The sequence below is a fragment of the Micromonospora sp. LHW51205 genome (assembly GCF_003315815.1).
In the GTDB taxonomy this organism is placed as follows: Bacteria; Actinomycetota; Actinomycetes; order Mycobacteriales; family Micromonosporaceae; genus Micromonospora; species Micromonospora chalcea.
This window is the reverse complement of the sequence record NZ_QMEZ01000002.1, coordinates 512,095-568,207: the sequence shown is the minus strand read 5'-3', so window position 1 is coordinate 568,207 and position 56,113 is coordinate 512,095. Positions and strand designations below refer to the sequence as shown.

Annotated in this window: 53 protein-coding genes (2 of these 53 running past the window's edge); 28 read left to right on the top strand and 25 right to left on the bottom strand. The window is 73.7% G+C overall.

The genetic code is table 11. From position 1 onward, the window contains the following. Positions 1–581 carry the 3' portion of a site-2 protease family protein gene (locus DQE82_RS10545; RefSeq protein ID WP_043329346.1) on the top strand. It extends 214 nt beyond the left edge of the window, so 581 of the gene's 795 nt are visible here — the last part of the coding sequence; its start codon lies beyond the left edge, outside the window; it ends in the stop codon at positions 579–581. A gap of 51 nt (positions 582–632) precedes the next feature. Here DQE82_RS10545 and DQE82_RS10540 read toward each other — a convergent pair whose 3' ends face one another. Continuing rightward, entirely contained in the window at positions 633–1,631 is a 999-nt protein-coding gene (locus DQE82_RS10540) for an aldo/keto reductase family protein (RefSeq protein WP_030500117.1), read from the bottom strand. Positions 1,632–1,692: 61 nt separating this feature from the next. Further along, on the bottom strand, positions 1,693–6,672 hold the full coding sequence (locus tag DQE82_RS31090) for a WG repeat-containing protein (RefSeq protein WP_233514632.1): 4,980 nt from the start codon (positions 6,670–6,672) through the stop codon (positions 1,693–1,695). Between the two features lie 162 nt (positions 6,673–6,834). Between DQE82_RS31090 and DQE82_RS10525 the strand changes: the two genes are divergently transcribed. The 3 genes from DQE82_RS10525 to DQE82_RS10515 all read left to right on the top strand — a co-directional run bounded on the left by DQE82_RS10525 (position 6,835) and on the right by DQE82_RS10515 (position 9,534). Next, the gene (locus DQE82_RS10525; protein ID WP_064448306.1) at positions 6,835–7,686 is read left to right on the top strand and encodes an ABC-2 family transporter protein; all 852 of its coding nucleotides are present in this window, start codon (positions 6,835–6,837) and stop codon (positions 7,684–7,686) included. Between the two features lie 73 nt (positions 7,687–7,759). After that, positions 7,760–8,560 carry an ABC transporter permease gene (locus tag DQE82_RS10520; protein WP_113972724.1) on the top strand — a complete coding sequence of 267 codons (801 nt, stop codon included), beginning with the start codon at positions 7,760–7,762 and terminating at the stop codon, positions 8,558–8,560. Continuing rightward, complete coding sequence (locus DQE82_RS10515) at positions 8,557–9,534, top strand: ATP-binding cassette domain-containing protein (protein WP_113972552.1); 978 nt, start codon at positions 8,557–8,559, stop codon at positions 9,532–9,534. The genes DQE82_RS10520 and DQE82_RS10515 overlap by 4 nt, the downstream gene beginning before the upstream one ends. Here the strand turns inward: DQE82_RS10515 and DQE82_RS10510 are convergent. Then, positions 9,518–10,078, bottom strand: a complete 561-nt coding sequence (locus DQE82_RS10510; protein ID WP_043329354.1) for a helix-turn-helix domain-containing protein — start codon at positions 10,076–10,078, stop codon at positions 9,518–9,520. The genes DQE82_RS10515 and DQE82_RS10510 overlap by 17 nt on opposite strands. Before the next feature lie 67 nt (positions 10,079–10,145). Between DQE82_RS10510 and DQE82_RS10505 the strand changes: the two genes are divergently transcribed. Next, positions 10,146–10,892 (top strand): AzlC family ABC transporter permease, encoded by a 747-nt coding sequence (locus tag DQE82_RS10505; RefSeq protein ID WP_069088990.1) that lies wholly within the window; start codon positions 10,146–10,148, stop codon positions 10,890–10,892. After that, on the top strand, positions 10,886–11,194 hold the full coding sequence (locus DQE82_RS10500; RefSeq protein ID WP_069088991.1) for an AzlD domain-containing protein: 309 nt from the start codon (positions 10,886–10,888) through the stop codon (positions 11,192–11,194). The genes DQE82_RS10505 and DQE82_RS10500 overlap by 7 nt, the downstream gene beginning before the upstream one ends. 69 nt (positions 11,195–11,263) lie before the next feature. On the opposite strand, the gene DQE82_RS10495 is transcribed toward DQE82_RS10500, so the two are convergent. The 3 genes from DQE82_RS10495 to nadA all read right to left on the bottom strand — a co-directional run bounded on the left by DQE82_RS10495 (position 11,264) and on the right by nadA (position 14,697). Next, positions 11,264–11,872, bottom strand: a complete 609-nt coding sequence (locus tag DQE82_RS10495) for a DUF3043 domain-containing protein (RefSeq protein WP_043329355.1) — start codon at positions 11,870–11,872, stop codon at positions 11,264–11,266. Positions 11,873–11,951: 79 nt separating this feature from the next. Next, on the bottom strand, positions 11,952–13,307 hold the full coding sequence (gene murA / locus DQE82_RS10490) for a UDP-N-acetylglucosamine 1-carboxyvinyltransferase (RefSeq protein ID WP_030500128.1): 1,356 nt from the start codon (positions 13,305–13,307) through the stop codon (positions 11,952–11,954). 214 nt (positions 13,308–13,521) lie between these two features. Beyond that, positions 13,522–14,697, bottom strand: a complete 1,176-nt coding sequence (gene nadA / locus DQE82_RS10485) for a quinolinate synthase NadA (protein ID WP_187693530.1) — start codon at positions 14,695–14,697, stop codon at positions 13,522–13,524. Positions 14,698–14,740: 43 nt separating this feature from the next. On the opposite strand from nadA, the gene DQE82_RS10480 reads away from it, so the two are divergent. From DQE82_RS10480 to DQE82_RS10465, 4 genes are all read left to right on the top strand, one after another. Further along, positions 14,741–15,901, top strand: a complete 1,161-nt coding sequence (locus tag DQE82_RS10480; RefSeq protein ID WP_199495976.1) for a glycerate kinase — start codon at positions 14,741–14,743, stop codon at positions 15,899–15,901. A 137-nt stretch (positions 15,902–16,038) separates the two neighbouring features. Next, on the top strand, positions 16,039–16,407 hold the full coding sequence (erpA, locus tag DQE82_RS10475) for an iron-sulfur cluster insertion protein ErpA (RefSeq protein ID WP_043329360.1): 369 nt from the start codon (positions 16,039–16,041) through the stop codon (positions 16,405–16,407). A gap of 178 nt (positions 16,408–16,585) precedes the next feature. Then, a complete protein-coding gene (locus DQE82_RS10470; RefSeq protein WP_064448311.1) occupies positions 16,586–17,560 on the top strand; it encodes a carbohydrate kinase family protein in 975 nt (324 codons plus the stop codon). Continuing rightward, a complete protein-coding gene (locus DQE82_RS10465) occupies positions 17,557–18,108 on the top strand; it encodes an ATP-binding protein (RefSeq protein WP_043329365.1) in 552 nt (183 codons plus the stop codon). Before DQE82_RS10470 ends, DQE82_RS10465 begins: the two co-directional genes overlap by 4 nt. A gap of 59 nt (positions 18,109–18,167) precedes the next feature. Here the strand turns inward: DQE82_RS10465 and DQE82_RS10460 are convergent, their stop codons facing one another. Together DQE82_RS10460 and DQE82_RS10455 are read right to left on the bottom strand one after the other, a co-directional pair. After that, positions 18,168–18,386, bottom strand: a complete 219-nt coding sequence (locus DQE82_RS10460) for a sulfurtransferase TusA family protein (RefSeq protein WP_043329366.1) — start codon at positions 18,384–18,386, stop codon at positions 18,168–18,170. After that, positions 18,383–19,534: a cysteine desulfurase family protein gene (locus DQE82_RS10455; RefSeq protein WP_113972550.1), complete on the bottom strand. Its 1,152-nt coding sequence runs from the start codon at positions 19,532–19,534 to the stop codon at positions 18,383–18,385. Before DQE82_RS10455 ends, DQE82_RS10460 begins: the two co-directional genes overlap by 4 nt. A 171-nt stretch (positions 19,535–19,705) precedes the next feature. Between DQE82_RS10455 and coxB the strand changes: the two genes are divergently transcribed. Then, positions 19,706–20,677: a cytochrome c oxidase subunit II gene (coxB, locus tag DQE82_RS10450; protein WP_064445179.1), complete on the top strand. Its 972-nt coding sequence runs from the start codon at positions 19,706–19,708 to the stop codon at positions 20,675–20,677. Between the two features lie 10 nt (positions 20,678–20,687). After that, on the top strand, positions 20,688–21,116 hold the full coding sequence (locus DQE82_RS10445; protein ID WP_064445180.1) for a cytochrome c oxidase subunit 4: 429 nt from the start codon (positions 20,688–20,690) through the stop codon (positions 21,114–21,116). Positions 21,117–21,666: 550 nt separating this feature from the next. Here the strand turns inward: DQE82_RS10445 and DQE82_RS10440 are convergent. The 4 genes from DQE82_RS10440 to DQE82_RS10425 all read right to left on the bottom strand — a co-directional run bounded on the left by DQE82_RS10440 (position 21,667) and on the right by DQE82_RS10425 (position 24,590). Further along, a complete protein-coding gene (locus DQE82_RS10440; RefSeq protein WP_113972549.1) occupies positions 21,667–21,873 on the bottom strand; it encodes a hypothetical protein in 207 nt (68 codons plus the stop codon). 136 nt (positions 21,874–22,009) lie between these two features. Further along, the gene (gene trpD, locus DQE82_RS10435; RefSeq protein ID WP_043329373.1) at positions 22,010–23,056 is read right to left on the bottom strand and encodes an anthranilate phosphoribosyltransferase; all 1,047 of its coding nucleotides are present in this window, start codon (positions 23,054–23,056) and stop codon (positions 22,010–22,012) included. 80 nt (positions 23,057–23,136) lie between these two features. Continuing rightward, positions 23,137–23,535 (bottom strand): chemotaxis protein CheY, encoded by a 399-nt coding sequence (locus DQE82_RS10430; protein ID WP_030500140.1) that lies wholly within the window; start codon positions 23,533–23,535, stop codon positions 23,137–23,139. Between the two features lie 101 nt (positions 23,536–23,636). After that, the gene (locus DQE82_RS10425; RefSeq protein ID WP_043329374.1) at positions 23,637–24,590 is read right to left on the bottom strand and encodes a cytochrome c oxidase assembly protein; all 954 of its coding nucleotides are present in this window, start codon (positions 24,588–24,590) and stop codon (positions 23,637–23,639) included. A gap of 108 nt (positions 24,591–24,698) precedes the next feature. On the opposite strand from DQE82_RS10425, the gene DQE82_RS10420 reads away from it, so the two are divergent. From DQE82_RS10420 to DQE82_RS10400, 5 genes are all read left to right on the top strand, one after another. Further along, a complete protein-coding gene (locus tag DQE82_RS10420) occupies positions 24,699–25,298 on the top strand; it encodes a heme-copper oxidase subunit III (protein ID WP_043329376.1) in 600 nt (199 codons plus the stop codon). 72 nt (positions 25,299–25,370) lie between these two features. Further along, positions 25,371–26,204 (top strand): cytochrome c, encoded by an 834-nt coding sequence (locus DQE82_RS10415; protein ID WP_030500143.1) that lies wholly within the window; start codon positions 25,371–25,373, stop codon positions 26,202–26,204. A gap of 67 nt (positions 26,205–26,271) precedes the next feature. Beyond that, a complete protein-coding gene (locus DQE82_RS10410; RefSeq protein ID WP_030500144.1) occupies positions 26,272–27,360 on the top strand; it encodes a ubiquinol-cytochrome c reductase iron-sulfur subunit in 1,089 nt (362 codons plus the stop codon). Further along, positions 27,357–28,988: a cytochrome b N-terminal domain-containing protein gene (locus DQE82_RS10405; protein ID WP_030500145.1), complete on the top strand. Its 1,632-nt coding sequence runs from the start codon at positions 27,357–27,359 to the stop codon at positions 28,986–28,988. The genes DQE82_RS10410 and DQE82_RS10405 overlap by 4 nt, the downstream gene beginning before the upstream one ends. Positions 28,989–29,198: 210 nt before the next feature. Continuing rightward, positions 29,199–29,867, top strand: coding sequence for a DUF4142 domain-containing protein (locus DQE82_RS10400; protein WP_030500146.1), 669 nt, complete (start codon positions 29,199–29,201; stop codon positions 29,865–29,867). A gap of 60 nt (positions 29,868–29,927) precedes the next feature. On the opposite strand, the gene DQE82_RS10395 is transcribed toward DQE82_RS10400, so the two are convergent. From DQE82_RS10395 to DQE82_RS10375, 5 genes are all read right to left on the bottom strand, one after another. Further along, positions 29,928–30,215 carry an Lrp/AsnC family transcriptional regulator gene (locus DQE82_RS10395; RefSeq protein WP_043329379.1) on the bottom strand — a complete coding sequence of 96 codons (288 nt, stop codon included), beginning with the start codon at positions 30,213–30,215 and terminating at the stop codon, positions 29,928–29,930. Positions 30,216–30,267: 52 nt separating this feature from the next. Further along, complete coding sequence (locus DQE82_RS10390) at positions 30,268–31,143, bottom strand: sugar phosphate nucleotidyltransferase (RefSeq protein ID WP_113972548.1); 876 nt, start codon at positions 31,141–31,143, stop codon at positions 30,268–30,270. Next, positions 31,140–31,667, bottom strand: coding sequence for an NUDIX hydrolase (locus DQE82_RS10385; protein ID WP_064445183.1), 528 nt, complete (start codon positions 31,665–31,667; stop codon positions 31,140–31,142). The genes DQE82_RS10390 and DQE82_RS10385 overlap by 4 nt, the downstream gene beginning before the upstream one ends. Positions 31,668–31,706: 39 nt before the next feature. Next, positions 31,707–33,494 carry a bifunctional (p)ppGpp synthetase/guanosine-3',5'-bis(diphosphate) 3'-pyrophosphohydrolase gene (locus tag DQE82_RS10380; protein ID WP_030500149.1) on the bottom strand — a complete coding sequence of 596 codons (1,788 nt, stop codon included), beginning with the start codon at positions 33,492–33,494 and terminating at the stop codon, positions 31,707–31,709. Positions 33,495–33,623: 129 nt separating this feature from the next. Further along, positions 33,624–35,381: a DEDD exonuclease domain-containing protein gene (locus tag DQE82_RS10375; RefSeq protein ID WP_043329382.1), complete on the bottom strand. Its 1,758-nt coding sequence runs from the start codon at positions 35,379–35,381 to the stop codon at positions 33,624–33,626. A 127-nt stretch (positions 35,382–35,508) separates the two neighbouring features. Between DQE82_RS10375 and DQE82_RS10370 the strand changes: the two genes are divergently transcribed. The 4 genes from DQE82_RS10370 to DQE82_RS10355 all read left to right on the top strand — a co-directional run bounded on the left by DQE82_RS10370 (position 35,509) and on the right by DQE82_RS10355 (position 40,210). Then, on the top strand, positions 35,509–36,909 hold the full coding sequence (locus DQE82_RS10370; protein WP_113972547.1) for an NYN domain-containing protein: 1,401 nt from the start codon (positions 35,509–35,511) through the stop codon (positions 36,907–36,909). A 208-nt stretch (positions 36,910–37,117) separates the two neighbouring features. Next, positions 37,118–37,345, top strand: coding sequence for a hypothetical protein (locus DQE82_RS10365; protein ID WP_043329386.1), 228 nt, complete (start codon positions 37,118–37,120; stop codon positions 37,343–37,345). Between the two features lie 484 nt (positions 37,346–37,829). Beyond that, positions 37,830–39,089: a M48 family metallopeptidase gene (locus DQE82_RS10360; RefSeq protein WP_069088999.1), complete on the top strand. Its 1,260-nt coding sequence runs from the start codon at positions 37,830–37,832 to the stop codon at positions 39,087–39,089. Further along, a complete protein-coding gene (locus DQE82_RS10355) occupies positions 39,086–40,210 on the top strand; it encodes a glycosyltransferase family 4 protein (protein ID WP_113972546.1) in 1,125 nt (374 codons plus the stop codon). Before DQE82_RS10360 ends, DQE82_RS10355 begins: the two co-directional genes overlap by 4 nt. Before the next feature lie 48 nt (positions 40,211–40,258). On the opposite strand, the gene DQE82_RS10350 is transcribed toward DQE82_RS10355, so the two are convergent. The 5 genes from DQE82_RS10350 to DQE82_RS10330 all read right to left on the bottom strand — a co-directional run bounded on the left by DQE82_RS10350 (position 40,259) and on the right by DQE82_RS10330 (position 47,196). Further along, positions 40,259–41,926: a bifunctional diguanylate cyclase/phosphodiesterase gene (locus DQE82_RS10350; protein ID WP_222949271.1), complete on the bottom strand. Its 1,668-nt coding sequence runs from the start codon at positions 41,924–41,926 to the stop codon at positions 40,259–40,261. Positions 41,927–42,002: 76 nt separating this feature from the next. Further along, positions 42,003–42,815, bottom strand: coding sequence for an SAM-dependent methyltransferase (locus DQE82_RS10345; protein WP_043329389.1), 813 nt, complete (start codon positions 42,813–42,815; stop codon positions 42,003–42,005). A gap of 196 nt (positions 42,816–43,011) precedes the next feature. Next, entirely contained in the window at positions 43,012–43,680 is a 669-nt protein-coding gene (locus tag DQE82_RS10340; RefSeq protein WP_013287678.1) for a response regulator transcription factor, read from the bottom strand. A gap of 7 nt (positions 43,681–43,687) precedes the next feature. Further along, the gene (locus tag DQE82_RS10335) at positions 43,688–45,382 is read right to left on the bottom strand and encodes a GAF domain-containing sensor histidine kinase (protein WP_043329391.1); all 1,695 of its coding nucleotides are present in this window, start codon (positions 45,380–45,382) and stop codon (positions 43,688–43,690) included. A 14-nt stretch (positions 45,383–45,396) separates the two neighbouring features. After that, positions 45,397–47,196 (bottom strand): long-chain fatty acid--CoA ligase, encoded by a 1,800-nt coding sequence (locus tag DQE82_RS10330; protein ID WP_064446408.1) that lies wholly within the window; start codon positions 47,194–47,196, stop codon positions 45,397–45,399. A gap of 166 nt (positions 47,197–47,362) precedes the next feature. Between DQE82_RS10330 and DQE82_RS10325 the strand changes: the two genes are divergently transcribed. The 6 genes from DQE82_RS10325 (at position 47,363) to DQE82_RS10300 (ending at position 52,777) form a co-directional block, all read left to right on the top strand. Continuing rightward, positions 47,363–47,818, top strand: a complete 456-nt coding sequence (locus tag DQE82_RS10325; RefSeq protein WP_043329393.1) for an SRPBCC family protein — start codon at positions 47,363–47,365, stop codon at positions 47,816–47,818. Positions 47,819–47,856: 38 nt separating this feature from the next. Then, positions 47,857–48,492, top strand: a complete 636-nt coding sequence (locus tag DQE82_RS10320) for a hypothetical protein (RefSeq protein WP_043329396.1) — start codon at positions 47,857–47,859, stop codon at positions 48,490–48,492. A 73-nt stretch (positions 48,493–48,565) separates the two neighbouring features. Then, positions 48,566–49,513, top strand: a complete 948-nt coding sequence (locus DQE82_RS10315) for an ROK family glucokinase (RefSeq protein WP_030500161.1) — start codon at positions 48,566–48,568, stop codon at positions 49,511–49,513. Between the two features lies 1 nt (position 49,514). Further along, positions 49,515–50,213, top strand: a complete 699-nt coding sequence (locus tag DQE82_RS10310) for an endonuclease/exonuclease/phosphatase family protein (protein WP_064445187.1) — start codon at positions 49,515–49,517, stop codon at positions 50,211–50,213. 336 nt (positions 50,214–50,549) lie between these two features. After that, positions 50,550–51,956: an NAD(P)/FAD-dependent oxidoreductase gene (locus tag DQE82_RS10305; protein WP_064445188.1), complete on the top strand. Its 1,407-nt coding sequence runs from the start codon at positions 50,550–50,552 to the stop codon at positions 51,954–51,956. Then, positions 51,953–52,777, top strand: coding sequence for an alpha/beta hydrolase (locus tag DQE82_RS10300; RefSeq protein ID WP_069089002.1), 825 nt, complete (start codon positions 51,953–51,955; stop codon positions 52,775–52,777). Before DQE82_RS10305 ends, DQE82_RS10300 begins: the two co-directional genes overlap by 4 nt. A 16-nt stretch (positions 52,778–52,793) precedes the next feature. Here DQE82_RS10300 and DQE82_RS10295 read toward each other — a convergent pair whose 3' ends face one another. Further along, entirely contained in the window at positions 52,794–54,212 is a 1,419-nt protein-coding gene (locus DQE82_RS10295; RefSeq protein WP_043329406.1) for a trehalose-6-phosphate synthase, read from the bottom strand. Positions 54,213–54,384: 172 nt separating this feature from the next. After that, positions 54,385–55,224, bottom strand: coding sequence for a DUF308 domain-containing protein (locus DQE82_RS10290; RefSeq protein ID WP_043329408.1), 840 nt, complete (start codon positions 55,222–55,224; stop codon positions 54,385–54,387). A gap of 186 nt (positions 55,225–55,410) precedes the next feature. Here DQE82_RS10290 and DQE82_RS10285 point away from each other — a divergent pair, with 186 nt between their 5' ends. Then, a complete protein-coding gene (locus DQE82_RS10285) occupies positions 55,411–56,106 on the top strand; it encodes a 1-acyl-sn-glycerol-3-phosphate acyltransferase (RefSeq protein WP_043329411.1) in 696 nt (231 codons plus the stop codon). Between the two features lie 3 nt (positions 56,107–56,109). Here the strand turns inward: DQE82_RS10285 and DQE82_RS10280 are convergent, their stop codons facing one another. Next, positions 56,110–56,113, bottom strand: the end of a protein-coding gene (locus tag DQE82_RS10280; RefSeq protein ID WP_205797305.1) for an adenylate/guanylate cyclase domain-containing protein. The gene runs 3,545 nt beyond the window's last position; the window shows 4 of its 3,549 coding nt (coding positions 3,546–3,549); its start codon lies off the right edge, out of view; its stop codon occupies positions 56,110–56,112.

Here is a 56,113-nt window from a genome sequence, read left to right as displayed (position 1 = left end):
TGGTCGCGTACCGGGCCGGTGACCGGGACATCGCCCACCGGGGCTACCTGACGCTCAACCCGCTGAAGTACACAAGCCCGCTGCTGTCGATCGTGCTGCCGGTGGTCGTGGTGCTGCTCGGCGGCATCGGCCTGCCCGGTGGCGCGGTCTGGGTGGACCGGCACGCCATCCCCGGCCGGCTGCGGCACACGCTGGTCAGCCTGGCCGGGCCGGCCACAAACGTGCTGTTCACGCTGGTGCTGGTGGCCGCGGTGGCGTGGGGCCCCGAGCTGGGCGGCCCGCTGGAGTTCTGGGCCGGTGTCGGGCTGCTCGCGTTCCTCCAGCTCACCGCCAGCGTGCTCAACCTGCTGCCGGTGCCGGGCCTGGACGGCGGCAACATGCTCCAGCCCTGGCTCAGCCCCGCCTACCGGCGGATGTACGACCTGTTCGCCCCGTACGGCTTCATCCTGCTGTTCGCGCTGCTGTGGAGCCCGCAGATCAACCGGGCGTTCTTCGGCGCGGTGTTCGCCGTCGGCGACGCGCTCGGGCTGCCGCGGGAGCTGTACCAGATCGGCTACGCCCTGATCCGCTTCTGGCAGTAGCCGACCGGCCGTTCCCGGGCCGGAGCGAGCCGGCCCGGGAACGGCGCGACGTCACGGACGCTGCGCCGGGCTCTCGGTCTTCGCCGGGTCCCGCTCGGTGACCGGCTCGACGATCTCGTCGATCGCCTTCAGCAGGTCGGCGTCGAGCTTCACGCCCGCCGCCTTCACGTTGTCGTGCACCTGCTCGGGCCGGGACGCGCCGACGATCGCCGAGGCGACGTTCGGGTTCTGCAGCACCCACGCGACGGCGAGCTGCGCCATCGTCAGTCCGGCCTGCTCGGCCAGCGGCTTGAGCCGCTGCACCCGGGTGAGCACGTCGTCGTTGAGGAACCGCGCGATGAAGTTCGCGCCGGACTTCTCGTCGGTGGCGCGGGAGCCGGCGGGCGGCGGCTGGCCCGGCAGGTACTTGCCGGACAGCACGCCCTGCGCCATCGGCGACCAGACGATCTGACCGATGCCCAGCTCCTCGCTGGCCGGGATCACCTCGGTCTCGATGACCCGCCACAGCATCGAGTACTGCGGCTGGTTGGAGATCAGGGGGATGCGCAGCTCACGGGCGAGCGCGTGCGCCTCGCGCAGCTGCGACGCCTTCCACTCGGAGACGCCGATGTAGTGCGCCTTGCCGGAGCGTACGACGTCGGCGAAGGCCTCCATCGTCTCCTCCAGCGGCGTGCTGTAGTCGTACCGGTGGGCCTGGTAGAGGTCGACGTGGTCGGTCTGCAGGCGGCGCAGCGAGCCGTCGATCGACTCCATGATGTGCTTGCGGGACAGGCCCCTGTCGTTGCGGCCCGGCCCGGTCGGCCAGTAGACCTTGGTGAAGATCTCCAGCCCTTCCCGGCGCTCACCCTTGAGCGCGCGGCCGAGCACCGACTCGGCCCGGGTGCCGGCGTACACGTCGGCGGTGTCGAACGTGGTGATGCCGCTGTCGAGAGCGGCGCGGACGCACGCGAGCGCGGCGTCCTCCTCGACCTGTGAGCCGTGGGTGATCCAGTTGCCGTACGAGATCTCGCTGACCATCAGGCCGGAGCGGCCCAGGTGACGGAATTCCATGCTCCCGACCCTAGTCCTGCCCGGTGGCGACCGCCGTCCGGCGCTCCCCGCCGGGCGCGGGTCAGAGCACCGGGCTGGCGTCGGCGAGCAGACGGTCGATCTCCGCGACCACCGCCGCGCGGCCGGGATGCACCGGGTCGATGAGCGGGTCGCCGCGCCGGTCCAGCGCGCCCCACCGGCCCGACTCCGTGGCGACCATGAACGCCACCGGATGCACCACCACAGTCGGGTACGCCGGCGTGACCACCACCCGCCCGGCGCGGTCCACCACGCCCCGGCGGCCGGCCAGCTCGACCACGGCCAGGCCGTCGGCGGTGAACCCGTCCACCTTCCGTCCGTCGGCCAGCGGCGTGCCGAGACCGTGGTACCGGGTCGGCACCACCACCTCGCCGGTGAGGTCCACCGCGCCCCAGCCGCCGTTCTGCCGTACCGCCGCCAGTCCGTTGCGGAACGACCTGACCTCCTCGTACCCGGGCGGGATCCGCACGATGTTCATCCGGTCCACGGCCATCCAGCGGCCCTTGCCGTCCATCGACACCCAGGACAGCCCCTCGGAGAAGGCGCCCACCGCCCGGTAGCCGTTGTTCGCCTCGATCAGCGCCGCGCCGGACGTGTCGATCAGCGCCCAGCGGGACGCCTCCGGACGGCGTACCCAGGCCAGCCCTTCGTGGAACGGCTGCACCTCGGCGTACCGGTGCGCGATCACCATCTCGCCGTCGGCGTTCGCGTACCCCCAGAGCTGCTGCTCCTCGTCGAACGTCGCCACCGGGAGACGCGGCGCGCCGAGCACCTCCTCGGGCCGGCGCGGCGCCGGACCGAAACCGTCGGCGGCGGCCCGCTCCGCGACCGCGTCCAGCGCCACCTCGACGCGCGCGTTCATCGCCGCGTCCTCGCCGTGGCGCAGGTCCAGCGCCCTCTCGAAGTGCAGGCACGCCTCGGTCAGCCGTCCCTGGTCGTAGCAGCTCCGCCCGGCGTGCTCGTGCAGCAACGCGCGCAGCGGGTCCGGCAGCTCCGGCGAGTTCGTCTCGGCGAAGAGCCGGTCGGCCTCCGCGTGGTCACCCCGCCACCGCAGCGCCTCCGCGAGACGGGCCCGGGCCAACGCGGTACGCCGCAGCTCACCCGTCGTCTCCGCGTACGTGACTGCCAGCCGCGCGTCCCCGAGCGCGTCGTCCAGGTCGCCGAGGATCCGCGACGCCACCGCGCGCAGGCTCAGCAGCCGGGCCCGGCCACGGTTGTCCAGTGTGGTGTCGAGCTTGCCGGTCAGGCCGTCCCGGATCAGCCGCAACTGCGCCGGATCGGGCGCCTCCTCGCGCAGCGTACGCGGATCCAGCCGCCAGCCGACCGCGGCGAGGGCCTGCTCCGGGTCCGCCGGGGGCGGCGGCGGTCCGGCCGGTTCGGCGTCCGCTTCGGTGTCCGCTTCTTCGGTACGGGGAGTCGGCGCGTCGTCGGTCTGAGCGGTCGGCTCGTCGGCGGGCTCGGGTGGTGCGGGCTCGCGGTCGTGCTCCGGGTCGACGGTTGTGGTGTCGGTGTCGGGTGTGGGCTTGCCGCCGGCCGTAGGCTCGGCGGGTGCGCGGTCCGGGTCACCGGTCGGTGCGGTCTCGCCGTCGGAGTCCTCGCCGGGCGCGGTGGCCGGGGTGTCGGCGGCCTGCGGCTGCGGGATCGTGATGCCGGAGGGCTCGGTGCCGGCGGGTGCCGATTGCGGGGTCGCGATGCTCGTGAGGTCGGCTTCGGCTCGGCTGCCCGGAGACTCCAGTGGCGAGGCGGTGATGTCGGCGCGGTCGGCGTCGGCCCGGATGCTGCCGGTCGGCTCCGGTGTGGTGGCCGGTTCCTCGACGTGACCGGCCCTGCCCGGCTCGCCGGCTGTCTGGCTCCCGCCGCCAGCCTCTGAATCCGTGGCGTCCTGCCCGGCATCTACAGTGACCGGCGGCTCGGCGTCGGTGACCGGCCGGCCGCTTCCGGTGTCGGCGGACGTGCCGGTGGCGGGCATGCGGTTGCCCGCGTTCTCCCCGCCGGAAGCGGTCCCGTCCGGTGTGTCCAGGTGTCCGGCCGCCGGGTCCGCAGTGCTCGTGGATTCGTCGGTGTCGGTGTTTGCGTTGGTGCTGATGTCGGTGGCGGCAGGGGCGCTCGGTGTGGCGTCGCTGGTTGCGGCGTCGGATGGCGTGGTGACGCCGGTAGCGGGCGGCGTCGAGCCGGTACCGGACCCGGCCTCGGCCACCTCGGGGGTACGAATCGTCGCCGGCTCGGCCCGGTCTGCCACAGATCCTGGTACGAAATGACCCCCAGGGGGGCCGGAATCGTCCAAGATCTCCGGCGGTTCCGGTGTCTGGGCGGGGGCGGCGGGCTGGCTGGGACGGAACCATGCCTCGGCGCCGGAGTCCGTGGCCGGGGAGGGCGGAGCGGTTGTCGCCCCCGGGCGGGGGTGCTCGGCTCGCTCCGATGGCTCGCCGGTCCGGTCGACAGCCGGGCCGGGTTCCGTCCGTCCTGTGCCGGGCGCGGGACGGGCACTGGCGTCGGCGTAGGGCCGGTCGGCGTCAGGGGCCGACGTGGACGGAGCCTGCACCTCGGACTCGCGCCGACGACCGGCATCCACATCCGACGGCTTGGCCTCGGCGTCCGGTCCGGCCTCGGGCTCGCCGATGGCGCCGCTCTCCACGACTGGCCGGGGCGCGATCGGGGCCGGGTGCTCCACCGAGTCGGCGGGCCTGACGTCGGGTAGCTGCTCGGCCGGTGTGGGTACGGGTGGCCTGCCCGCGGTCTGCTGTGCGGGCACGGAACCGGAGTAGGCAGGCGGTGCCGGGCGAGCCCTCGCGGGTTGCGCCGTGTTCACCGGGTCGGAAGAAGGCGGGCCGTGACGCTCGGCGGTCCCGTCCTGCGACAGCGTGGGCCGGGCCGCGCCCTCGCTCCGGTCCGTCGGTGCCGCGCCACCCGGACGCTGCGCTCCAGAAGTGGGCGCTCCGGACGTGGGCGCACGGGAGACGTGCGCGTCGGAAGGAGGCGGAACGGGGGTAACCGCGCCGGAAGCGGGGCTGCCCGCGCCAGGCATGTCGGCCTGCGGCGCGGCGGGGGCGAGCGCTCCGGAAACGGGAGCGTCCGCGACGGGCACGCCGGCCTGCGGCGCAGGAGGTGCCGGACGCGGGGTGTCGCCGGTCCGAGGCGCGGCCGAGCCCTCCCCGGAACGCCCGGGCGTGGCCGGCGGCGGCACCGGATTGGGCCGTACCGGGGCGACCCGGGGACGGTCGTCGGGACGGGTGTGTGCGGCCGGCTCGACCGGTGCCGTCTCCCGGCCGTCGGCGACCCGGGGCGGCGGGTGACCGGCCGGCCGCACCGGCCACTGCACCGGCGGCGCCGACCTGCGCTCGTCCGGCGGTGCCGACCTGCGCTCGTCCGGCCGCACTGGCCACTGCGGGGCACGGGTCTCGGGGCGGGCGGCGGCATCCGGCTGTGACCGACTGGGCTCGGGACGGGGCATTGCGGTGGGCGGCCGGGTGGCGTCGGACGGCGGCATCGGGTACCGCTGCGGCGCCGGCCGCTCCACGGGTGGGCGCTGCCGTTCGTCCGGCCGGCGCGTGTCCGTCTCGGGACGGGGCCGCGGCTCGATGATGGGCCACTCGCCCTGGTGCGGGCGGGACCGGTCGACCGGCGGGCGCTGACCCTGCCACCGCTGGTCGGCGCCGGGACGCGGTGCGCCGTACCGGTCGGGCTCGGTCTGCGGAGGCCCGTTCTCGGGCGCCCGGCGCTGGGTCTCCGGGTACGCGGCGGCCTCCCGGCCCGGCGCACGTCCGTCTGCCAAGGGCCGGCCGTCCACCGGCTCACGCCGCTCCGCCGGGGGACGCCGGCTCGGGTCACGCCAGCCGTCACCGTCGGTGCCGCGCCAACCGTCCCGGCCCGGCTGGCCCCACCCGGCCGCGCCCCGCTCCAGCGGCGGCACGGCGTCGTCGCGCCGATCGGCCGGGCGCCCGGCGCCGTGGTCACGCCGCCCGTCGGACGGCGGCTCCCGGCGCTCGTCCGGGAAGCGGTCGCGGCGTCCGTCGGGCATGGACTCGCGGCGCCCGGCGGGGGAGTGGTCCCGCCGCGCGTCGGACGCCGAGCCCCACCGCTGTTCCGACACGGCAGGCGGGCCCTCGACCGGGGCGCGGCGTCCGTCGGCCTGGTGCGGGCGGTCGGCCCGGCGCTCGCCATGGTGCGGGAACTCGTTCGGCTCCGGCATCCAGCCGGGCTGGGACGGCCGGCGCGGTGCGGCCTCGGGGCGTACCCAGCGTTGGTCGAGCCGCTGCTCGGGCGGCGTGGGCGGGCCGGTGCGGCGCCGATCCTCCGGCCAGGGCCGCCGCCCGTCCGCGGGGTGCCCGCGGCGGTCGTCCGGAGGGCTGCCGGCAGGGCGCTGGCCGCCGTGATCCGTGGGCCCGGCCGGGTACGCCCCGCGGGACGTGGCCGGACCGGCCGGGCCGCCACCGCGTGGACCGCCGGACCCCGGCTGCTCGGCCCCGCGCGGACCGGCTGGACTGGTCGGGTACGTGCCATGTGGGCCGGCTGGACTGGTCGGGTACGTGCCGCGTGGGCCGGCTGGACTGGTCGGGTACGTGCCGCGCGGGCCTGCTGGACTGGTCGGGTATGTGCCGCGTGGGCCGGCCGGACTGACGGGGTACGCGTCGCGCGGACCCGCGGGACCCACCGGGCCGGCGGGGTGCGGGCCGTGCGGACCCGCCGGGCTGACCGGGTGGAATCCGGCGGGACTGACCGGGTTCGCGCCGGCCGGGCTGACCGGATACGGATCGGTGTCGGGCGCGGGACTGACGGGGTGGAACCCGGCCGGGCTGACCGGGTGCGCGCCTGCTGGGCTGACCGGGTACGGGTCGGCGTCGGGCGCGGGGCCGACCGGGCGTACCTCGGCGCGGCCGACCACGGTACGGCGGCGCGGCGTCAGGTTCTCGATGCCGATGTCACCCGGGTAGCGCTGCCCCGGGAACTGCGGCTGCCACTCGTGGGTGGGCTCGGCGGCCCAGGCCGGTTCGGCCGGCTCGCGCCAGCTCCCCCAGCCACTCATCGGCAACCCCTCCGGCCGCTCGCGCGGGACGGCCCCGGGGCCGGCTCGCGTCGCTCGCTCACGGCGGTGTCACCTCATTGGAAATTCGCGCGCTGGGGCGCCGGACGTGCCGGTACAGTCGCCCGGTCCAGCACGTCGTGGCTGCGGAAGGAGGGTAACGGCGTGGGCTCGGTCACCGCCACTGTGGCACCACCCACCGGCGCACACGTTACCCCATGGTTTCGGACATTCGGCGCGATCGCGGCGGCCGGGTTCCGGCGGCACGCGACCTACCGTCAGGCCGCCGTGGCGGGGCTGTTCACCAACACCGTGTTCGGCTTCCTGCGCTGCTACATCTTCCTCGCCGCGACCGGCGCGGCCGGCACCGTGGCCGGCTACGACAGGGCGCAGCTCGCCACGTTCGTCTGGGCCGGCCAGGGGCTGCTGGCGGTGATCGCCATCTGGGGCTGGACCGACCTGGCGGACCGGATCCGTACCGGTGAGGTGGCTGCCGACCTGCTGCGACCGGTGCACCCGGTGACCAGCTACCTCGCCACCGACCTGGGCCGGGCCGGGTTCGCGGCGCTGGCCCGGCTGGTGCCGCCGCTGGTGATCGGCCCGTTCTTCTTCGCGGTGTACGTGCCCCGGCACTGGGCAACGGTGCCGCTGTTCCTGCTCTCCGTGCTGCTCGCGGTGGTGGTCTGCTTCGGCTGCCGCTACCTGGTGAACGCCACCGCGTACTGGCTGCAGGACGTCCGAGGGCCCATGATCCTGTGGACGCTCGGCTCGGGCGTGCTGGCCGGGCTCTACTTCCCGCTCGGGTTCCTGCCCGGCCCGCTGGAGACGGTCCTGCGGTACGCGACCCCGTTCCCCAGCATCCTGCAGGTGCCGCTGGACGTGCTGGTGGAGCGGGAGCCGATGTCCACCGGTCTCGCCCTGGTCGGGGTGCAGGCCGCCTGGGTGGTGGCGCTGCTGGCGCTGTGCCGGCTGGTGCAGCGCCGCGCCGAGCGCCGCCTGGTGGTCCAGGGTGGCTGAGCGCGACAGCGCGCCCAGGGTGGCTGAGCGCGACAGCGCGTCCAGGGTGGCTGAGCGCGACAGCGCGCCCGGGGTGGCTGAACTGCGGGCGTACCGGGCGCTGCTCGGCGCGCAGGCGCGTTCGCAGGCGGCGTACCGCACGTCGTTCGTGGTGGACCTGGTCGGCAACGTGGGCGCGACGGTGTTCGACGTGGTCACGGTCCTGGTGATCTTCGGTGTGACGCGGGAGCTGGGCGGCTTCACGCTGCGCGAGACGCTCGTCGTGGTCGGCCTGTCGGCGTGCGGCTTCGCCACCGCCGACCTGCTGGTCGGCAACATCGAACGGCTTCCCCGGTACGTGCGCACCGGCCTGTTCGACGCGGTGCTGGTCCGTCCGCTCGGCGCGCTGCCGCAGCTGCTGCTGATGGACCTGCCGCTGCGTAAGCTGTCCCGGGCCGTGTTCGGGCTCGCCGTGCTGCTGTTCGCGCTGGTCTCGGCGGGGATCGACTGGACACCGGGCCGGGTGGCGCTGGCGGTCGTCGCGCCGCTGGCCGCCGTGGTCTTCTTCGCCTCGGTCTTCGTGCTGACCGCGACGGTGTCGTTCTACTGGGTCGACTCGGGCGAGCTGGCCAACTCGGTCACCTACGGCGGGCGTGACTTCACCTCGTACCCGGTCACCGTGTACGGCGGCTGGTTCCGCGCGTTGTTCGCGTACGGGATGGGGTTCGCCTTTGTCAGCTACCACCCGGCGCTGGCGTTGCTGGGCCGCGCCGACCCGCTCGGCCTGCCGTCCTGGGCGGGCTGGGCCGCGCCGGGGGTCGCGGTGGTCGCGGCGGCGCTGGCCGCCCTGGCCTGGCGCGTCGGGGTCCGTCACTACCGGAGTACGGGGTCATGAGCGTCATCGAGATGGACGGGCTGCGCAAGGAGTTCACGGTCCGGGTCCGGGCCGGGCGGTTGCGCCGCGAGAAGCGGACGGTGACCGCCGTCGACGGGGTCGACCTGCGGGTGGAGCGCGGCGAGATGCTCGGCTACATCGGCCCGAACGGCGCCGGGAAGTCGACCACGCTGAAGATGCTCACCGGCGTGCTGACGCCGTCGTCCGGGCGGGCCCGGGTGTGCGGGCTGCGCCCGGTGGCCGACCGGACCCGGCTGGCGCTGCGTATCGGCGTGGTGTTCGGGCAGCGTTCGCAGCTGTGGTGGGACCTGCCGCTGCGGGACTCGTTCGACCTGCTGCGGCACGTCTACCGGGTGCCGGCCGGCGAGCACGCGGCCCGGCTGGCCCGCTGCCGGGACCTGCTCGACCTGGACGGGTTCCTGGACACCCCGGTCCGGCAGCTCTCGCTGGGTCAGCGGATGCGCGGTGAGCTGACCGCGGCGCTGCTGCACGGCCCGGAGGTGCTGTTCCTGGACGAGCCGACGATCGGCCTGGACGTGGTGAGCAAGCAGGCGGTGCGCGGTTTCCTGGCCGAGCTGGGCCGGGCCGGCGACACCACGCTGGTGCTCACCACGCACGACCTGGCCGACATCGAGCGGCTGTGCCGGCGGCTCGTGGTGATCGACCACGGGCGGGTGGTGCACGACGGGTCGATCGCCGAGCTGCACCGCCGGTACGGCTCGCGCCGGATGGTGGTCGCCGAGCTGGACGCGGCGCTGCCCGAGCCGCCGGTGCTGCCCGGGGCGCCGGTGCAGCGGGTGGAGGCGGACGGGCGGCGGCTGGTCTTCGCGCTGGAACGGGCGAGCGTCGCCGAGGTGGTGGCCGGGCTGGCCGGCCTGGCCACGCTGCGGGACATCTCGATCGTGGAGCCGGGCATCGAGGAGGTCGTGGCGCGGCTCTACCGGGCGCCGGCCGCGGTCACGGGTGCTCCATGACGAGTACGGCGAACGTGCCGGGGGCCAGCGCCTCGTACCGGTGCGGGGTGTCGCCGGGGAAGGTGACGTAGTCGCCGGGTCCCAGCTCGACCGGGTCGGTCTCCGGGCCGACGCGCATCCGTCCGGCGGCGACCACGACGTGCTCGACGCTGCGCGGGGTGTGCGCCTCGGCGATCCGTACCGCGCCGGGTTCCAGCTCCATCACGTAGACGTCCCGCCGGGCGTGCGGCGCTCCGGCGGCGAGCAGGGTGGCGGAGAAGTCGGCGTGCTCGGAGCGGATCCGGGGGCCCTCGCCGGCCCGGACCACCCGCACGGCGGCGGCGGGTGGTTCGACCAGGCGGCTGAACGGTACGTCCAGCGCCACGCCGAGCGCCCAGAGCGTCTCCACGCTGGGGTTGCCGGACCCGGACTCCAGCTGGGACAGGGTGGACTTGGCGATGCCGGCGCGGCGGGCCAGCTCGGTGAGCGACAGGCCGGCCCGTTCGCGTTCGCGGCGTAGCGCGGCGGCGATGGTCGCGAGTGGGGGAGCGGGGTCGATCGCCATGTGTTCGCTCCAACGGTCGGTTTGTTCGGTTTGACGAACAAGCGTTCTCGCGTTCAGGATAATGGACATGCGTACGGCATACCGAACGGGCGACGCCCGGGTGCTCCGCGACGTCGCCGCCATCGGCGCGGCGATGCTGGCCGTGGGCGCGTCGTTCGGCGCCGTGGCGGTAGCCGCCGGCCTGCCCGCCTGGGCCACGCTCGCCATGTCCGCGGTCGTCTACGCCGGTGGCGCCCAGTTCATGGCGGTGGGGCTCGTCGTGGCCGGCAGTCCGCTCGCGGCGGTCCTCGCCGGCCTGCTTCTCAACGCCCGCCACCTGCCGTTCGGCCTGGCCCTCGGCGGCGCGCTCGGCTCCCGGCGCTGGCAGCGGCTGCTGGGCAGCCACCTGATGACCGACGAGGCGACCGCGTTCGCGCTGGCCCGCCCGGCCGGTCCGGGGCGGCGCCGGGCGTTCTGGCTCGCCGGGGTGCTGCTCTTCCTGGCCTGGAACACCGGCACCGCGCTCGGCGTGCTCGCCGGCGGCGCGGCCGGCGACCCGGCCGCGCTGGGACTCGACGCCGCGTTCCCGGCCGGGCTGGCCGCGCTGCTGCTGCCCAGCCTGCGCGACCGGGAGACCCGCCGGGTGGCGCTGACCGGCGCCGGCCTGGCCGTGCTGGCCACGCCGCTGCTGCCGGCCGGGTTGCCGGTGCTGCTCGCGCTCGCCGCGCTGGCCCTGCCGCTGCTGGCCCGCCGCCGCCCGCCCGCCGCGCCACCCCGGACCGCTGACGAGGCGGCTGATGATCGGAGCGTGCGGGCCGGGGAGGTCTCGTGCTGATCGCCGTGATCCTCGCGCTGGCCGCCGGCACCTACGGCTTCCGCGTCGCCGGGGTGCTCCTGCGGGACCGGCTGGACCTGCCCGAATGGGCCCGCCACCTGCTGCCGGTCGGCGCCGCCACGCTGCTGGCCGCGCTCGCCGCCACCGCGGCGCTGACCGAGGCCGGTGGCTTCGCCGGGTACGCCCGCCCCGCCGGGGTGCTGATCGGCCTGGTGCTGGCCTGGCGCCGGGCGCCGTTCGTGCTGGTCGTGGTCGCGGCGGCAGCCACCACAGCGGTGCTGCGCCTGCTCGGCGTGGACTGACGCCGGCCCTCGCACGAGAACGGCCCCGCACCGCCGGAGCGGGAAGGGGCCGATTTCGGAGCGGGCCGGTCAGACCTTGTCGCCGATGTTCACCCGGGGCGCGGGAGCGCGCATCCGGCGGAACGTGATCGACCGCATGATCGCGTAGAAGTAGAGCGAGCCGAGCTTCTCGGTGCTCTTCGGGAAGCGCTCGCGGACCAGCCGCTTGATCTTCCGGGAGATCAGCACCGAGTCGATCAGCACGCCGAGCGCCAGCGCGCCCCACAGCAGGTTGGACAGCAGCCGCACGATCGGCGGCATGGCCTGGTTGGAACCGACCAGCACGATCAGCGCGCCGCCGAAGAACCAGGTGCCGACCGTACGCCGGGAGTCGACCACGTTGCGGGCCAGCAGCCGCTCGGGCCCCCGGTCACGCGGGCCGCCCTCGCGCCGGAACTCGGCGGCGGCCTCGGCGCGGGCGGCGCGGCGCTGCGCGCGGGCCTCCTCCTTGGTCAGCGGCTTGGCCGGCGCGGTCGGCCGGCGGCCGGCGACCGGGCGCTTCGGCGTGACCTGCCCGAGTTCCTTCTTGCTGGGCGTGTAGCCCCGGGGACGGGCGGCGGCGGACTCCTCGTCGGTCGTCACAGTGGTGACGGACTCCTCGACGAGGTCGGCGGACTTGCGGCGAAACAGCGACGGCACGCGGCAAGGGTAGCCAACCGGCCGCGCCCGGTGCACATCACGGGTGCACCGGGCGCGGACGGACGGTTGAACGGGACGGTCAGGGACGCTCGACGTGCGCGCCGAGGTCGGCCAGCTTGGCCTCGAAGTCCTCGTAGCCGCGGTTGATCAGGTCCACGCCGTACACCCGTGAGGTGCCCTCGGCGGCGAGCGCCGCGATGAGGTGGCTGAACCCGGCCCGCAGGTCCGGGATGACCAGGTCGGCGGCGTGCAGCTTGCTCGGCCCGGCGATCACCGCGGAGTGCTTGAAGTTGCGCCGGCCGAAGCGGCACGGGGTGCCGCCGAGGCAGTCCCGGTAGACCTGGATGTTGGCGCCCATCGTGTTCAGCGCCTCGGTGTAGCCGAGCCGCTGCTCGTAGACCGTCTCGTGGACGATCGACAGGCCGCGGGCCTGGGTGAGCGCGACCACCAGCGGCTGCTGCCAGTCGGTCATGAAACCCGGGTGTACGTCGGTCTCCAGCGCCACCGCGTTCAGCTCGCCGCCCGGGTGCCAGAAGCGGATGCCGCCCTCCTGGCCGGGGCTGCCGCCGCGCGGCGGGCGCAGGTCGGTGACCTCGTACTCGCCGCCGACCGAGCGGAAGATGTTCAGGAAGGTCATCATGTCGGCCTGCTGGGCGCCCAGCACCTCGACGTGACCGCGGGTCGCCAGCGCCGCCGCCGCCCAGCTGGCCGCCTCGATCCGGTCCGGGATCGGCCGGTGGGTGTAGCCGTGCAGCTTCTTGACGCCCTGGATCTCGATCACCCGGTCGGTGTGCACCTTGATGATCGCGCCCATCTTCTGCAGCACGCAGATGAGGTCGATGATCTCCGGCTCGACCGCCGCGTTGCGCAGCTCGGTGACGCCCTCGGCCATCACCGCGGTGAGCAGCACCTGCTCGGTGGCGCCCACGCTCGGGTACGGCAGCGCGAACTTCGTGCCGTGCAGCCCGTTGGGCGCGGACAGGTGCAGGCCCTCCGGCGTCTTGTCGACGGTGGCGCCGAACTCGCGCAGCGCCTGGAGGTGGAAGTCGATCGGACGCGGGCCGATGTGGCAGCCGCCCAGGTCGGGGATGAAGGCGTGGCCGAGCCGGTGCAGCAGCGGGCCGCAGAACAGGATCGGGATCCGGCTGGAACCGGCGTGCACGTTGATCTGGTCGGTGCTGGCGCTCTCGACGTTCGAGGGGTCGAAGACCAGCTCGCCCTCCTCGTCGCCGTCGCTGACCTTGACGCCGTGCAGGCCGAGCAGACCGCGGACCACCTCGACGTCACGGATACGCGGCACGTCGAACAGCCGGCTGGGTGTGTCGCCGAGCAGGGCGGCGACCATCGCCTTGGACACCAGGTTCTTCGCGCCGCGGACGCGGATCCGCCCTTCCAGCGGAGTGCCTCCGTGTACGACCAGGACGTCGTCGGTCAACGCAACCTCCAGCGCGTTGGGTGCTGCCGTGTCTAGTGATGGGTGCACGAAGTTCATCGCTACCCGGAACGCGGTCATGGGAAAACGGGCCGCGTGTGTCGTCGCCCCGGCAGCATAGCCCTCCGTGACGAAAATGGAATCGGTCACATCACCAGCGAGGGCACGAACCGGGGTGTCCGGTGCGTTTACGTGCCAGTCAGGTGACCGAGGGTGATCAGGCTCCCGGAAGCGCGAGCATCTGGTCCAGCGCCGACCGGGCGTGTCGGGCGGTCTCCGGATCGACGGTGATCTGGTTGACCACGCGGCCGGCGACCAGCTCCTCCAGCGCCCACACCAGGTGCGGCAGGTCGATCCGGTTCATCGTCGAGCAGTAGCAGACCGCCCGGTCGAGGAACATGATCTGCTTGTCCGGGTGGGCCAGCGCGAGCCGGCGGACCAGGTTCAGCTCGGTGCCCACCGCCCACGCCGAGCCGGCCGGGGCCGCCTCGATCGTCCTGATGATGAATTCGGTCGAGCCGACCAGGTCGGCGGCGTTCACCACCTCGTGCCGGCACTCCGGGTGCACCAGCACGTTCACGCCCGGCACCCGCTCGCGTACGTCGTTGACGCTGTCGAGCGTGAACCGGCCGTGCACCGAGCAGTGGCCGCGCCACAGGATCATCTTCGCGTCCCGCAGCTGCTCGGCGGTCAGCCCGCCGCCCGGCTTGTGCGGGTCGTAGAGCACGCAGTCGTCGAGCGAGAAGCCCATCTCCAGCACCGCGGTGTTGCGGCCCAGGTGCTGGTCGGGCAGGAACAGCACCTTGCGGCCCTGCTCGAACGCCCAGTCCAGGGCCCGCTTGGCGTTCGACGAGGTGCAGACCACACCGCCGTTGCGGCCGACGAAGCCCTTGATGTCGGCCGAGGAGTTCATGTACGTCACCGGGACGGTCTCCGCCGCGATGCCCAGGTCGGTGAGCGTGTCCCAGGCGGCCTCGACCTGCGACAGCACCGCCATGTCGGCCATCGAGCAGCCGGCCGCGAGGTCGGGCAGGATCACCTTCTGCGCGTCCGAGGTGAGGATGTCCGCGCTCTCGGCCATGAAGTGCACGCCGCAGAAGACGATGTACTCCGCATCAGGGCGCGCCGCCGCCTCCCGGGCCAGCTTGAACGAGTCGCCCGTCACGTCGGCGAACTGGATCACCTCGTCGCGCTGGTAGTGGTGCCCCAGCACGAACACCTTCGTGCCGAGCGCGGCCTTCGCGGCGGCGGCGCGGGCCACCAGGTCGGGGTCGCTCGGCGCGGGAAGATCACCCGGACACTCCACGCCACGTTCGGTGGCGGGGTCGCTGCCGCGGCCGAGGAGCAGCAGCGCCGTGGCGGTGTTGGACGGCTCAACCCAGGTCGAAGTCACGCCCCCATGGTCCCATAGCGCGACCACCGCGCAGCCGTCCCCGATGTGGCCTGCCACACTGCTGCGCATGCGCGTGCTGCTCTGCCCGGACAAGTTCGCCGGCACGTTGTCCGCCCCCGAGGTGGCCGCCGCGGTGGCCGAGGGCTGGCGGGACGTCGCCCCCGGCGACGAACTGCTGGTCCGGCCGCTGGCCGATGGCGGACCGGGGTTCGTCGAGGTGCTCGCCGACGCGCTCGGCGGACGTCGGCTGCCGGTGCCCACGGTCGACCCGCTGGGCCGCCCGGCCACCGGTGAGATCCTGCTCACCGACGACGGCACGGCGTACCTGGAGAGCGCCCAGGCGTGCGGCCTGCACCTGCTCTCCGACGCCGAACGGGACCCGAAGGCCACCACCTCGTACGGGCTGGGGCTGCTGGTCACCGCCGCGGTCGAGGCGGGCGCGCGCACAGTGGTGGTGGGGCTGGGCGGCTCGGCCACCAACGACGGCGGCGCCGGGATGCTCGTACCGCTGGGTGTCACGCCGCTCGACGACGCCGGCCGGGCGCTGCCGTACGGCGGCGCGGCGCTCACCGCGGTGGCCGCGCTCGACGGCGAGCCGCGGCTGCGCGGCGCGACGCTCGTCGCCGCCACCGACGTGGACAACCCGCTGCTCGGGCTGCACGGCGCGAGCAGCGTCTTCGGCCCGCAGAAGGGCGCCGACCGGGCCGACGTGCTGCTGCTCGACGCCGCGCTGACCCGCTGGGCGGACGTGCTGACGCAGCGCCTGCCGGGCTGCCCGCCCGGTCTGGGCGCGCTGCCCGGCGGCGGCGCCGCGGGCGGCCTCGGCGCGGCCGTGCTGGCGCTGGGCGGCCGGTGCGAGTCGGGCATCGGGCTGGTCACCCGCGCGGTGAGGCTGGACGCCGCGCTCGACGCCGCCGACCTGGTGATCACCGGCGAGGGCTCGTTCGACCACCAGTCGCTGCGCGGCAAGGTGGTCGCCGGCGTGGCCGGCGCCGCCCGGGACCGGGGCGTGCCCTGCGTGGTGCTGGCGGGACGGGTGAGCACCGGGCGGCGGGAGGCCGCGGCGGCCGGCGTGACCGACGCGTACAGCCTGGTCGAGCACTTCGGCGGCGAGGAGCGCGGGGGAGTGGACGCGGCGATGACCCGCCCGGCCGAAGGGCTGCGCGCGCTCGGCGCGCGGCTGGCCGGGCAGTGGAGCCGCTGACCGGTTCCGCTGGTCACGCCGCCGGGTGGTGACGCCGACGGCGGCGTACGATCGAAACGGACCACACCGGGAATCACTGGCGGACGTGCGGCGTTGGCCAGGACGTCCGGACCTATACCGCGCAGGGAGACTTCCACGTGACCACGCCAGCGCAGACCGAGTCGACCGAGGCCAAGGCCCCCAGCACCGTCGTCCTCACCGACGTCGCGGCGCAGAAGGTCAAGGCCCTGATCGAGCAGGAGGGCCGCGACGACCTGCGGCTCCGGGTCGCCGTGCAGCCGGGTGGCTGCTCCGGCCTGCGGTACCAGCTGTTCTTCGACGAGCGCTCGCTCGACGGTGACATCGTCACCGACTTCGACGGTGTCGAGGTCGTCGTCGACCGGATGAGCGCCCCCTACCTGACCGGCGCCACCATCGACTTCGCCGACCGGATCGACGCCCAGGGCTTCACCATCGACAACCCCAACGCGGGCAACTCCTGCGCCTGCGGCGACTCCTTCAGCTGAGTCGACGCACCGACCGCAAGCGGCGGGCCGTCCCGGTGGGGCGGCCCGCCGCTTCGTCGTACCCCCTGGGGGTGACGTCCGGATGTGCGCTGATCGACCGGTTGGTGACCGACCGCCGTCCGTCCGGTCCGGGGGCCGGTAGGCTGACCGCGCCGTGCTCCCGACCCCGAGGGTTGACATGAAGATCGCCGTGACCGGCTCGATCGCGACCGACCACCTGATGAGCTTCCCCGGCCGCTTCGCCGACCAGCTCATCGCCGACCAGCTCGACAAGGTCTCGCTCTCCTTCCTCGTCGACGAGCTGGTCCTGCGGCGCGGCGGCACCGCCGCCAACATCGCGTTCGGCATGGCCCAGCTCGGGCTGCGCCCGGTGCTGCTCGGCGCGGTCGGCGCCGACTTCGCCGACTACCGCTCCTGGCTGGAGCGCCACGGCGTCGACTGCGACTCGGTGCACGTCAGCGAGGTGGCGCACACCGCCCGCTTCGTCTGCACCACCGACACCGACATGTGCCAGATCGCCTCCTTCTACGCCGGGGCGATGAGCGAGGCCCGCAACATCGAGCTGCACCCGGTCGCGCAGCGCCTCGGCGGCCTCGACCTGGTGCTGGTCAGCGCCAACGACCCGGCCGCGATGATCCGCCACTCCGGCGAGTGCCGGGACCGGGGCTACGCCTTCGTCGCCGACCCGTCCCAGCAGCTCGCCCGGATGGACGGCGCGGACGTGCTCGGCCTGGTCGAGGGCGCCGACTACCTGATGACCAACGAGTACGAGAAGTCGCTGCTGCAGAGCAAGGCCGGGCTGACCGACGAGCAGCTGCTCGACCGGGTCAAGGTGCGGGTCACCACGCTGGGCAAGCAGGGCGTGGAGATCGCCGGCCGGGAGGTCGGCACGATCCGGGTGCCGATCGCGCGGGAGATCCAGGCGGTCGACCCGACCGGCGTCGGCGACGGCTTCCGGGCCGGTTTCTTCGCCGCGCTCGACTGGGGCGTCGGCCTGGAGCGGGCGGCCCAGGTCGGCTGCCTGCTGGCCACGCTGGTGCTGGAGAACTTCGGCGGCCAGGAGTACGAGGTCCGCCGCGACCTGTTCGTGAAGCGACTCGCCGAGTCGTACGGTGACGCGGCCGCCGAGGACGTCCGGCCGCACCTGCTGTGACCGGCGCGGCCGTCCCGTCGGGCGGGGTGGACCCGGAGGCGGTCCGCCCCGGCTCCGGCGGCCCGGTTCTGGTCGCCTTCGCCGGGCTGCCCGGCGTGGGCAAGACCACCCTGGCCGCCCGGGTCGGCGTCGCGCTGCGCGCCCCGGTCCTGCCGGTCGACCCGGTCGAGCGGGCCCTGCACCGCTACGGCCTCACCGGCGACGTGCCGGGCATGGCCGCGTACGGCGCGGTCGCCGGGCTGGCCGAGGTGCAGCTCGGTCTGGGGCTCAGCGTGGTGGTCGACGCGGTGAACCCGGTCGCCAGCGCCCGGGGCCTCTGGCACGACGTGGCCGAACGGGCCGGCGTGCCGCTGCGGGTGATCGAGGTGCACTGCGGCGACGAGGAGGAGCACCGGCGCCGGGTCGAGGCCCGCCCGCCCGAGGACGGCACCTGGGAGCTGACGCTGCGCCGCCGCGCCGAGTACGAGCCGCTGATCGGCCCCCGCCTGGTGGTCGACACCGCCGTGGCGGCCGACCCGCTGCCCGGCATCCTCGCGTACCTGAGCTGAGCGTCGGGCGTTAAGAAGGGTCCCTTCCTCTACCCGAGGCGTTAACAAGGGGCCCTTCCTTACACCCGGACGTCGTAGGCGGGCCCGTCGTGCGCGGCGAGGAACTCGTGGCCGCGCATCCGGCACCACGCCGGGATGTCCACCGCCGCCGCCGGGTCGTCGGCCAGCACCCGCACCACCGCGCCGGCCGGCAGCCCGGGCACCAGCCGGGCGAGATTGATCACCGGCAGGGGGCAGCGCTGCCCCCGGCAGTCCAGCACCTGATCCGGCTCGCTCACAGGCCGGTCACCCCCGCCTGCGCCCGCAGGTCCGCCACGATTCCGGGCAGCTCGGCCAGGAACCGCTCCACGTCCGCCTCGGTGGTCTCCCGGTGCAGCGACACCCGCACGTTGCCGTGCGACAGCACCCCCATCGCCTCCAGCACGTGCGACGGGCGCACCGTCGACGACGTGCACGACGAGCCGGAGGACACCGCGAACCCGCGCCGGTCCAGCGCGTGCAGCAGCGCCTCGCCGTCCACGTACAGGCAGGAGAACGTCACCAGGTGCGGCAACCGGTCGACCGGGTCGCCGACCACCTCCACGTCCGGCACCTCGGCCGCCACCCGCGCCCGGATCCGGTCCACCAGCGGGCCCAGCCGCGCCGCCTCGGCCGCCGCGTCGGCCGCCGCCGCGCGCAGGCTCGCCGCCGCCGCGACCACCGCCGGCAGGTTCACCACCCCCGGGGTGCGCCCCGACTCCCGCTCGTCGGCCGGGTACGGCGACTCCCACCGGGCGCCCTTGCGCACCACGAGCAGCCCGACGCCGGGCGGCCCGCCCCACTTGTGCGCGCTGGCGCTCAGCACCGACCAGCCCGCCGGCAGTGGCGCCCGGCCGGCGAGCTGCGCCGCGTCCACGTACAGCGGCACGCCCGCCTCGGCGCACAGCTCCGCCGCAGCGGGCACCGGCTGCACCGTGCCCACCTCGTGACTGGCAGCGATCAGCGCGGCGAGGGCCACGCCGGGCGCGGCCACCGCCGACGCCCAGGCGTCCAGGTCCACCCGGCCCAGCCGGTTCACCGGTACGGACACCGCCGCGCCGCCGGCGGCCGTGTGCCGCTGCGCGGCGTGCAGCACCGCCGAGTGCTCGACCGCCGAGTGCACAAGCGTCGCCCCGGCCCGCCGCCGCCCGGCCAGGCCACCGAGTACGGCGGCGTGCGCTGCGGCCGTACCGCTGGGGGTGAAGGACAGCTCGTCGGCGCGGACGCCGAGCGTCTGCGCGGCGGCCTCGCGCGCGGCGTCGAGGAGCTGGCGGGCCCGGCGGGCCGCCGAGTAGAGCCGGGCCGGGTCGGCCCAGCCGTCGTCCAGGGCGGCCAGCATCGCCTGCCGCGCGACCGGATGCAGCGGCGCCGCGGTGGCGGCGTCCAGGTAGACCGGGGAGGCGCTCATGACGTTCCACGCTATCGCCCGGTTACGCCCAAGATCCCCCCGATGGGGGTGGACAGCGACCCCAAGACGGCCTGGCCGGTCATGGTCGAGTAATCTGCGACCGTCGGTGACGCCTTTGCCGTCGGTGTCAAGGAGAACAACCGCCGCGGCGCGCTAGGGAGGCAGGACCAGGTGGTCGCAAGGAGTTCGGAGGTACGGCGCTCGGCCGTACGGGACAGCGCTTCCCCGGGGGCCGGTGGACGCCGGCGGCGTGGTGCTGGTCGAATCGCCGGGCTCGGTCTCGGCGCGGCGGCGCTGCTGGTCTCGCTCACCGGCTGTGACGTCGGCAAGGCGTTCGGCGGGTTCGGCTGGCCGCAGGGCGGCATCACGCCCGAGTCGCAGCGCATGTACGACCTGTGGATCGCGTCCTGCATCGCGGCGCTGGCCGTCGGTGTGTTCGTCTGGGGCCTGATCTTCTGGTGCGTGGTCCGCTACCGCAAGCGCGGCAACGAGCTGCCGGTGCAGACCCGCTACAACCTGCCGATGGAGTTCCTCTACACCATCGCGCCGATCCTCGTGGTCTCCGTGCTCTTCTACTACACCGCGGTCGTGCAGACCGACGTGATCAAGGAGTCGAAGAACCCGGACGTCACCGTCGAGGTCGTGGCGTTCAAGTGGAACTGGCAGTTCAACTACCGCGACGGCCAGGGCCGCGACGCCAACACCGTCGCCTCGGTGCTGGGCACCAGCGAGGTCATCCCGGTGCTGGTGCTGCCCAGCGGCCGCTCGATCCGGTTCGAGGAGACCAGCCGCGACGTCATCCACTCGTTCTGGGTGCCGGAGCTGCTGTTCAAGCGCGACGTCATGCCGGGCAACGTGCGCAACACGTTCGAGGTCTCCCGCATCGACCAGGAGGGCGCGTTCGTCGGCCGCTGCGCCGAGCTGTGCGGCAGCTACCACGCCTTCATGAACTTCGAACTGCGGGTCGTCTCGCCGGAGAAGTACGACCAGTTCCTCGCGGCCAAGAAGGCCGGCAAGTCGACCCAGGAGGCGCTCGGCGCGATCGGTGAGCCCGAGTACGCCACCGAGACGAAGCCGTTCGACACCCGGCGCGACGTGAACAACTTCAACCCGTCCGACGCCCAGGCCGGCGCGGGAAGCTGAGAGGTCCGGCATGAAGACCGAGTGGAAGATCTTCCTCACCATCGCCACGTTCCTCCTCGGCGCGACCATCCTCTACGGCGCCTGGACGTACGCGGACAGCGACGGCCGCATCGAGTGGATCGGCACCGTGGCGCTGCTGCTCTCCTTCCTGCTCTGCGCCATGTGCGGCGGCTTCTTCTGGTTCGTCTCCCGCCGGATCGACCTGCGCCCCGAGGACCGGCCGGACGGCGAGATCGCCGACGGCGCCGGTGAGGTCGGCTTCTTCAGCCCGGGCAGCTACTGGCCGTTCGCGTTGGCGCTGGCCGCCGCGATCGCCGGCCTGGGCCTGGTGTTCTGGCAGTTCTGGCTGCTGGGACTGGGCCTGGTGACGGTCGTCTTCGCCACCTGCGGGCTGCTCTTCGAGTACTACTCCGGCACCCGCCGCACCGCCGAGCACTGACCCAGAGCGCCACGGCAGGCCCGCACCCCCTCCGGGGGAGCGGGCCTGCCGCTTTCTGCTTTCCGCGCTCCGCCGTCCCCGTTGATCATGAAGTTGACGGCACCGGCGGTCCTTTTTGTCCCCGCCAACCTCATGATCACCGCCCGTGCGGCGCCGCTCTGGCGCTCTCCCGTTCCGCCTCCGGTGCGCACCACCGGCTCACGCCGGACTGTTCCATCAGCCGAGAGCGCCGTTCCGGTTGGCAGGACCACGAGAGATCTTGGAAGGAAACGGTCTCCATGACAGCCGTTTCCTTCCAAGATCTCGCCGCGCGGCTCGGCCAGGTGGGGCGAACCGCAGTCCGCTCCCCATGACGCGGTGCCGCCACCGGGTCATCGTTGACACTCACGCCCGAGCCCACCGCGCTCCCGGCGCCGCCCCGCCCCGTTGATCAAGGAGTTTGTGTCCGCCTGGACAACTGTGGGGGACACAAACTCCTTGATCACGCGAGGCAGGCGGTTGGGCTGTCGGGCGTGGCGGGGAGGGAAAGGGCGCCGAAAGGGAGTGGAGGTCAGGCGGCCTGGGGGTGAGAAGGGCGGCGGGTGCGGCGGCCGGACAGGCGGGCCGCGCGGAAGGTGAACGTGGCGATCACCACTGCCGCGCCGCAGCGGGTGCAGATCAGCTCCGGGCAGTCGGCGCCGTGCCCGTCGCCGCAGGGCGGCGCCTCGAACAGCACGACGCCCTCGCAGGTGTCGCAGTGCAGCTCGCGGTCAGACACGGGTGGCTCCTCTCGCTCCGGGCCCGGGGCGAGGCGGTGTGGCGCCGGGCCGGTGGACCGAAGACCGAAAACGGATAGACCGAAAACGGAAAATAACTCCCGTGTAGTTTGGCACGCGGGTACGACACCCTCGCCGTCAGGCGGCGCGTGCCACCTCCAGCCAGCGCTCCAGCGCGGCCGCCGCGGCGCCCGAGTCGACGGCCTCGGCGGCCCGGTCCAGGTTGGTCCGCAGCGCCTCGTGCAGATCGCCGTCGAGCGGGCCCTGGGTGGACAGCGCCACAGCGGCGTTGACCAGCACCGCGTCCCGTACCGGGCCGGTCTCGCCGGCGAGCAGGCGGCGTACCACGTCGGCGTTGTAGGCCGCGTCTCCGCCGCGCAGGTCGGCCAGGGTGGCCCGGGGTACCCCGAGCTCCGCCGCGTCCAGCAGCGCCTCCGTGACGGTGCCCTGCTGCGCCACCCAGACCCGGGTGGGCGCGCCGGTGCTGAACTCGTCCAGGCCGTCCTCGCCGCGTACCACGATCGCGGAGTCGCCCCGGGCCGCGAACACGGCCGCCATCACCGGGGCCATCCGCTTGTCGAAGCAGCCCACCGCGCCCGCGCGGGGCCGCGCCGGGTTGGTCAGCGGGCCGAGGAAGTTGAACGCGGTGGGTACGCCGATCTCGCGCCGGACCGGGCCGGTGTGCCGCATCCCGGGGTGGAAGCGGGCGGCGAAGCAGAAGCCGATGCCGGCCTCGGTGACGCAGCGGGCCACCTGCTCGGGCTCCAGGTCCAGCGGTACGCCGAGCTCCTCCAGCACGTCCGCGGTGCCGCACGAGGAGGAGGCGGCCCGGTTGCCGTGCTTGACCACGCGGACGCCGGCCCCGGCGACCACGAGCGCCGCCATGGTGGAGATGTTCACCGTGTGCGCGAGGTCACCGCCGGTGCCGACCACGTCCAGCGCGGTGTCGCGTACCTCGTCGGGCAGGAGCACCGGCACCGCGCGGGTCAGCATGGTCTCGACCAGGCCGCCCAGCTCGGCGGGGGTCTCGCCCTTGGTGCGCAGCGCCACGGCGAACCCGGCGATCTGCGCCGGTGTCGCCGAGCCGGCCATGATCTCGCCCATCGCCCACGCCGTGTCGGCGGTGGAGAGCTCCTCGCCGCGCAGCAGCGCGTTGAGCAGAAGCGGCCAGGTCCGTTCGCCCATGACGGGCCTCCCGAGCGGCGTGAGGAAAGCGGTTGGGGCTTGCCACGGCCGCGTCGCCGTGGCGCGCGAGGGCCGGGGGATCAGGCCGCGGCGTGGGTGCGGCGCAGCAGCTCCGCGACGGTGCTGCCGGCGACCACCGGGTCCAGCGGGTGGGTCAACGTGGCGTCGACCTCGGCGTACGCGGCCAGCCAGCGGTCGGCGGCGCGGGCCAGCACCACGCAGGTCGGCGGCGCGTCGTCCCGGTCGTCCTTGATCTGGCGGGCGATGCCGATGCCGCCGCCCGGGCTCGCCTCGCCGTCGAGCAGCAGCAGGTCGATCTCGTAGTCGTCGACCAGCCGGACGCAGGCGGCGTACTCGTCGGCCTCGACGAACTCGATCTCGATGCCGGGCGCCGGGCGGGTGCCCACGGCCAGCCGCATCCGGTCGCGGACCTTCGGGTCGTCGCTGTAGAGCAGGACGGTGCAAAGACGATCGCTCATCGTGACGTGGCTCCCACCTCGTAGCTGCCCGCTGATCGTAGCGGGCGTCACGTTCGGCCTGTCCTCCGCCCGGGCGGGGAGGGCGTACCCCGTCAGGGGCCTCAGGCGCTCGCTTCCGCGGCGCGCTCGCGGGCCTCCTGGCGGTCCAGTTCGCGGTCGAGCCGGCGGGCCTCGCGCTCGGACTGTTTGACCCACTGGACGACCAGGACGGCGAGCATGGTGACGCTGACGAACTCGCCGCCGGCCCAGAGGACGCCTCCGGCCACCACCTGGTCGTTCCAGGGGTCCGACCAGGACAGGTTGAGCGACGGGTACCAGTCGCCGCCGAACAGCGTGGTGCTCTGCATGATGGTGAGCCCGAGCACGGTGTGGAACGGCACCGAGAGCAGCATGAGCAGCGCGCGCGCCGGGTACGGCCAGCGTCCGGGCAGCGGGTCGAGGCCGAGCAGCGGCCAGAAGAAGACGCAGCCGGTGGCGATGAAGTGCGCGTGGACGAGTTCGTGCGCCCACTCGTGGCGCAGGGTGAACTCGTAGAGGTCGGTGAAGTAGAGCGCGAACGGGTTCACCACGAAGATGGTGAACGCCACGAGCGGGAAGCTGTAGATCCGCGCGATCCGGCTGTGCACGATCGCGAGCAGGCGCTTGCGCGGGCGTACCGGCAGCGTGCGCAGCGCCAGCGTGACCGGCGCGCCGAGCGCCAGGAAGATCGGCGCGATCATCGACAGCACCATGTGCTGGACCATGTGCACCGAGAGCAGGGCGGTGTCGTACGCGCCGAGCCCGGTGAGCGTGACCAGCGCGATGCCGCCGAGGCCGGGGCCGAGGAACGACACGGTACGGATGACCGGCCAGCGGTCGCCGCGCAGCCGCAGCCGGTGCACCCCGTAGAGGTACAGGCCGGCGGCGAGCACGATGCCCAGCGTGAGCCAGCTGTCCAGCCGGGTCTCGGTGAACACCCGGGCCACGGTGAACGGCGGCGGGGCGCTCTCGCCTCCCGCCGCCAGCGTCGCCGGAACGGCCGAGGTGACGGCGAGGATCTGATCGACGTGCAGCACGCTTTTCAGGGTAGGTCAGGCGAAGCGGACCACCACGATCGGGCCACGGAAGGGCCGGGTTTGGCACCCCGCTGATCGTCGGTCCCGGTCAGGGGCAATAATGACCGCGTGACTGCGGCCCCAGCCATTGACAAGAGCCGGATCCACTCCCTGACGCGACCCAACATGGTCAGCGTCGGGACGATCGTGTGGCTCTCCAGCGAACTCATGTTCTTCGCGGCGCTGTTCGCGATGTACTTCTCCATCCGCGCGGCTGCGCCGGAGCAGTGGGAGAAGCACACCGAGGTGCTGAACATCCCGTACGCGACCACGTTCACGGTGATCCTGGTGCTCTCCTCGATCACCTGTCAGATCGGCGTGTTCGCGGCCGAGCGCGGCGACGTCCACGCCCTGCGCCGGTGGTTCACGATCACGTTCATCATGGGTCTGATCTTCGTACTCGGTCAGCTGAACGAGTACCGGACCCTGGTGCACGAGGGCGTGAAGATCAACGAAGACGGCTACGGGTCGATGTTCTACCTCACCACCGGATTCCACGGTCTGCACGTGACCGGCGGTCTGGTCGCCTTCATCATCTTCATGATCCGCACCACCATGGGTCGGTTCACCCCAGCCCAGGCGACCTCGGCGATCGTCGTGTCCTACTACTGGCACTTCGTGGACGTCGTGTGGATCGCGCTCTACGCCATGATCTACTGGCTCCAGTGATCTTGGCGCGTCACGAACCGCGCCGCTGCTCCGTCCCCTGAGACAAGGTCCAACCGGTTAAGGACACAGGTCATGACTTCTGACAACGACCGCCGACGCGGTCTGCTCGCGCGGCTGCGCGGGCGGCCCGTAGCGCGCAGCAGGGGCCGCCGCCGGCTGGGCGCCGCGGTCCGGCTGTTCGCCGCGCTGATGCTGGCCGGCGGTGCCTACACCGTCTTCGCCCCCGGCGTGCAGGCGCAGGACAACCCGCCGTTGACCGCCGCAGGCAACGAGGGTAAGGCGCTGTTCGACGTGAGCTGTGTGACCTGTCACGGTCGCAATGCCCAGGGCGTCGAGGGCCGTGGTCCGAGCCTGATCGGCGTCGGGTCCGCCTCGGTGGAGTTCCAGGTGAGCAGCGGTCGCATGCCGATGGCCCGGCAGGAGGCCCAGGCCATGCGCAAGCCGCCGCAGTTCACCGACGAGCAGGTGCGCCAGCTCGGGCAGTACATCCAGGAGCTCGGTGGCGGTCCGGAGGTGCCCAACGGCGACCTGCGTGAGGGCGCCAACCTGGCCACCGGTGGCGAGCTGTTCCGGATCAACTGCTCGCAGTGCCACGCCTTCGGCGGTGGCGGGGGTGCGCTGTCCTCCGGCAAGTACGCGCCGAGCCTCGCGCCGGCCAGCGACCGGCAGATCTACGCCGCGATGCTGAGCGGTCCGCAGAACATGCCGGTGTTCGGTGACAACCAGATCACGCCGCAGGAGAAGGCGGACATCATCGCCTACATCCAGGACACGCTGAAGAACGACGGCGACCCGGGCGGGTTCAACCTGGGCCGGTACGGCCCGTCGACCGAGGGCATCGCGATCTTCCTGGTCGGCATCGTCGCGCTGGTCTTCGCGAGCCTGTGGATTGCGGGCAAGTCGTGACCGGACGGATCAATGGTTCCAGTGCTGTGGCGCCGACCCCCGGCGTCACCCGTAGCGAGGTGACGGCATGAGCACCCACACCGAGCACCAGGCCCAGCGGGGCCCGGAGCCGCTCGACGTGAACGACCCCCGGCTCTCCCGGTTCGAGGTCGTTCAGGAGGGCGCCCGGCGGGACGACATCGAGATCGTCCACTACGAGCCGCAGGTGGTCCCGGGCAGCAAGGCCGAGCGCCGGCTGACCCGTACCGTCGCCCTGATGTTCCTGCTGACCGGCGTCTTCGCGACCGCCTTCCTGGTGGTCTACATCTGGTGGCCGTGGCAGTGGGAGCCGGGTCGCGGCGGCGACAAGCTCTACACGCCGCTGCTCGGCGTGACGCTGGGCCTGGCGCTGCTGGGCATCGGTTTCGGCATCCTGACCTGGGGCAAGAAGCTGCTGCCCAAGGAGGTGTCGATCCAGGACCGGCACGACCAGGTCGACGACCCGGAGGGTCGCAAGATCACCGGTGAGACGATGCTCTACCTCGCCGACGAGATGGGCGTACGCCGCCGGCCGCTGCTGGGCATCTCGCTGCTCGCCGGCCTGGCGCCGGTGGGCGCGGTGGCCGCCGCGCCGCTGATCGGTGGCCTGATCGAGCAGCCGCACAAGAACAACCAGATGTTCACCACCGGCTTCCAGCCGGGCGAGGGCGGCAAGAAGATCCGGCTGATCCGTGAGGACGGCCGTCCGATCCGCCCGGCCGACGTCAGCGTCGGCGGCCAGCTCACCGTGTTCCCGGGCATCGACGGCGGCGTCAGCAACAAGCACGCCGACTCGCCCACCCTGCTCATCCACCTGCGGGAGGACGACGCGCAGAAGTCGCGCGCCGCGAACGAGCGCAAGGGCCACGGCGACTACATGTGGGGCAACTACGTCGCGTACTCCAAGATCTGTACGCACGCCGGCTGCCCGGCCAGCCTCTACGAGCAGCAGACCAACCGCCTGCTCTGCCCCTGCCACCAGTCCCAGTTCCTCATCACCGACAACGCCAAGCCGATCTTCGGCCCGGCGAACCGGCCGCTGCCGCAGCTGCCGATCGAGGTGGACGAGGAGGGCTTCTTCGTGGCGAAGTCCGACTACACCGAGACCATCGGTCCCGACTTCTGGGAGCGGCCATGAAGCGCCGAAAGTTTGATGCCGCCGCGCTGCCGGCCAAGAGCGCGCGGGCGGTGGACGACCGCTTCCAGGTGGCCACGCCCCTGCGCAAGCTGCTGAACAAGGTCTTCCCCGACCACTGGTCGTTCCTGCTGGGCGAGATCGCGCTCTTCTCGTTCATCGTCCTGCTGCTGACCGGCGTCTTCCTGACGTTCTTCTTCGAGCCGACGATGACCGAGGTCATCTACAACGGCAGCTACGCGCCGCTGCGGGGCACCCCCATGTCGGCCGCGTACGCCTCCAGCCTGGACATCTCGTTCGATGTCCGGGGTGGCCTGATCATGCGGCAGATGCACCACTGGGCGGCCCTGCTGTTCATGGCCGCGATCGTGGTGCACATGCTGCGGGTGTTCTTCACCGGCGCGTTCCGCAAGCCGCGTGAGACCAACTGGATCATCGGTTCGCTGCTGTTCTGGGTCGGCTTCCTGGCCGGCTTCACCGGCTACTCGCTGCCGGACGACGGCCTGTCCGGCACCGGTCTGCGCATCGCCTCCGCGATCATCCTGTCGATCCCGGTGATCGGTTCCTGGGTCAGCTCGTCGATCTTCGGCGGGGAGTTCCCCGGCACCATCATCATCAGCCGCTTCTTCATCGCCCACGTGCTGCTCGTCCCGGGTCTGCTGGTGGCGCTGATCAGCGTGCACCTCGGCCTTGTGTTCAAGCAGAAGCACACCCAGTGGCCCGGCCCCGGCCGGACCAACTCCAACGTGGTCGGCGAGCGGATGTTCCCGCGCTACGCGCTCAAGCAGGGCGGCTTCTTCATGGTCGTCTTCGGCGTGATCGCGCTGATGGGCGGCCTGTTCCAGATCAACCCGATCTGGCTGTTCGGCCCGTACGAGGCGTGGGTGGTCTCGGCCGCCAGCCAGCCCGACTGGTACGTCATGTTCCTCGACGGCTCGACCCGGCTCATGCCGGGCTGGGAGATCCACATCCCGATCGGCAACGGGTACGTCATCCCACCGCTGTTCTGGCCGACGGTGGTCCTACCCGGAATCCTGGTGGGCCTGTCGACGATGTACCCGTTCCTGGAGGCGCGCCGCCTCAAGGACTACAAGCACCACAACCTGCTCCAGCGGCCCCGGGACGTTCCGGCCCGGACCGCCGTGGGCGCCATGGCGCTGGCCTTCTACATCGTGCTGACGCTCTCCGGCGCCAACGACGTCATCGCCGACAAGTTCCACATCAGCCTGAACGCGATGACCTGGGCCGGCCGGATCGGCCTGCTGATCCTGCCGCCGATCGCGTACTACATCACGTACCGGATCTGCCTGGGTCTGCAGCAGCACGACCGGGAGGTGCTGGCCCACGGCGTGGAGACCGGCATCATCAAGCGGCTGCCCGACGGCCGGTTCGTCGAGGTCCACCAGCCGCTCACCTCGGCCGAGGGGCACGACGGTCACCCGCCGGCACTGGACTACGTCGGCTGGGTGGTGCCGAAGAAGATGAACCGGCTCGGCGCCCTCGGCCCGGCGATCCGGGGCTTCTTCTACCCGATCGAGAAGCCGGCCGAGGCGCCGGTCTCGCCGGGGCACCCGCCGGTCGAGGACCGGCCGGAGCGGGAGGAGATCGGCAGCGGCGAGAGCCGTCGCTGACCTTCCCGGTACGACTGACAGTGGCGCCCGCCGGATCATCCGGCGGGCGCCACTGCCGCTTTACGTGCCTGTCGTCCGGTTGTGCCCGCCCGGTGCCCGACGTGCGGTGCACCGGTCCCCGCCGCCCCCCGACACGGACGGGTGGAATCGCAGGAATAACCCCGGTCAGCCGGGTATCCGTGCGGTCCGACGTCTCATGGGGGAGGAAAGATGCTGGGAATCAAACGCCTGGGCCTGATGGCCGCGCTGGTGGTCGTGGGGCTGGCGCCCGCCGCCGCGGCACAGGCCGCGGCGCAGCCGTCGACGCAGGACACGCAGTACCTGCAGGCGGTGCACCAGGTCAACCTGTTCGAGATCACCGCCGGTAACCTGGCCCAGCAGAAGGGTCAGAACCAGCAGGTCAAGGACCTGGGCAAGATGTTCGTCACGGACCACACCCAGCTGGACCAGACGGTGCAGTCGACCGCCCAGCAGCTCAACGTGCAGCTGCCGGCCGACCCGACCGCCGACCAGCAGAAGGTCCTCGACAAGCTGAACAACCTCAACGGGGCCGAGTTCGACAAGGCCTGGGTGACCGCGCAGCTCGCCGGCCACGTCCAGGCCATCCAGGCCACCCAGACCGAGATCTCGCAGGGCTCGGAGCAGTCGGTGGTGCAGATCGCGCAGGACGCGCTGCCGGTCCTGCAGGCGCACTACGACGCGCTGGTGGCCCTGGCCCAGACGCTGGGCGTCCCGGTTCCGCAGACCAGTGCCAGCGGCACGCCCAGCCCGGGCGGCACCACCTCGCCGGGTGGCACCGAGTCGCCGGCTCCGGGCGGCACCGAGACCGAGGAGCCCGCTCCGGGCACCACGGAGACCCCGGTGCCCAGCCAGAGCTGACGTACCGCACGGTCGACGGTGGCCGGTCCGCCCACGGGGCGGGCCGGCCACCGGCTCGTGTCAGTCGGCGCTCGCGAGCCCGATCGCGAACGCCTCCTCCAGGTCGTGCTGGGAGTACGCGCGGAACGCGATGTGCGACTCGGTGTTCAGCACGCCCGGCACCTTCGAGATGCTGCCGGCGATGACCTGCGCGATCTGCTCGAACTCCCGGACGCGGACCATGGCGATCAGGTCGACGTGCCCGGCCACCGAGTAGACCTCGCTGACGCCGGGCAGGTTGGCCAGGGTCTCGGCCACCTCGGGGATGGAGTCGGTGGCGCAGTCGATCAGCACGATCGCGGTGATCACGGGACGGTTCTCCGTTCGTCGGCGACGAGGCCCATGCTAGATCCCGCGGCCCTCACCGCGCCGCCGGGACGGTCAGGTCGTCCCCGGCCCGGATCACCCGGTGGAGGCTCTCCCCGGCCGCGACGGTCGCGCCCGGCCACACCACGGACCGGTCCACGTCACCGTCCACCCGCGCGCCCGCGCCCACCACCGAGCCGGTGACCCGGCCGGTCACCGTCGCCGCCGGGTCCACCAGCCCGTCCGGTCCGGCGGCGTGCAGGTTGGCGTCCAGGTAGTCGGCCGGGGTGCCGGTGTCGTAGAACGTGCCCCGGTAGGGCACCACGGTGAGCGCGCCGGCCGCCTCCGCGGGCCGCCACACCGCCCGGACCAGGTCGCCGAACGTGGCCGGCAGGTCGCGGACCAGCCGCCAGGGCAGCAGCGAGAAACCCACGAACTCGTGGCCCTCGAACGTCCCGGGGGCGTCCGGGTCGTCGGCGGGCCGGCCGAGCAGGCGTACGCCGTGCCCGTCCCAGCCGTCCAGCAGCGCGGCGATGTCCGGCCCGGGCGGGGCCGCCGGATCGGCCAGGTACGCGTCGGCGTTGCCCACCAGCACGCCCCGGCCGGCGATCCAGTCCCGCAGCCGGCCGACGCCTCCGGCGGTGCCCAGCGGGGCGTCCGGCTCGACCGACAGGTGGGCCCGGCCGCCGACCCGCGCGACCACCTGGTCACCCAGGTAGCAGGCGTTCACCGCGACCCGTTCCGGACCGGCCAGGCCGAGCCCGGCCAGCCGGGCCAGCGCCCGGTCCAGCAGCGGGACGTTGCCGACCGGGCAGAGCGCCTTCGGCACCCGCTCGGTGAGCGGGCGCAGCCGGGTGCCCTCACCGGCGGCCAGCACCACCGCGCACACCTCGCCCCCCGGCGCCGGAGCGCCCGCGTACGGGGTGCTCACGCGGCCGGTGGGCGCTCGCCGGCGCGCGGGCCGATGCCGTAGAAGCCCAGCAGGTTCGCGGTGGCGCGGCTGAGCCGGGGCAGGTCGTCCAGCGGATGGAAGGCGGCCTCGAAGACCTCGGCCCCGTCCACCTTCAGCTCGGTGGTCGACGCCGGCACCTCCGCCTCGAAGACCACGTCCACCCAGCCCTTGGCGTGCACCACCGCGTTCGGCACCGCCGGGCGCAGCGCGTCGGGGGACAGGCGGACACCTGATTCCTCGTACAGCTCCCGGGCGGCGCCGACCACCGGGGCCTCGCCGCGTTGCAGCAGCCCGGCGGGCAGCGTCCAGCTGTAGCCGGGCGGCTGGCGCAGCAGCAGGATCCGGCCCGCGCCGGTGGCCTCCGCGTCCTTGACCAGCGTGACCGCGCCGACGACGTACTTCGGCACGGCCAGCCGCACCAGCCGCCGCCGCAGCGGGACCGGAAGCCGGTAGAAGATCTGGTAGCCGAGGGCCCGTCCGGTGGCACGCGCGCGGGGGATCATGCCGTCCAGGCTAGTGGTCCCGGCGCGGACCGGCTTCGTCTACTGCCTGTGGTCGACCAGATCGATCAACTGCTGGACCACGGTGTCCGGCTCGACGGTGCGGTCGAAGACCGCCACCAGCATCGTCTCCAGGTCGGGGTAGCCCAGTTCCTCGGACAGCCGCAGCAGCGGCAGGTCGCTGGCCAGACCCCGGTTGTGCTTGCGCAGCGCCAGGCCGATGGAGGCCCGGCCGAGGCGTACCTTGTCGGCGATCGAGATGCCCGGCTCGGTGTGCTCGGCGAACCAGCGGTTGATCTGCATCTGGGCGTGCGGCGACTTGACGAAGCCCAGCCACTCCCGGCGCGGGCCGCGCGGGGCCACGTCGGCCTCGAAGCCGCTCTCCGCGTCGCGCTCGGTGTAGATCTCCACCACGTCGCCCTCCTCCAGTTCGGAGGAGAGCGGGGCGAGCCGGCCGTTGATCCGGGCCGCCAGGCAGTGGTCGCCGCGCTCGGTGCCCAGCTCGTACGCGAGGTCGACCGGCGTGGCCCCGGCCGGCAGCACCACCTGCCGCCCGTCGGCGACGACCTGGATCTGCGCCTCCGACAGGTCGCAGCGCAGCGACTCCATGAACTGGGTCGGGTCGACGGTCTCCTGCTCCCAGTCGAGCACCCGGCGCAGCCAGGCCAGCTCGTCCGCCCGGTCGACGGCCCGGCCCGCGGCGCGGGGGAAGCGGTAGTGGGCGGCTACGCCGTACTCCGCGGAGCGGTGCATCTCGGTGGTGCGGATCAGCACCTCGACGGTGCGGTCCTGCGGGCCGCAGACGCTCGTGTGCAGGGAGCGGTAGAGGTTGTTCTTCGGGGAGGCGATGAAGTCCTTGAAGCGGCCCGGCACCGGCCGCCAGAGCCCGTGCACGGCGCCCAGCGCGGCGTAACAGTCGGTCGCCGGACCGTCCACCACGATCGCGATACGCGGCAGGTCGTACGGGGCCGTGTGACCGCCGGCGACGGTGTCCTTCCAGATCGAGTAGAGGTGGCGGGGGCGGGGGGAGACGTCGGCGTCGACCCGGTTGCGGCGCAGCGCCACCCGGGTGCGGGCCACCACGTCGGCGAGGTAGGCGTCCCAGCCGGGCCGGTCGTGCACGAAGCGGGCGAGCCGCGCGTGCTCCTCCGGCCGCAGGTGCAGCAGGACCACGTCGTCCAGCTCGCGTTTGAGCGTCTGGATGCCGAGCCGGTCGCAGAGCGGGACCAGCACCTCCTGGGTCTTGCGGGCGATCCGCTCCCGGGACGCGGCCGAGCGGACGCCGAGCGTACGCATGTTGTGCAGCCGGTCGGCCAGCTTGATCACCAGCACCCGGACGTCCTTGCCGGCCGCCACGATCATCTTGCGGACGGTCTCCGCCTCGGCGGCCTTGCCGTAGAACGCCTTGTCGAACTTCGTCACGCCGTCGACCAGGTGGGCGACCTCGCGGCCGAAGTCCTCCTGGAGCGCCTGGAGCGTGTAGCGGGTGTCCTCCACCGTGTCGTGCAGCAGCGCGGCGACCAGCGTGATGGTGTCCATGCCGAGGTCGGCGCAGATCTGCGCCACCGCCAGCGGATGGGTGATGTACGGCTCGCCGCTCTTGCGGAACTGGCCGCGGTGCATGTTCTCGGCGATCGTGTAGGCGCGGCGCAACACCGAGGCGTCGGCGCTCGCGTGGATGCCGCGATGGGCCCGGACCAGCGCGGTGACCGGGTCGCCGTCGGAGGTCGGCCAGGTGAGCAGGGAACGCAGGCGGCGGGTGAGTGGCAGTTCGCCCTGGGCTGGAAGCGCGCCACCCAGGGCGGCGCCGTGTCCGGCGTCGACGTCCACCTGGGACACCTCCTCACCCCGGCCCTCGGCCGCCGGGAACCGGCGACCGGGAGCAGAGCCCGCGAATCGGGCAGGTCTGCACTCCTTTAACAGACTAAGGGAGTCGAGGTAGTCCGATCGGTCAGTTGGTCATGAGCGTTCGGTCGAGACTTTGTGGGTTCCGCCGCTCTCCGCCTTCGTCAGGAGGTCGCGGAAACGCCCCGCGCCGGCCACCGGCGAGGCCCATCCGGCGCTCGCCTCGACCAGGCGGGTCTCCGGTCGCTCCAACCAGGACAGGATCCGTTCGGTCTCCTCGGCGGTCGCGGCCGGCACCGGCCCGTGCCCGGGCAGCACCGTCTCGGCGGTGGCCCGGATCGCGTCGATCGTCGGTCGCGGATGGACACCCGGCGGGGACACCCCGGCCCCCGCCAGCCGCCCGTGCCGCACCAGCGCCAGCTCCCAGCCGCCCCGGGCCGCCGGCCGGGCGGCGGCCAGCTCGGCGATGCCGGTCAGCGCGGCCAGCCGCTGCATCCGGACCGCCGCGCGCAGCACCGCGACCAGCCGCCCGCGCACCACAGCCGCCTCCTCGTAGCGCTGGGCGGCCGACAGCACCTCGATGCGGGCGAGCAGCGCGTCCACCACCACACCGGGATCGTCGCTGGTGGCGGTGCGGAACGGCGTCGCCGCCCGGTCGTCGTACTCCTCGGGGGTGATCCGGTGCTCGCAGGGCGCCGGGCAGCGACCCAGCTCGGCCAGCGCGCAGGCCGGCATGGTGGTGCGCCGGGACAGCCGGTGCGTGCACTGCCGCAGCGGCACCGCGTCGTGGAAGCCGGCGGCGGCCAGCTCCGCCGCCTGCCGGGACCGGAACGGCCCCAGGTAGGCCGTGTCGGTGGGCGCGATGTCGCGCACGATCGACAACCGGGGGTACGCCTCGTCGGTGAGCTTCAGCCACACCTGGCGCTCCGGATACTTCGACCTGCGGTTGTACGGCGGCGCGTGCGCCGCGATCAGCCGCAGCTCGCGGACCTCCGCCTCCAGCGAGTGGGCGCACTCCACCGCCTCCACCCGTTCGGCGGCGGCGAGCATCTCGGAGATCCGGGCCCGCTTCTCCGCGGCGGTGAAGTAGCTGCGCACCCGGGTGGCGATGTCGCCGGACGTGCCGACGTAGAGCGGCCGGTCGTCGGCGGCCCGGAAGATGTAGACGCCCGGCACCTTCGGCAGCCCGTCGGCGAGGTGCCGCTTGCGGCGCTGGGTGGGTGTGACCGCGCGGGCGAACTCGATCGCCTCGCCGACCGTGTCGACGCGGTGCCCGCCGAGCCGGCCGATCAGCCCGTGCAGCACGTCGACGGTGGCCTTGGCGTCGTCCAGCGCCCGGTGGGTGGGCTGGGTCGCGGTGCGGAAGTAGGCGGCGAGCGTGCCCAGCTTGCGGTTGGGCACCTCGTCGCGGGTCAGCACCCGCCGGGCCAGCGCGGCCGTGTCCAGCACCCGCGGGTTGGGCCAGCGGTAGCCGTGCTTCGCGCAGGCCGCCTTGAGGAACCCCACGTCGTACGGCGCGTTGTGGGCGACCAGCACGGCGTCGCCGACGAACTCCAGGAAGCTCGGCAGCACCTGCTCGATCGGCGGGGCGGGCAGCAGCATGGCCTGCGTGATGCCGGTGAGCACGGTGATGAACGGCGGGATCGGCACGCCCGGGTTGACCAGCGTGGCGAGCACGCCCAGCTCCTCGCCGCCGCGCACCTTCACCGCGCCGATCTCGGTGATCCCGCCGCCGTCGGGCGCGCCGCCCGTGGTCTCCAGGTCGACCACCACGAAGGTGGTCGCGTAGAGCGGCAGCGCCGGGTCCACGCCGCTGCCCGCCGCAGTGTCCAGGCCGGCCAGCGACTCCTGGACGTACTCCGCTCGTGTCACCCGCGGGACGCTAGCGGCACGGTCCGACACTTGCGTCACTGCGGCCCCAGGAGATACCACGGGGGTACGATGAGAGATCGGCTCACTCACCGGGCGGTGGGCCCGTTCGGGGTGGGAGACTTGCCTCATGCCCCTCACCGAGCCGCACGACGACCACTCCTCCGCGGAGGAGCCGGTCCTCGGCGTGCCCGGCGCCGGTGAGGACGCGCCGACCCCGGTCGAGCCCGAGCCCACCCTGCCCGAACCGGTCCGGCAGCGGATCGTGACGCTCACCGCGGCCGTGCTGCCCGGCCTGCCCGCCGACGAGGTGCCGGTGCCGCTGCGGCGGGTCGCCAAGTTCGCCCCGAACCGCCGCGCCCGGCTCGGCGCGCCCGCGATCGCCGCCCAGCTCACCGCCGACCCGCTGTTCCGGCAGCGGGTCACCGCCCGGGTGCTCGCCGACGCCGGCGACCTCGGCGCGGCGGTGGTGGAGGGCACCGCCCCGGCCGCGGCCGACCCGGTCGAGGTGGCCGCCCTGGCCTACCTGGCCCGGCCCCGGGGCTGGCGGGAACTGATCGAGGCCAGCGGCGAGGCGGTACGCGCCGAGGCCGACAGCGCTGTGGTGGCCGAACTGGTCCGCGAGGCCGAGCAGCGGGCCGCCCGCGCCGAGCACGACCGGGCGGTGGCCCGGGTGGAGGCGGAGAAGCTGCGCGACGAGCTGGCCCGGGTCCGCGAGGAGCTGGGTCAGCTCCGCGAGGAGGCGCGCCAGCTCGCCCGTACCCTGCGGGAGACCCAGGCCCGCGAGCGCAAGGCCACCGAACTGCTCGCCACCGAGCGGGGCCGGGCGGCCCGCGCGGCGGCCGACGCGGACGCCGAGCTGCGCCGCGCCCGGGCCCGGCTGGCCGAGGCGGAGGCCGCCGCCGGCGTGGCCCGGGCCAGCGCCAAGGAGGCCCGGTCGGTCGACGACGCCCGGCTGTGGCTGCTGCTGGAGACGATCGGCCAGGCCGCGGTCGGGCTGCGCCGCGAGCTGGCGCTCGACCCGGTGGACAAGCTCCCGGCCGACTTCGTCGCCGACGCGTTCGCCGAGCAGCCGGGCGCCGCGCAGGCCGGCCCGTCGACGCGGGCCCGCGACACCGACGACCCGGCCCGCCTCGACCAGTTGCTCGCGCTGCCCCGGGCACACCTGGTGGTGGACGGTTACAACGTGACGAAGCGGGGCTTCGGCGAGATGTCGCTGGAGCAGCAGCGCAAACGGCTGATCACCGGGCTGGGCGGGATCGCCGCGCAGACCGGGGACGAGGTCACAGTGGTCTTCGACGGCGCCGAGCGGATCCACGGCCTGCCCCCGGCGCCGCGCGGCGTGCGGGTGCTGTTCTCCCGTAAGGGCGAGACCGCGGACGAGCTGATCCGCCGGCTGGTCCGCGCCGAGCCGGCCGGGCGGCCGGTGGTCGTGGTCTCCTCCGACCGCGAGGTCGCCGACGGGGTACGCCGGCACGGCGCGTACCCGCTGGGCGCCGACTCGCTGCTGCGGCGCCTGGCCCGGTCCTGAGCCTTCTCTCTCCCCCTTGATCGACTCCAGATCGGGGGAGTGGTGGGGTGGGGCGCGTGCTGATCGCGCCACTTCGGCGTACTGGTTGGGGTTCGCGGCGGGTGCTGCATCGTTGTCCGGTTCTGTCGTACCGGGGCGTTAGCGTTCTGGTGACCGACGGTGGTGGTCCCTTCCCCGAGCGCCACCGGCGACCCGTCAGGAGGCGTTGATGCTGATCGACTGCGACACCTGCGGCAACCGTGGCGCCGGCTGCTCCGGCTGCCTGGTGACCGCACTGCTCGACTCCGACCCGGCCGACCTGGGCCCGGCCGAGCACCGGGCGATCGAGGTGTTCGCGCGGGCCGGGTTCGAGGTCGAGGTGCTACCACCACCCGCGCCCGCCGAGGCGCTGGCGCCGATGCCCCGCCGCCCCGGCCGTCGCCGCCGGGTCGCCTGACGCCGCCCGCCGCCCGCCGCCCGCCGCCCGCCGCCCGCCGCCCGCCGCCCGCCGGCTTCCGCCTGCCACTGAAGGAACGCTGCCCGGGGTGCTCAGGCCGGCCGCCGGGATCACCCCGTCCACCGCATGTCGATCGGGCCCGGGCCGCCGTCTGCCGCGCCGGCCCACCCTGGCATGCGCTGCTCCTCGATCCCCCGAGTCTGGATCCCAGCCACATCTGACGCTCCCTTCTCGTCCCCGCCCCGGCAACGGCCGTCGATCTTGGAGTTGTGGTGCCCAGGATGTCCGAGTAGCCACGCTTGTCAGCCGCCACAACTCCAAGATCGGCGCGCGGGGCGGGCTGGGGCCGCGCGGGGGCGGGGCGAGGCGGGGGCGGGGCCGCGGGGCGGGCACGGTCTCGCTTGCGCGGCCGGGCAATAGGATGAGCGGTCACGGCGGGAGGGGGCGGGATGACGCGGACCGGGCACGACGGCGGGGTGGAGCGGTGACCCCGCGCGCGTGGGCCCTGCTGACCCTGGCCGGCCTGGCGGTGGCGCTGCTCGTGGCGGTGGCGCTTCTGGTGCCGTGGAGCCGGCCGCCCGCGCCCCGCGCCGACCAGCTCGCGGCGCTGCGTGACCTTCCGGCCGAACAGGTGACCCGGGGCCGCGCGTTCCACGGCGCGCTGCGCCCGGCGGCCTGGTCGGCGCTGGCGGTCGGGCTGGTGGTGGCGTTGCTGCTCGGCCTGACCCCGCTGGGCGGGCGCCTGGTCGAACTGGCGGGCCGGCCCTTCGGCGGGCACTGGATCGCGCAGGCGGTGCTCGGCGGGCTGGCCGTCATGTTCCTCGCCGACCTGCTCACCCTGCCGTTCGCGGCCTGGCGGCGCACCGTGCTGGTCCGCTACGGGCTGAGCACCCAGAGCTGGGGCGGCTGGGCGGTCGACCTGCTCAAGTCGTACGCGGTCAGCGCCGTGATCGGCGCGCTGGTGCTGCTCGGCTTCTACACCGTGGTCCGGCTGGCCCCGCGCTGGTGGTGGGCGTTCGGCGCGGCCGGCGCGGCGGCGCTGGTGGTGGTGCTGTCGTTCGTGCTGCCGGTGCTCGTCGAGCCGGTGTTCAACCGGTTCACCCCGATGGAGCCGGGCCCGCTGCGCAGCGAGCTGACCGCGATGGCGGCCCGGGACGGCGTACCGGTGCGCGACGTGCTCGTCGCAGACGCGTCGCGGCGCACCCGGGCGGTGAACGCGTACGTCTCCGGGCTCGGGCCGACGCGGCGGGTGGTGGTCTACGACACGCTGCTGCGCGAGGCGGAGCCGGCCGAGGTGACGAGCGTGGTCGCCCACGAGCTGGGCCACGCCAAGGACCGGGACGTGTGGACCGGCACGCTGCTCGGCGCGCTCGGCGCCGCCGCCGCGGTGGTGGCGCTCTATCTGATCGGCTCCTGGACGCCGCTGCTGCGGCTCGCCGGCGTCGACTCGATCGCCCAGCCGCGGGCGTTCCCGCTGCTGATCGCGCTGGTCACGGTCGCCGGGCTGCTCACCACGCCGGTGCAGGCGCTGGTCTCCCGCCGGATCGAGGCCCGCGCCGACGCCCACGCGCTGGCGCTCACCGGCGACCCGGCGACGTTCGAGGCGATGCAGCGCCGGCTGGCCGGGGTGAACCTGGCCGACCCCGACCCGCCGCGCTGGGAGCACCTCTGGTCGGCGACCCACCCGTCCACCGTGGAGCGGATGGCCGCCGCCCGCGCCTACGCCAGGGAGTCCGGCCGATGAGCCGCACCTTGCTGATCACCAACGACTTCCCACCGCGCCCCGGTGGCATCCAGTCCTTCGTGCACAACCTCGCGGTGCGACAGCAGCCCGGCTCGGTGGTGGTCTACGCGTCGAGCTGGCGCGGGGCGGAGAAGTTCGACGCCGACCAGCCGTTCGAGGTGGTGCGGGAACGTACCCGGGTGCTGCTGCCCACGCCGCTGATCGCGCGGCGGGCGGCGCGGCTGGCCCGCGCGTACGACTGCGACACGGTCTGGTTCGGCGCGGCGGCCCCGCTGGGGCTGCTCGCGGCGGGCCTGCGGCGGCGGGCCGGGATCCGCCGGGCGGTGGCGCTGACCCACGGACACGAGGTCGGATGGGCGGCGCTGCCCGGCGCCCGCTCGGCCCTGCGCCGCATCGGCCGGGGCGTGGACGTGACCACCTACCTCGGCGAGTACACCCGGACGCGGCTGGCGCGCGTGCTGGACGGGCTGACCGAGCTGCGGCGGCTCGCGCCCGGCGTGGACGTGGACACCTACCACCCGGACGTCGACGGCACGAAGGTCCGCGAACGGCTCGGGCTGGCCGACCGGCCGGTGGTGGTGTGCGTGTCGCGGCTGGTGCCCCGCAAGGGCCAGGACATGCTGATCCGCGCGCTGCCGGAGATCCGCCGCCGGGTGCCCGGCGCCGCGCTGCTGGTGGTCGGCGGCGGACCGTACCGCTCGACGCTGGAGAAGCTGGCCCGGCAGAGCGGGCTGGAACGCGACGTGGTGTTCACCGGTTCGGTGCCGTCGGCCGACCTGCCCGCCCACTACGCGGCCGGTGACGTGTACGCGATGCCCTGCCGCACCCGTAACCGGGGCTTGGACGTGGAGGGCCTCGGGATCGTCTACCTGGAGGCGGGCGCCACCGGGCTGCCGGTGGTGGCCGGCGACTCCGGGGGCGCGCCGGACGCGGTCCGCGACGGCGAGACCGGGTACGTGGTCGGCGGCCGGGACGTGGCCCAGCTCGCCGACCGGGTGGCCACGCTGCTCGCCGACCGGGACCTGGCCCGGCAGTTCGGCGCCGCCGGCCGGGCCTGGGTGGAACGGGAGTGGCGCTGGGAGACGCAGGCGCAGCGGATGGCCGCGCTGCTGGCCGGCTGACCGCCGCCCCCGACCCGCAAGCGGCTCCGGCACGACGGCCGAGCCGCCTCAGGAGACGGCTTCGACGTGCACGGGCACCCGGCCCAGGTGCGGCGCCGCCGGGCCGGGGCGGCCGAAGTGCCAGCCCTGCCCGGCGTCGCAGCCGATCGCGCGCAGCCGGTCCGCCTGGTCGGCCGTCTCCACGCCCTCGGCGGTGACGGTCAGGTCCAGCGCGTGCGCCAGCGACACGAGCGAGGCGAGGATCCGCTCGTCGGTGCCGCTGTCCGGCGCGCGCAGGCCGGTGACGAACTCACCGGCCACCTTCAGCTCGTCGACCGGCAGGTCCCGCAGGTACGCGAGGTTGCAGTAGCCGGTGCCGAAGTCGTCGATGGCGACCCGGACCCCCAGGTCACCGAGCACCCGCAGCGCCCGCACCGGCTCGACCACGGTGCTCATCATGGTGCTCTCGGTGATCTCCAGTTGCAGCCGGCGCGGCGGCAGGCCGGTGCGGCCGAGCACGCCGCGTACCTCGGGCACCAGGTCGGCCCGGTGCAACTGGCGTACGGCGAGGTTGACGCTGACGAACGGCGCGTCGCCGTCGATCGCCGACCAGGTGCCCGCCTCGCGGCACGCCTCGGCCAGCACCCAGCTGCCGAGCGGGACGATCAGCCCGGTCTCCTCGGCCAGCGGGATGAAGCTGTCCGGCCGCAGCACGCCCAGCTCCGGGTGGCGCCAGCGGACCAGCGCCTCCATGCCGAGGACCCGCCCGTCGCGCAGGGACGTCAGCGGCTGGTAGTCGAGGTAGAACTCGCCCCGGTCCAGGGCGGCGGGGATGGCCGCGGACAGCGCGTACCGGGCCAGGTCGCGGCGGTTGCGGTCGGCGTCGAACAGCGACCAGCGGGCACCGCCCGCGGCCTTGGCCCAGTGCAGCGTGCTGTCGGCCGCGCGCATCAGCTCCATCGGGGAGGTGCCCGCGACCGGGCGCTCCACGATGCCGATGCTCGCCGAGACGGTCAGCTCGTGGCCGTCGACCAGCGCCGGCTCGCGTACCGCGGCCAGCGCCGCCTCGGCGACCTGCACCGCGTCGTCGGTGCCGGTCGTGCGCTCGATCAGGATCACGAACTCGTCGCCGCCGAGCCGGGCCACCAGATGCTCGCCGAGCGCCTCGTGCAGCCGCTGCGCCACCGCGACCAGCAACGAGTCGCCGACCTGGTGGCCGAGGGAGTCGTTGACGACCTTGAACCGGTCCAGGTCCAGGAAGCAGACGCCGACCCGGTCGGCGCCCCGGTTGATCGCGGCGGCCAGCCGCTCGGTGAACAGCGTGCGGTTGGGCAGGCCGGTGAGCGGGTCGTGGGTGGCCTGGTGCCGGAACCGGGCCTCGCTGTCGCGCAGCGCCCGTTCCGCCTGCGCACGGGCCATCATGGCGGCCCGGCGGATGGACTCCTGCTCGTCGAGCGTGCGGTCGCGCAGCGCGCGGGCGTACCCGGTGGCGACGGTGGCGAGCAGCCGGGCCATCCGGTCCTCGACGTCGTCGACGACCAGGTCGAGGTCGCGGACCAGGCGCAGCTGGATCACCTCGACGGTGCGGCCCAGCCCTTCGGCGGAGGCGATGTGCGCCTGCACCAGCTCCGCGCCGACCTGCTGGCCGATCCGCAGGTCGAACGGCTCGGCACGCAGCGCCTGGGCCAGCCGTTCGGTGAGCCGTTGCAGCATCTCCTCCAGCTGCGACTGGGTCATCGGCAGGTAGCTGGTGCCGGACACCGCCTTGGCCCAGGCCCGGGCGAACACGCCGGGCCTGCTGCGGGCCGCGTCGTCACCCACCGAGCCGCCCGACCCCGCCCATGAACACGGCCCGCTCGGCGTTCTCGGCCTGGTCGGGGGAGTCCGGCCGCCACTGCGGCACCCACACCACACCCGGGTCGACCAGTTCGAAGCCGTCGAACAGCGCGGTCAGCTCGGCCCGGCTGCGGATCCAGAGCTGGCTGTCGGTGCGCCGGTAGACCCGCTCCGCCTCGGCCCGCTCGCCGGTGCCGTCGCGGCCCTCCTCGCTGGCCTGGGAGAGCACCAGGTGGCTGCCGGGCGCCAGTGCTCCGCGCAGCGTCCGCAGGATCTCCTCGGGGCGGTCGCTGTCCGGGATGAAGTGCAGCACCGCCACGATCATCACCGCGACCGGACGGCTGAAGTCCAGCAGCCGGGTGACCTCCGGATGGGTCAGGATCGCCTCCGGGCGGCGCAGGTCCTCCTGGAGCACGGTGGCGTGCTCGTTGCCGGCCAGGATCTCCTGGCTGTGCGCCACCGCCACCGGGTCCACGTCGACGTAGACGACGCGCGACTGCCCGTCGATCCGCTGGGCGATCTCGTGCACGTTGCCGACGGTGGGGATGCCGGAGCCGATGTCGAGGAACTGGCGGACGCCGGCCTGGGCGAGGTACTGCACGGCCCGGCGCAGGAACGCGCGGTTGGCCTGGGCCATCAGTGGCGCCTCCGGCACCGCCTCCACCATCGCGCGGGCGGCCGCCCGGTCGGCGGCGAAGTTGTGCGAGCCGCCGAGGTAGTAGTCGTACATGCGGGCGACGCTGGGGCGTTCGATGTCGATCGTCTCGGGTGCCCAGTCCGGCCGCTGCATGTCCTGCCCCTCGGGTGTCGACGGCGCGCGGTGGTCACCGCCGCGCGGATCACCCGGGTATTCTGCCCCTCCGCCGTCGTGGTGCAAAGACCGTCGTCGCTATGCGTCCGGCCGTTCACCGTACGCGGTCAGCCGCACCCACGACGCCGGAGAGGCCCGCGTCCGCGGTGGACGGGGCCTCTTCCGGCGGTGTTCCTCAGAACTTGGGCGCGTCCGGTGCCTCGAGCAGGCCCAGCCGCAGCGCGGTCATCAGCGCCTGGGCCCGGTTGGCGGCGCCCAGCTTCTCGTAGAGCTTGGAGATGTGGGTCTTGGCGGTCGACTCGCTGACGAACAGCTGCTTGGCGATGCCCGCCACGCTCATGCCGTCGGCGAGCAGCCGCAGCACCTGGCCCTCACGGGGGGACAGCTGCGGGCCGGACGGGGCCAGCCGGCGCTTCATCGCCTCGGCCAGGTCGGCGGCGGTGAACGCGCTGGGGGAGGAGGCGGCGTGCCGGGCGGCGGCGACCACCTCGTCGGCCGGCGCGGTCTTCGGCACGAACGCGCTCGCGCCGGCTTCCAGGGCGCCGAAGAGCTGGTCGTCGCCGGCGTACATGGTCAGCACGACGATGCCCATCGACGCGCTGGACTTGCGCAGGGCGCGGGTGGCCTCCAGGCCGCTGCCGTCGGGCAGGCGAAGGTCCATGATCACCACGTCGGGCTGGAGCGCGCCGGCCTGGCGCACGCCCTCCGCGGCGGTGGCGGCCTCGCCCACGACCTCGAACTGACGGTCACGCTCGAACGCGTGACGAAGACCCTTACGGATGAGGTCGTGGTCGTCGACTAGGAGAACCTTGGTACGGGTGGCCGGTGTCGGACTGCTGGTCATCCTCGGGTTACTCCCCTTCTGCTGCTGCGGCGCTGCCGCGCACCTTATCGCGCCGGGGCGACGAGCCGAGCACCACGGCCACTGTCGTCCCACTGGGTCGACGTGGCCTGATCTCCAACCGGCCTCGGATACGTTCCGCCCTCTCGGCCATGATCGCAAGGCCATAGTGCCCGTCCGGGCGCTGGTCACCGATGCCGTGACCGTCATCCGACACTTCGATTCGGGTGTACGGGGGATCCACCTCGCACGTGACCCACAGATTCGACGCGCCGGCGTGCTTACGGGCGTTCGTCACCGCCTCCTGCGCGATGCGCAGCAACTCGGCCTCGGTCGCGGCCGGCAGCCGGGCGGTGGACTCGTCGAGTGACAGGTGCACCCGCAGGCCGCCGGAGGCGCCGACGGTGCGGGCGTACTCGGCGATGGCGGCGGCCAGGCCACCGTGCCGGTCCACCTCGCTGCGCAGCTCGAACAGGCTCAGCCGCAGCTCGGTGATCACCCGGGTCACCTCCTGGCGCAGCGTGCGCAGCGAGTCGGCGGTCTCGTCGGCGTCCTCGTGCACGGTGGCCAGGGCGTTGTCGATGCCGTACCCGACCATGACCAGTTCCTGGGCGACCCCGTCGTGGATCTCCCGGGCCAGCCGCTGCCGCTCCTCGTTGGTCGCCAGCGAGCGCACCTCGTCGAAGAGCAGCGCCGCCTCCAGCCGCAGCGCCGCCGGGCCGGTCAGCGCCGTCACCCGGGACACCACCGGCGGCGGGTACGCGGCGGCGGTGTCCGCCTCGATCACCACCAGGCCGACCGTGCGTACGCCCGCCACCAGCGGCACGATCAGCGCGGAGACCTCGCCGGAGTGCCGGGACCGGGCCTGCGACCGGGACGAGACGGTCGGCTGCTGGCTGGCCCAGGCGTCGGCGATGGCCGAGTCGGCGTCGAGCGTGGTCTCCCAGTCGACCCGGTCCGCGCCGATCTGGGCCAGCACCACCAGCCGGCCGCCGCCGCTGGCGGAGAGCACCGCGCCCCGGTCGGTCTTCGCCACCACCCGCAGCTCCTCCAGCAGGTGCTCGGAGATGCCGCCTGGGTCCAGCGTGGCGCCGGGCAGCTGGCGGGCGACGGTACGCAGCTGGGTGAGCAGCCGGGTCGCCTCGGCGTACGGCTGGGGTTTGCCCTCGCCGCGGACCCGCATCACGCGCTGGAGCGTGCCGGCGGTGTAGAGGCCGAGACCGGCCAGGATCAGCCACTGGGCGCAGACCGCCAGGTAGCCGACCTGACCGAGCTGCGCGCCGCCGTCGACCCGGGTGAACGCGGCGCTCGCCACGAGCGTCGCCGCCGCCACCGCGAGCAGCGCGGCGCCCTCGCGGAACCGGCGGCTCAGCGCGGTCACGGTGACCGGCACCGCGAGGTACGGCAGCACCGCCGAGGCGCCAACGCCCCCGGTGACACCGGTGAGGTGGGTGTCGGCGGCGACCTGGCTGGCGGCCAGCCCGAGCACCACCACCTCGGCGAACCTGCTGATCGGGGTGAGCAGCCGGTGCTGTGGGGCGAGCACGGCGGGCAGCCCCGCGACGCCCAGCAGGGCGATCCACCAGAGCTGGGCGGCGTCGCGGGTGGCGAACAGGGTCAGGGCGGCGACCAGCGCGAGGAGGACCGCGCGGGCCGCGACCGCGAGGGGCTGCGTCTGCGGCTGGCCGGATGTGGAGGCGGGCACGTGACGGATCGTAGTCAGCGTTGGTAGATCTCCGCGATCTCCGAGGCGTACGTCTTGTGCACGACCTGCCGCTTGACCTTCAGCGACGGGGTCAGCTCACCGGTGGTCTCGGTGAAGTCCTGCGGCAGGATCCGGAACACCTTGATCGCCTCGGCCTTGGAGACCGCCTGGTTGGCCTGGTCGATCGCGCCCTGCACCTCGGCGCGCAGCGTCGCGTCCTCGCGCAGCTCGGCGATGCTCGTGGTCTCCGGGCGGCCCTGCGCGGCGAGCCACTTCGGCAGCGCCTCCTCGTCGATGGTGACGAGCGCGGCGATGAACGGCTGCCGGTCGCCGACCACCACGCACTGGCTGATCAGCGGGTGCGCCCGGACCTGGTCCTCCAGCACCGCCGGGGCGACGTTCTTGCCGCCGGCGGTCACGATGATCTCCTTCTTGCGGCCGGTGATGCTCAGGTAGCCGTCCTCGTCGAGGTGCCCGAGGTCGCCGGTGCGGAACCAGCCGTCGGCGCTGATCGCCTCGGCGGTGGCCGCCTCGTTGTGCCAGTAGCCCTGGAAGACGATATCGCCGGCGATGAGGACCTCGCCGTCGTCCTCGATCCGGATGGTGACGCCGGGCAGCGGGCGGCCGACGGTGCCGATCCGGGTGCCGGTGGGCAGGTTCGCGGCGGCGGCCGGGGAGGTCTCGGTCAGGCCGTACCCCTCGCAGATGGTCACCCCGATGCCGCGGAAGAAGTGCCCGAGGCGCGCGCCCAGCGGCGCGCCGCCGGAGATGGCGTCGCGGCACCGGCCGCCCATCGCCGCCCGCAGCTTGCGGTAGACCAGCTTGTCGAAGAGGGCGTGCTGCGCGCGCAGGCCCAGGCCGGGACCGCCGGGCAGCTCCTGCGCCTCGCTCCAGGCGATGGCGACCTTCTCCGCCCGGTCGAAGATCTTGCCCTTCCCCTCGGACTCGGCCTTCTGCCGCGCGCCGTTGTAGACCTTCTCGAAGACCCGGGGTACGGAGAGCACGAACGTCGGCTTGACGTCCTGCAGCTCGGCGACCAGGTTCTTGGTGTCCGCGCAGTGCGCCATGGTGGCCCGGGCGTGCACCACGCCGACCTGGATGAGCCGGGCGAAGGCGTGCGCGAGCGGCAGGAACAGCAGCGTCGAGGCGCCCGGGCGGAACAGGTTCGGCAGCACCGGCACCGCGTTGGCGATGTCGGTGTAGATGTTGCGGTGGGTCAGCACGCAGCCCTTCGGCCGGCCGGTGGTGCCGCTGGTGTAGATGATCGTGGCGACGTCGCCGGCCTTGAGCATGGAACGGCGCGTCTCGACCTCGGCCGGGTCCACCGCCTCGCCGGCGGTGACCAGGTCGTCCACCGCGCCCAGCTCGATCTGCCAGACCTCGCGCAGCTCGGGCAGCCGGTCCCGGACGCCGGCGACCAGGGTGGCGTGCGCGGTGCTCTCCACCACCACGGCGACGGCGCCGGAGTCGCCGAGGATCCAGGCGGCCTGCTCGGCGCTGGAGGTCTCGTAGATCGGCACGGTGACCGCGCCGGCGGCCCAGATCGCGTAGTCGAACAGGGTCCACTCGTAGCGGGTGCGGCTCATCAGGCCGACCCGGTCGCCGGGGGAGACGCCCGCCGCGATCAGGCCCCGGGCCACCGCGACCACCTCGTCGCGGAACTGCCGGCAGGTCACCTCCTCGCGCGCCGTCCCCGCGCCGGGACGGACGAACTGCACGGTGTCCGGGGCGACCTCGGCGTTTTCCCAGACCGGGTCGGTCAGGTTGGCCGCGTCGCCGACGGTGACGATCGGCGGGACGGAGAACTCGCGCACCTGCACTCCCTCGTGCTCTACCGGCGGGGGCCGGCCTGGTCGGCTCTGTCGAAACCTACCCGCACACCCCGGGGGGTCGGCCAGGGAGGTTGGCCGACCGGCTGGTGGGAGGCCCGTCGGCGGGTGGAGCGGCGCCGGGCGGGACGCGGCCGGGTAGCCTCCCCCCATGGCGGACTCCTCCACCCAGTCGATCATCATCGGCGCGTCACCGGATCGGGTGGCGGCCGTCATCTGCGACTTCCCCAGTTACCCCGAGTGGACCGAGGCGGTACGCGAGGCCGAGGTGATCGAGGAGTACGAGGACGGCTATGCCAGCCAGGTCCGGTTCACCCTCGACGCGGGCGTGCTGGCCGACGAGTACGTGCTGGCCTACGAGTACGCCGAGGACATCTCCCGGATCGAGTGGCGCCTGGTCGCCCCGTCGAAGATGCAGCGGTCCCAGCGCGGGTCGTACGACCTGGTGGGCAACCCGGACGGGACGACCACGGTGACCTACACGCTGGAGGTGGAGCTGTCCGTGGCGATGCTCGGCATGTTCCGCCGCAAGGCCGAGAAAATGATCATGGATACGGCGTTGAAGCAGCTCAAGCGCCGGGTAGAAGCACCCGGTGCGGCGCACTGACCCGACCGTCCCGGTAGTCACGCTGGAGGAGCCGAACCATGGGCACCACTGATCCGGGTTCGGCCCGGGAAGAGGCCGAGCGCCTCGTCGCCACCCTGCTCGCCGGCGCGAAGATGGCCGCCGCCGCGCCCGGCTCCGGCGCCTGGGGTCCGCTCGGTGGGATCCTCTCCGGTGTCCTCGGTCACACCCCGCCCGGCGCCGGGCCCGCTCCGGAGACGCCCGCGCCCGCCGGTTTCGCCACCGGCTCGCCGGAATGCTGTGTCTGCCCCGTCTGTCGCGGTATCGCCGCGTTGCGCGACCCGAGTCCGGAATTCGCCGAGCGGCTCGCCACCGGCGCCGGGGACCTGGCGGCCGGCGTGGCGAGCCTGCTGCGCGCGTTCACCCCCGCCGAGCCGGAGCGAACCGCCGACGACGGCACCGCCGCGGCGGACGGATCCGGGGACCACGTGTGGCGCGAGGCGACCCGTACCGGGCATGATTCTCAGCCGGCACCCGAGCAGGACGTGTGGTCCGCCGCCACCCGGGGGGAGGGCGCGGCCGATTCGGGTGCCGCCGCCGACGCCGCCGGGCCGCCGGAGCCGGCGACGAGCCGGCCACCGGCCGGCCGTCCCGTGGTGCCCGCCTCGCGGGCGTCCGGAGAGGTGGGCGCGGACGCACCAGGCGACGGGGCCTGACCACCGGACATCCCGGGACCGTACGGCTGGTTCGGCCGGTCCCCGGGCAGCACAGCAGAGGGGAGTGGCAGCGGTGACGCTGACCATCGGAGTCGACGTCGGTGGCACGAAGGTGGCCGGCGGTGTCGTGGACGACGCCGGCACGGTACTCGTGCAGACGCGACGGGACACCCCCGCCGACGACGTGGCCAAGACCCGCGACGTCATCATCGAGGTGGTCACCGAACTGGCCGCCGGGCACGCCGTCGAGGCGGTCGGCATCGGCGCCGCCGGCTGGATCGACGCCTCCCGCTCCACCGTGCTGTTCGCCCCGAACCTGGCCTGGCGGGACGAGCCGCTGCGCACGTACGTCGGGGACGCCACCGGCCTGCCGGTGATCGTGGAGAACGACGGGAACGTGGCCGCCTGGGCGGAGTTCCGCTACGGCGCGGCCCGCGACGCCGACGACTCGATGGTCATGTTCACCATCGGCACCGGCGTCGGCGGCGGCATCGTGCTCGGCGGCGGCCTGGTCCGCGGCGCCAACGGCATCGCCGCCGAGCTGGGGCACATGCTCACCGTGCCGGACGGCCACCAGTGCGGCTGCGGCCGGCTGGGCTGCATCGAGCAGTACGCCAGCGGCAGCGCCCTGGTCCGCTTCGCCCGCGCCGCCGCCCGGCAGGAGCCGCACCGGGCCACCGCGCTGCTGGAGCTGGCCGACGGCGAGGCCGAGTCGATCACCGGCCCGATGGTGACCGCCGCGGCCAAGGGCGGCGACCCGGTCTCCACCGAGGCGTTCGCCCAGGTCGGCCGCTGGCTCGGCACCAGCCTCGCCGACATGGCGCAGATCCTCGACCCGCAGGTGCTGGTGGTGGGCGGCGGCGTGATCGACGCCGGCGACCTGCTGCTCGGCCCGACCCGCCGGTCGTTCGCCGAGGCGCTGGCCCAGCGCAGCCGCCTGCCCGTCGCCGAGGTACGCCCGGCCGAGCTGGGCAACACCGCAGGTGTGATCGGCGCCGCCGACCTGGCCCGGCGGATCTGACATGACGGACTCGGGTGTGCCGCTGCGGGTGCTGTCGTACAACGTCCACGGCCAGCGGGACGACACCGCCGCGCTGGCCGAGGTGGTCCGGGGCGCGGACCCGGACGTGGTGATCGTCCAGGAGGGACCGCGCCGGTTCCGGTGGCGGCAGAAGTGCGCCGCGCTCGCCGAGTCGTTCGGCATGGTGGTGGCGGCCGGTGGCCTGCCGTCGCTGGGCAACGTGCTGCTGACCAGCCTGCGGGTGCGGGTCACCGACACCAGCTGCCAGCGCTATCCGCTGACGCCGGGGCGGCACATGCGCGGCGCCGCGTACGCGCGCTGCCGGGTCGGCGGCGTCGACGTGCTGCTGGCCGGCTCGCACCTGTCCACCGACCCGGCCGAGCGGCCCGCGCAGGCGGCCGCGTTCAAGCGGGAGCTGGCCGCGTCCACGCTGCCCGTGGTGGCCGGCGCGGACCTCAACGAGGGCCCGGACGGGCCGGCCTGGCGGACGGTCGCCGAGGGGCTCACCGACGCGGCGCTGGCCGCCGACCGGGCCGACCGGCACACGTTCTCCTGCGCCGACCCGCGCCGCCGCATCGACGCGCTGTTCGTCGACCCCCGGATCACAGTGGTCGACTACGACGTGGTGGACACGCCGCTGACCCGTCGCGCCAGCGACCACTTCCCGGTCCTGGTGGACCTGCTGCTGCCCACCGCCTGACGGCCGCGGACCGCCGGCCGTGACGCACGGTCACGGACCCGGCCGGCAGGACAACCGCTTCGCCGCCTTTGCTCTGCCGCCACATGCGCATCAGTTACCCGTCGTGATCGGCGGCCGCCTCCCGGCCAGCCGGCCGAGAGGCGTCAGGCCAGCTCCCGCCGGTGCCGCGTCCGTGGCGGCAGAGCAAAGGGCGCACGAGGTACGCCTCCGGCGCGGCCGGTCCATTCACGCTCGGTGACCGGGCCGGTGGTGACGCTGTGTCAAGCGAGTCGAGCGGGTGGGCGGCGGCGAAATCGGTGGCTGGACAACCGCTGGCATTCTCGGCAGGATTTCGCGGTGTCCTCCTCCACCGACCCCGGCCACCCCGATCCGGACTCCACGGTCGCATCGAGCCGTGCCGAACGCCCGGTCTCCGACCGGGGTGACACGGTCTGCGTCATCGGCGCCGGCGCCAGCGGCCTGACCGCTGTCAAGAACCTCCGCGAGGCCGGCTTCGGCGTGGACTGCTACGAGCGGGAGACTGGCGTCGGCGGCGCCTGGAACTGGCGGCACGACCGCAGCCCGGTGTACGCCAGCACGCACCTGATCTCGTCCCGGCCGTTCACCCAGTTCCCCGACTTCCCGATGCCGGACGACTGGCCGGACTACCCGCACCACAGCCAGCTGCTGTCCTACTTCGAGCGGTACGCCGACCACTTCGACCTGCGCCAGCACGTCTGGTTCGGCACCGAGGTGGTCCGGGTCGAGCCGGTCGAGGGGGACCGGTGGGACGTGACCACGCGCAGCACCGGCGGCTACGGCCCCGAACGCACCTCCCGGTACGCCGCCGTGGTGCTCGCCAACGGGCACAACTGGTCGCCGAAGCTGCCCCGCTACGAAGGGCTGGAGCAGTTCCGGGGCGAGGTCATGCACGCCTCGTCCTACAAGGACCCGGCGCAGCTGCGCGGCAAGCGGGTGCTGGTGGTGGGCGCCGGCAACACCGGCTGCGACATCGCGGTCGAGGCGGCCCAGCAGGCGTCGCACTGCTGGCACTCCACCCGGCGCGGCTACTGGTACGCCCCGAAGTACGTCCTCGGCCGCCCCGCCGACCAGGTCAACGACACGCTGCTGGCGCTGCGGGTGCCACTGCGGGTACGGCAGTGGCTCTACCACTGGACGCTGCGGCTGACCGTCGGCGACCTGACCCGGTTCGGCATGCCCGAGCCCGACCACCGCGTCTACGAGACGCACCCGATCGCCAACAGCCAGCTCGTCTACTACGTCGGGCACGGCGAGGTCACGCCGGTGCCGGACGTGGCCCGGTTCGACGACCGCGCGGTCGAGCTGACCGACGGCCGGCGCATCGACCCGGAGCTGGTCGTCTTCGCCACCGGCTACCTGCCGCGCTTCGAGTTCCTCAAGGGACAGGTGCTCGGCGACGAGGACGGGTCCGGGCGGCCCCGGCTGTGGCTCAACGCGTTCACCGCCGGGCATCCCACGCTCGCCGTGGTCGGCCTGGTGCAGCCGGACTCCGGCATCTTCCCCATCTCGCACTGGCAGAGCGTGCTGTTCGCCCGGCTGCTCACGCTGCGCGCCACCCGGCCGGAGCGGGCCGCCGCGTTCGAACGCAAGGTCCGCGCGGGCCTCGGCGAGCGGTACTCGGCCAAGGTCAAGGACAGCACCCGGCACTGGTTCGAGGTCGGGCACGCCGACTACCTGCGTGCGCTCCAGCGGGCGCTGCACGAGCTGGAGGGTGTCAAATGACGGTTGAGCGTGTGCGGGTCGTCCGGTCCTGGGAGTGGGCCCGGCCGGAGCGGCCCGCCCGCCGGGAGGTTCTCGCCGCCGTACCCGAGCGGGAGGAGGCGAAGCCGCCGCTGCTGTTCGTACCCGGCTTCGGCCACGGCGCGTGGGCGTTCGCCGAGCACTGGCTGGGGCACGCCGCCGGTCGCGGCTTCCCGGCGTACGCGCTGAGCCTGCGCGGGCACGGCGGCAGCGAGCCGGCGCCGGAGGCGACGCTGCGGTCGTACACCCATGACGTGACGCAGGTGGCGGCGAGCCTGCCGCGGCAGGCGGTGCTGGTGGGGCACGGCGCCGGTGCCCGGGTGGTGGCGCACGCGCTGGCCCGCTACCCGGCGCGGGCCGCGGTGCTGGTGGCGCCGGTGCTCGGCGGCTGGGCGACGTTCGGCACGGCGTTGCGGCGCAATCCGGCCGGGACCCTGCCGGCGGTCTTCGGCGCCGGGCTGCGGCTGCACCGGCGGCAGCTGTTCAGCCGGGAGCTGCCCGACGCCGACGCCCGGCGGCACCTGGCCCGGCTGGGCCGGGCCGGGCGGCGGGCGCAGTGGCAGCTGCTGACCGGCCGGGGGCCGGAGCCGGCGGTGGGCCGGCCACCGGTGCTGGTGCTGGGCAGCCCGGACGACCGGGTCGTGCCGGCGTCCGCGCTGATCCGGGCCGCCCAGCGGTACGCCTCCGCGCCGCTGCTCTTCCCCGGCATGGGGCACGACCTGATGCTCGACGCCCGCTGGCGGGAGCCGATCGACGCGATCCTGGACTGGCTGGACAAGGACCCGGCGTCCGCGGCGGGGTGAGCGCCGGGGCGCCGGCTCAGCGGGTTGCGGCGCGGCGGCCGGCGAGCGACCCGCTCTCCTCCAGCGCGCTCAGGTAGGACGCCGCCCAGGCGTGGATGTCGTTGCGCGCCAGATGGTCGCGCATCGCGCGCATCCGCGCCGACACGTCCTCCGGGCCGGCCCGCAGCGCGGCCAGCAGCCCCTGCTTGAGGCCGTCGAGGTCGTGCGGGTTGACCAGGTACGCCTGCTCCAGCTCGGAGGCGGCGCCGGCGAACTCGCTGAGCAGCAGCGCGCCGGTGCCGTCGACCCGGGCCGCCACGTACTCCTTCGCGACCAGGTTCATCCCGTCGCGCAGCGGCGTCACCGCCATCACGTCCGCGACGCGGTAGAGCGCGACCAGCTCGGCCCGGTCGAACGGCTGGGAGAGGTAGTGGATCGCCGGCTCGCCGACCCGGCCGAACTCGCCGTTGATCCGCCCGACCTGGTGCTCGACCCGGTCCCGCAGGATCTGGTACTGCGCCACCCGGTCACGGCTGGGCACCGCCACCTGCACCAGCACGGTGTCGCGGACCTTGATGTCGCCGCTGGCGAGCAGCTCGCGGTACGCCTTGAGCCGCTGCTCGATGCCCTTCGTGTAGTCCATCCGGTCGACGCTGAGGATCACCTGCTCCGGCTGGCCCAGGTCCTGCCGCAGCCGGCGGGCCCGCTCGGCCACCTCCGGGCGGGCCGCGAGCGCGGACATCTCGGCGGTGTCGATGGCGACCGGGAAGGCGCCGATGCGCACCACCCGGCCGTCGACACCGATCCGCCGGTCGGTGGCGGGCAGGCCGAGCACCTTGGTGGCGAGCTGGGCGAAGTTGTGCGCGGCCTGGGCCCGCTGGAAGCCGATCAGGTCGGCGCCGAGCATGCCGCGCAGCAGCTCGGCGCGGCGCGGCAACTGCATGAACAGCTCCGGCGGCGGGAACGGCACGTGCAGGAAGAAGCCGATCCGCAGGTCCGGCCGCAGGTCGCGGAGCAGGCCGGGCACCAGCTGGAGGTGGTAGTCCTGCACCCAGACCAGGCCGCCGGGCTCGGCCGTCTCGGCCGCCGCCTCGGCGAAGCGCTGGTTGACCCGCTGGTACGCCTCCCACCACCGGCGGTGGTACTCCGGCTGCTCGACGGCGTCGTGGTAGAGCGGCCAGAGGGTGGCGTTGGCGAAGCCCTCGTAGTGGTCGCGGAAGTCCTCGGCGCTCAACGGGACGGTGTGCATCCGGACGCCGTCCACGTCCGGCAGCGCGGGGGCGGGACCGGTGCCGCCGGCCCAGCCGACCCAGGTGGCGGGCGTCTGCCGCAGCAGCGGGTGCAGGGCGCTCACCAGGCCGCCGGGGCTGCGGCGCCACTCGAAGGCGCCGTCGGGCGCCACACTGTCGTCGATGGGGAGGCGGTTGGCCACCACCACCAGGGGGCTCTGTCGCATCGGGCATTCCGCTCAGCAGGGGACCGGCGACCCGGAAGAGACGCAAGCCGGACAGCCGGTGCGGGACGTGACGTTCAGCCTATTCCTACTGACTGTAAGTTACACGCTTGTTACGTCCCGGCCCAGGGGCGAGCGGCGTCCCGCCATCCGGGCAGAGCCGGAGGGCGCGACCTCAGACGACCGCGCCGTCGTCCGGGTCGTGGTCGTCCCGGTCGCCGGGGCGCAGCCGCCAGATCAGCATCACGAAACCGGCCAGGATGCCGGAGAAGCCGAGCAGCGTCACCACCGACGGGTCGACCAGCGACACCACGGTGGGGGACAGGAACAGCAGGAAGCCGAGCACGATGCAGGCCACGCCGAGCACCGCGTACTTGGAGAAGCGGGGCAGCGGCGGCGGCGGGGGCGGGGTGTAGTGCTCCTCGTCCGACGCCTCGTCGGGCAGGTTGGCGCCGAACGTGTCCAGGCCGTCCAGCAGCGAGGGCTCGTCGTGCCGGTCCCGGCTGAGCGAGACGCCGGAGATGTCGGCCGCGTACGGCAGCCGGCGCACGTCGGTGGCGGTCGGGCCGGCCGGCTCCTCGGGGCGGCTGCCGGCGGCGGCGCCCGGCGGGGGTGGGTCGTCCACGTCCTCGGCCGCGGGCCAGGGGTGGCTGCCGGCGCTCGGCGCGGTGTGGAACCCGGCGACGATCTTCGCCCACTCGGCCTCGATGTCCGGCTCGTCGGCGCGCGGCTGCTCGCCGCCGCCCTCGTCGGCGAGCTGGGTGAGGTAGTCCCGGGCGGTGGTCAGGTGCGACCTGTCGACGTAGAGCCGGTCGACCGGGCGGGCCGGGACGGTGGTGGTGCGGGTCACCGGGTTCAGGTCGGCCGAGGGCTGGAGGTAGGCCGCGATGCCACCGGCGGCGAGCACGTCGAGCAGGTGCTCGCCGACGCGTGGATCGACGTCGCCCGCGACCGCGTACTCGGCCGCGTCGAGCCCGTTGTCCCGCCGTCCCCGACGGGGCCCGCCCCCTGACACCGGACACCCCCTTCGCCGATCCCTGCCCGTGCCCTGAATCGTGACACGTCGGCACCCGGTTCCGGGAGTGCGTTGTGGCGTGCCGCTCGTCGTTCGTACCCTCTTCCCGGACTCCTCCGGGCGCCGACGGCGCCTCCGGGGCCACGCGGCGACCCGCCCGCCGCCACCGACACGGGAAGGACGCCGGTGCTGTACTGGCTGCTGAAGTACATCATCCTCGGCCCGCTGCTGAGGCTGATCTTCCGCCCGCAGGTCGAGGGACTGGAGCACGTGCCGGACACCGGGCCGGTGATTCTCGCCAGCAACCACCTCTCCTTCTCGGATTCGATCTTCACTCCGTTGATCGTCAAGCGAAAAGTCACATTCATCGCCAAAGCCGAATACTTCACGGGTAGGGGCCTCAAGGGCTGGCTCACCAAGATGTTCTTCGTCGGCTCCGGCACCATCCCGGTCGACCGCTCCGGCGGCCGGGCCGCCCGTGCCGCCCTCGACACCCAGCTGTCGGTGCTGCGGGCCGGCGGCATCGCCGGCATCTACCCGGAGGGCACCCGGTCGCCGGACGGCCGGCTCTACCGGGGCAAGACCGGGGTGGCGCGGCTGGCGCTGGAGAGCGGCGCCCCGGTGGTCCCGATGGCCATGCTCAACTCCGACGCCATCCAGCCGACCGGGCAGATCATCCCCAACCTGGGCCGGGTGCGGATCCGGTTCGGGCCGCCGCTGGACTTCTCCCGCTACGCCGGGATGGCCGGTGACCGGTTCGTCGAACGGGCCGTCACCGACGAGATCATGTACGAGCTGATGGAGCTGTCCGGCCGCGAGTACGTCGACACGTACGCGCAGAAGGCCAAGGGCGCCGGGGCGCGCCAGCCGGTACCGGCCTGACCCTCAG

Bases quoted from the DNA above. Each gene is read 5' to 3' on its own strand.
- DQE82_RS10445 (WP_064445180.1), top strand. From the start codon at position 20,688: ATGAAGACCGAGTGGAAGATCTTCCTCACCATCGCCACGTTCCTCCTC.
- DQE82_RS10480 (WP_199495976.1), top strand. From the start codon at position 14,741: ATGTGGCCTGCCACACTGCTGCGCATGCGCGTGCTGCTCTGCCCGGAC.
- DQE82_RS10470 (WP_064448311.1), top strand. From the start codon at position 16,586: ATGAAGATCGCCGTGACCGGCTCGATCGCGACCGACCACCTGATGAGC.
- DQE82_RS10410 (WP_030500144.1), top strand. From the start codon at position 26,272: ATGAGCACCCACACCGAGCACCAGGCCCAGCGGGGCCCGGAGCCGCTC.
- DQE82_RS10370 (WP_113972547.1), top strand. From the start codon at position 35,509: ATGCCCCTCACCGAGCCGCACGACGACCACTCCTCCGCGGAGGAGCCG.
- DQE82_RS10310 (WP_064445187.1), top strand. From the start codon at position 49,515: ATGACGGACTCGGGTGTGCCGCTGCGGGTGCTGTCGTACAACGTCCAC.
- DQE82_RS10345 (WP_043329389.1), bottom strand. From the start codon at position 42,815: ATGCAGCGGCCGGACTGGGCACCCGAGACGATCGACATCGAACGCCCC.
- DQE82_RS10295 (WP_043329406.1), bottom strand. From the start codon at position 54,212: ATGCGACAGAGCCCCCTGGTGGTGGTGGCCAACCGCCTCCCCATCGAC.
- DQE82_RS10355 (WP_113972546.1), top strand. From the start codon at position 39,086: ATGAGCCGCACCTTGCTGATCACCAACGACTTCCCACCGCGCCCCGGT.
- DQE82_RS10325 (WP_043329393.1), top strand. From the start codon at position 47,363: ATGGCGGACTCCTCCACCCAGTCGATCATCATCGGCGCGTCACCGGAT.
- DQE82_RS10430 (WP_030500140.1), bottom strand. From the start codon at position 23,535: ATGAGCGATCGTCTTTGCACCGTCCTGCTCTACAGCGACGACCCGAAG.
- DQE82_RS10515 (WP_113972552.1), top strand. From the start codon at position 8,557: ATGAGCGTCATCGAGATGGACGGGCTGCGCAAGGAGTTCACGGTCCGG.
- DQE82_RS10320 (WP_043329396.1), top strand. From the start codon at position 47,857: ATGGGCACCACTGATCCGGGTTCGGCCCGGGAAGAGGCCGAGCGCCTC.
- DQE82_RS10455 (WP_113972550.1), bottom strand. From the start codon at position 19,534: ATGAGCGCCTCCCCGGTCTACCTGGACGCCGCCACCGCGGCGCCGCTG.
- DQE82_RS10400 (WP_030500146.1), top strand. From the start codon at position 29,199: ATGCTGGGAATCAAACGCCTGGGCCTGATGGCCGCGCTGGTGGTCGTG.
- DQE82_RS10350 (WP_222949271.1), bottom strand. From the start codon at position 41,926: ATGACCCAGTCGCAGCTGGAGGAGATGCTGCAACGGCTCACCGAACGG.
- DQE82_RS10540 (WP_030500117.1), bottom strand. From the start codon at position 1,631: ATGGAATTCCGTCACCTGGGCCGCTCCGGCCTGATGGTCAGCGAGATC.
- DQE82_RS10365 (WP_043329386.1), top strand. From the start codon at position 37,118: ATGCTGATCGACTGCGACACCTGCGGCAACCGTGGCGCCGGCTGCTCC.
- DQE82_RS10300 (WP_069089002.1), top strand. From the start codon at position 51,953: ATGACGGTTGAGCGTGTGCGGGTCGTCCGGTCCTGGGAGTGGGCCCGG.
- DQE82_RS10340 (WP_013287678.1), bottom strand. From the start codon at position 43,680: ATGACCAGCAGTCCGACACCGGCCACCCGTACCAAGGTTCTCCTAGTC.
- DQE82_RS10510 (WP_043329354.1), bottom strand. From the start codon at position 10,078: ATGGCGATCGACCCCGCTCCCCCACTCGCGACCATCGCCGCCGCGCTA.
- trpD (WP_043329373.1), bottom strand. From the start codon at position 23,056: ATGGGCGAACGGACCTGGCCGCTTCTGCTCAACGCGCTGCTGCGCGGC.
- DQE82_RS31090 (WP_233514632.1), bottom strand. From the start codon at position 6,672: ATGAGTGGCTGGGGGAGCTGGCGCGAGCCGGCCGAACCGGCCTGGGCC.
- DQE82_RS10505 (WP_069088990.1), top strand. From the start codon at position 10,146: ATGCGTACGGCATACCGAACGGGCGACGCCCGGGTGCTCCGCGACGTC.
- DQE82_RS10385 (WP_064445183.1), bottom strand. From the start codon at position 31,667: ATGATCCCCCGCGCGCGTGCCACCGGACGGGCCCTCGGCTACCAGATC.
- DQE82_RS10415 (WP_030500143.1), top strand. From the start codon at position 25,371: ATGACTTCTGACAACGACCGCCGACGCGGTCTGCTCGCGCGGCTGCGC.
- DQE82_RS10405 (WP_030500145.1), top strand. From the start codon at position 27,357: ATGAAGCGCCGAAAGTTTGATGCCGCCGCGCTGCCGGCCAAGAGCGCG.